General features: G+C 63.5%; 52 protein-coding genes (1 of these 52 running past the window's edge). 32 read left to right on the top strand and 20 right to left on the bottom strand.

Annotation, left to right across the window (positions count from 1 at the left end; genetic code table 11):
• From H0241_RS24445 to H0241_RS24430, 4 genes are all read left to right on the top strand, one after another.
• Positions 1-113: the 3' portion of a zinc-dependent alcohol dehydrogenase family protein gene (locus H0241_RS24445; protein ID WP_181060398.1), read on the top strand. The gene continues 892 nt to the left of window position 1, outside the view; 113 of the gene's 1,005 nt are visible here — the last part of the coding sequence; its start codon lies off the left edge, out of view; the stop codon is at positions 111-113.
• A 273-nt stretch (positions 114-386) separates the two neighbouring features.
• The gene (locus H0241_RS24440; protein WP_181060397.1) at positions 387-2,936 is read left to right on the top strand and encodes a caspase family protein; all 2,550 of its coding nucleotides are present in this window, start codon (positions 387-389) and stop codon (positions 2,934-2,936) included.
• 12 nt (positions 2,937-2,948) lie between these two features.
• Positions 2,949-3,233 carry a hypothetical protein gene (locus H0241_RS24435; RefSeq protein WP_181060396.1) on the top strand — a complete coding sequence of 95 codons (285 nt, stop codon included), beginning with the start codon at positions 2,949-2,951 and terminating at the stop codon, positions 3,231-3,233.
• A 203-nt stretch (positions 3,234-3,436) separates the two neighbouring features.
• A complete protein-coding gene (locus H0241_RS24430; RefSeq protein ID WP_181060395.1) occupies positions 3,437-3,709 on the top strand; it encodes a hypothetical protein in 273 nt (90 codons plus the stop codon).
• A gap of 32 nt (positions 3,710-3,741) precedes the next feature.
• Here H0241_RS24430 and H0241_RS24425 read toward each other — a convergent pair whose 3' ends face one another.
• Positions 3,742-4,032, bottom strand: a complete 291-nt coding sequence (locus tag H0241_RS24425) for a hypothetical protein (RefSeq protein WP_210285056.1) — start codon at positions 4,030-4,032, stop codon at positions 3,742-3,744.
• Between the two features lie 170 nt (positions 4,033-4,202).
• Between H0241_RS24425 and H0241_RS24420 the strand changes: the two genes are divergently transcribed.
• The gene (locus H0241_RS24420) at positions 4,203-6,299 is read left to right on the top strand and encodes an alpha/beta fold hydrolase (protein WP_181060393.1); all 2,097 of its coding nucleotides are present in this window, start codon (positions 4,203-4,205) and stop codon (positions 6,297-6,299) included.
• Between the two features lie 27 nt (positions 6,300-6,326).
• On the opposite strand, the gene H0241_RS24415 is transcribed toward H0241_RS24420, so the two are convergent.
• From H0241_RS24415 to H0241_RS24405, 3 genes are all read right to left on the bottom strand, one after another.
• A complete protein-coding gene (locus tag H0241_RS24415; RefSeq protein WP_181060392.1) occupies positions 6,327-6,563 on the bottom strand; it encodes a hypothetical protein in 237 nt (78 codons plus the stop codon).
• Positions 6,564-6,750: 187 nt separating this feature from the next.
• On the bottom strand, positions 6,751-8,511 hold the full coding sequence (locus H0241_RS24410; RefSeq protein ID WP_181060391.1) for an AIPR family protein: 1,761 nt from the start codon (positions 8,509-8,511) through the stop codon (positions 6,751-6,753).
• Positions 8,512-8,744: 233 nt separating this feature from the next.
• Positions 8,745-9,389, bottom strand: coding sequence for a TetR/AcrR family transcriptional regulator (locus H0241_RS24405; protein WP_181060390.1), 645 nt, complete (start codon positions 9,387-9,389; stop codon positions 8,745-8,747).
• A 439-nt stretch (positions 9,390-9,828) separates the two neighbouring features.
• On the opposite strand from H0241_RS24405, the gene H0241_RS24400 reads away from it, so the two are divergent.
• The 3 genes from H0241_RS24400 to H0241_RS24390 are packed head-to-tail and all read left to right on the top strand — an operon-like array spanning position 9,829 to position 13,615.
• Complete coding sequence (locus H0241_RS24400; protein WP_181060389.1) at positions 9,829-10,323, top strand: (2Fe-2S)-binding protein; 495 nt, start codon at positions 9,829-9,831, stop codon at positions 10,321-10,323.
• The gene (locus H0241_RS24395) at positions 10,320-11,303 is read left to right on the top strand and encodes an FAD binding domain-containing protein (RefSeq protein WP_181060388.1); all 984 of its coding nucleotides are present in this window, start codon (positions 10,320-10,322) and stop codon (positions 11,301-11,303) included. The genes H0241_RS24400 and H0241_RS24395 overlap by 4 nt, the downstream gene beginning before the upstream one ends.
• Positions 11,300-13,615: a xanthine dehydrogenase family protein molybdopterin-binding subunit gene (locus H0241_RS24390; RefSeq protein WP_181060387.1), complete on the top strand. Its 2,316-nt coding sequence runs from the start codon at positions 11,300-11,302 to the stop codon at positions 13,613-13,615. Before H0241_RS24395 ends, H0241_RS24390 begins: the two co-directional genes overlap by 4 nt.
• A gap of 90 nt (positions 13,616-13,705) precedes the next feature.
• On the opposite strand, the gene H0241_RS24385 is transcribed toward H0241_RS24390, so the two are convergent.
• The 3 genes from H0241_RS24385 to H0241_RS24375 all read right to left on the bottom strand — a co-directional run bounded on the left by H0241_RS24385 (position 13,706) and on the right by H0241_RS24375 (position 16,963).
• Positions 13,706-14,425 (bottom strand): outer membrane protein, encoded by a 720-nt coding sequence (locus H0241_RS24385; protein WP_181060386.1) that lies wholly within the window; start codon positions 14,423-14,425, stop codon positions 13,706-13,708.
• A gap of 227 nt (positions 14,426-14,652) precedes the next feature.
• Complete coding sequence (locus H0241_RS24380; RefSeq protein ID WP_235984448.1) at positions 14,653-15,618, bottom strand: AraC family transcriptional regulator; 966 nt, start codon at positions 15,616-15,618, stop codon at positions 14,653-14,655.
• Between the two features lie 334 nt (positions 15,619-15,952).
• Positions 15,953-16,963, bottom strand: a complete 1,011-nt coding sequence (locus H0241_RS24375) for a zinc-dependent alcohol dehydrogenase family protein (RefSeq protein ID WP_181060385.1) — start codon at positions 16,961-16,963, stop codon at positions 15,953-15,955.
• A 97-nt stretch (positions 16,964-17,060) separates the two neighbouring features.
• Between H0241_RS24375 and H0241_RS24370 the strand changes: the two genes are divergently transcribed.
• A complete protein-coding gene (locus H0241_RS24370; protein ID WP_181060384.1) occupies positions 17,061-17,990 on the top strand; it encodes a LysR family transcriptional regulator in 930 nt (309 codons plus the stop codon).
• A 27-nt stretch (positions 17,991-18,017) separates the two neighbouring features.
• On the opposite strand, the gene H0241_RS24365 is transcribed toward H0241_RS24370, so the two are convergent.
• Both H0241_RS24365 and H0241_RS24360 read right to left on the bottom strand, forming a co-directional pair.
• Positions 18,018-18,776: a slipin family protein gene (locus H0241_RS24365; RefSeq protein WP_181060383.1), complete on the bottom strand. Its 759-nt coding sequence runs from the start codon at positions 18,774-18,776 to the stop codon at positions 18,018-18,020.
• A gap of 72 nt (positions 18,777-18,848) precedes the next feature.
• On the bottom strand, positions 18,849-20,225 hold the full coding sequence (locus tag H0241_RS24360; protein WP_181060382.1) for an NfeD family protein: 1,377 nt from the start codon (positions 20,223-20,225) through the stop codon (positions 18,849-18,851).
• A gap of 342 nt (positions 20,226-20,567) precedes the next feature.
• On the opposite strand from H0241_RS24360, the gene H0241_RS24355 reads away from it, so the two are divergent.
• The gene (locus H0241_RS24355) at positions 20,568-21,065 is read left to right on the top strand and encodes a hypothetical protein (protein WP_235984447.1); all 498 of its coding nucleotides are present in this window, start codon (positions 20,568-20,570) and stop codon (positions 21,063-21,065) included.
• Positions 21,066-21,073: 8 nt separating this feature from the next.
• Here the strand turns inward: H0241_RS24355 and H0241_RS24350 are convergent, their stop codons facing one another.
• On the bottom strand, positions 21,074-21,730 hold the full coding sequence (locus H0241_RS24350) for an NADAR family protein (protein WP_235984446.1): 657 nt from the start codon (positions 21,728-21,730) through the stop codon (positions 21,074-21,076).
• Here H0241_RS24350 and H0241_RS24345 point away from each other — a divergent pair.
• The 8 genes from H0241_RS24345 to H0241_RS24310 all read left to right on the top strand — a co-directional run bounded on the left by H0241_RS24345 (position 21,723) and on the right by H0241_RS24310 (position 29,474).
• Entirely contained in the window at positions 21,723-22,214 is a 492-nt protein-coding gene (locus H0241_RS24345; protein ID WP_181060381.1) for a hypothetical protein, read from the top strand. The genes H0241_RS24350 and H0241_RS24345 overlap by 8 nt on opposite strands.
• A gap of 152 nt (positions 22,215-22,366) precedes the next feature.
• On the top strand, positions 22,367-22,969 hold the full coding sequence (locus tag H0241_RS24340) for a CDP-alcohol phosphatidyltransferase family protein (protein ID WP_181060380.1): 603 nt from the start codon (positions 22,367-22,369) through the stop codon (positions 22,967-22,969).
• A gap of 41 nt (positions 22,970-23,010) precedes the next feature.
• Entirely contained in the window at positions 23,011-24,792 is a 1,782-nt protein-coding gene (locus tag H0241_RS24335; RefSeq protein ID WP_407941772.1) for a bifunctional alpha/beta hydrolase/class I SAM-dependent methyltransferase, read from the top strand.
• A gap of 4 nt (positions 24,793-24,796) precedes the next feature.
• A complete protein-coding gene (locus H0241_RS24330) occupies positions 24,797-26,143 on the top strand; it encodes a phosphatase PAP2/dual specificity phosphatase family protein (protein WP_181060379.1) in 1,347 nt (448 codons plus the stop codon).
• A gap of 10 nt (positions 26,144-26,153) precedes the next feature.
• On the top strand, positions 26,154-26,588 hold the full coding sequence (locus tag H0241_RS24325; RefSeq protein ID WP_181060378.1) for a hypothetical protein: 435 nt from the start codon (positions 26,154-26,156) through the stop codon (positions 26,586-26,588).
• Between the two features lie 3 nt (positions 26,589-26,591).
• A complete protein-coding gene (locus H0241_RS24320) occupies positions 26,592-27,260 on the top strand; it encodes a lysophospholipid acyltransferase family protein (protein WP_181060377.1) in 669 nt (222 codons plus the stop codon).
• Positions 27,261-27,299: 39 nt separating this feature from the next.
• Positions 27,300-28,226, top strand: coding sequence for a phosphatidate cytidylyltransferase (locus H0241_RS24315; protein WP_181060501.1), 927 nt, complete (start codon positions 27,300-27,302; stop codon positions 28,224-28,226).
• Between the two features lie 129 nt (positions 28,227-28,355).
• Positions 28,356-29,474, top strand: a complete 1,119-nt coding sequence (locus tag H0241_RS24310) for a nucleotidyltransferase family protein (RefSeq protein ID WP_181060376.1) — start codon at positions 28,356-28,358, stop codon at positions 29,472-29,474.
• Between the two features lie 54 nt (positions 29,475-29,528).
• Here the strand turns inward: H0241_RS24310 and H0241_RS24305 are convergent, their stop codons facing one another.
• From H0241_RS24305 to H0241_RS24275, 7 genes are all read right to left on the bottom strand, one after another.
• Positions 29,529-31,136, bottom strand: a complete 1,608-nt coding sequence (locus H0241_RS24305) for an FGGY-family carbohydrate kinase (RefSeq protein ID WP_181060375.1) — start codon at positions 31,134-31,136, stop codon at positions 29,529-29,531.
• 108 nt (positions 31,137-31,244) lie between these two features.
• The gene (locus tag H0241_RS24300) at positions 31,245-31,973 is read right to left on the bottom strand and encodes an SDR family oxidoreductase (RefSeq protein WP_181060374.1); all 729 of its coding nucleotides are present in this window, start codon (positions 31,971-31,973) and stop codon (positions 31,245-31,247) included.
• Positions 31,974-31,997: 24 nt separating this feature from the next.
• Positions 31,998-33,257, bottom strand: a complete 1,260-nt coding sequence (locus tag H0241_RS24295; RefSeq protein WP_181060373.1) for a sugar ABC transporter permease — start codon at positions 33,255-33,257, stop codon at positions 31,998-32,000.
• Positions 33,254-34,075, bottom strand: coding sequence for an ATP-binding cassette domain-containing protein (locus tag H0241_RS24290; protein WP_181060372.1), 822 nt, complete (start codon positions 34,073-34,075; stop codon positions 33,254-33,256). The genes H0241_RS24295 and H0241_RS24290 overlap by 4 nt, the downstream gene beginning before the upstream one ends.
• A gap of 92 nt (positions 34,076-34,167) precedes the next feature.
• Positions 34,168-35,232: an ABC transporter substrate-binding protein gene (locus tag H0241_RS24285; protein ID WP_181060371.1), complete on the bottom strand. Its 1,065-nt coding sequence runs from the start codon at positions 35,230-35,232 to the stop codon at positions 34,168-34,170.
• 231 nt (positions 35,233-35,463) lie between these two features.
• A complete protein-coding gene (locus H0241_RS24280) occupies positions 35,464-36,348 on the bottom strand; it encodes an AraC family transcriptional regulator (protein ID WP_181060370.1) in 885 nt (294 codons plus the stop codon).
• Between the two features lie 231 nt (positions 36,349-36,579).
• The gene (locus H0241_RS24275) at positions 36,580-38,127 is read right to left on the bottom strand and encodes a winged helix-turn-helix domain-containing tetratricopeptide repeat protein (protein ID WP_181060369.1); all 1,548 of its coding nucleotides are present in this window, start codon (positions 38,125-38,127) and stop codon (positions 36,580-36,582) included.
• A gap of 166 nt (positions 38,128-38,293) precedes the next feature.
• Between H0241_RS24275 and H0241_RS24270 the strand changes: the two genes are divergently transcribed.
• The gene (locus H0241_RS24270; protein ID WP_181060368.1) at positions 38,294-38,587 is read left to right on the top strand and encodes a hypothetical protein; all 294 of its coding nucleotides are present in this window, start codon (positions 38,294-38,296) and stop codon (positions 38,585-38,587) included.
• 15 nt (positions 38,588-38,602) lie between these two features.
• Here the strand turns inward: H0241_RS24270 and H0241_RS24265 are convergent, their stop codons facing one another.
• Positions 38,603-39,553 (bottom strand): LysR family transcriptional regulator, encoded by a 951-nt coding sequence (locus H0241_RS24265; RefSeq protein WP_181060367.1) that lies wholly within the window; start codon positions 39,551-39,553, stop codon positions 38,603-38,605.
• A gap of 92 nt (positions 39,554-39,645) precedes the next feature.
• Here H0241_RS24265 and H0241_RS24260 point away from each other — a divergent pair, with 92 nt between their 5' ends.
• The 12 genes from H0241_RS24260 to H0241_RS24205 all read left to right on the top strand — a co-directional run bounded on the left by H0241_RS24260 (position 39,646) and on the right by H0241_RS24205 (position 51,884).
• Positions 39,646-40,521, top strand: coding sequence for a dioxygenase family protein (locus tag H0241_RS24260; RefSeq protein WP_181060366.1), 876 nt, complete (start codon positions 39,646-39,648; stop codon positions 40,519-40,521).
• Positions 40,518-41,579 (top strand): maleylacetate reductase, encoded by a 1,062-nt coding sequence (locus H0241_RS24255; RefSeq protein ID WP_181060365.1) that lies wholly within the window; start codon positions 40,518-40,520, stop codon positions 41,577-41,579. Before H0241_RS24260 ends, H0241_RS24255 begins: the two co-directional genes overlap by 4 nt.
• Positions 41,580-41,601: 22 nt before the next feature.
• Positions 41,602-42,882 carry an ABC transporter substrate-binding protein gene (locus H0241_RS24250; RefSeq protein WP_181060364.1) on the top strand — a complete coding sequence of 427 codons (1,281 nt, stop codon included), beginning with the start codon at positions 41,602-41,604 and terminating at the stop codon, positions 42,880-42,882.
• A gap of 3 nt (positions 42,883-42,885) precedes the next feature.
• A complete protein-coding gene (locus H0241_RS24245) occupies positions 42,886-43,605 on the top strand; it encodes an ABC transporter ATP-binding protein (RefSeq protein WP_181060363.1) in 720 nt (239 codons plus the stop codon).
• On the top strand, positions 43,605-44,309 hold the full coding sequence (locus H0241_RS24240; protein ID WP_181060362.1) for an ABC transporter ATP-binding protein: 705 nt from the start codon (positions 43,605-43,607) through the stop codon (positions 44,307-44,309). Before H0241_RS24245 ends, H0241_RS24240 begins: the two co-directional genes overlap by 1 nt.
• 1 nt (position 44,310) lies before the next feature.
• Entirely contained in the window at positions 44,311-45,174 is an 864-nt protein-coding gene (locus H0241_RS24235; RefSeq protein WP_181060361.1) for a branched-chain amino acid ABC transporter permease, read from the top strand.
• Positions 45,175-45,381: 207 nt separating this feature from the next.
• Positions 45,382-46,470: a branched-chain amino acid ABC transporter permease gene (locus H0241_RS24230; protein ID WP_181060360.1), complete on the top strand. Its 1,089-nt coding sequence runs from the start codon at positions 45,382-45,384 to the stop codon at positions 46,468-46,470.
• On the top strand, positions 46,463-48,217 hold the full coding sequence (locus tag H0241_RS24225) for an FAD-dependent oxidoreductase (RefSeq protein ID WP_181060359.1): 1,755 nt from the start codon (positions 46,463-46,465) through the stop codon (positions 48,215-48,217). The genes H0241_RS24230 and H0241_RS24225 overlap by 8 nt, the downstream gene beginning before the upstream one ends.
• A 5-nt stretch (positions 48,218-48,222) precedes the next feature.
• On the top strand, positions 48,223-49,101 hold the full coding sequence (locus H0241_RS24220; RefSeq protein WP_181060358.1) for an intradiol ring-cleavage dioxygenase: 879 nt from the start codon (positions 48,223-48,225) through the stop codon (positions 49,099-49,101).
• A 250-nt stretch (positions 49,102-49,351) separates the two neighbouring features.
• A complete protein-coding gene (locus H0241_RS24215) occupies positions 49,352-50,233 on the top strand; it encodes a metal ABC transporter solute-binding protein, Zn/Mn family (protein ID WP_181060357.1) in 882 nt (293 codons plus the stop codon).
• A gap of 42 nt (positions 50,234-50,275) precedes the next feature.
• Positions 50,276-51,070: a metal ABC transporter ATP-binding protein gene (locus tag H0241_RS24210; RefSeq protein ID WP_181060356.1), complete on the top strand. Its 795-nt coding sequence runs from the start codon at positions 50,276-50,278 to the stop codon at positions 51,068-51,070.
• Complete coding sequence (locus tag H0241_RS24205; protein ID WP_181060355.1) at positions 51,054-51,884, top strand: metal ABC transporter permease; 831 nt, start codon at positions 51,054-51,056, stop codon at positions 51,882-51,884. Before H0241_RS24210 ends, H0241_RS24205 begins: the two co-directional genes overlap by 17 nt.
• Positions 51,885-52,655: 771 nt before the next feature.
• Here the strand turns inward: H0241_RS24205 and H0241_RS24200 are convergent.
• Positions 52,656-53,009 (bottom strand): cupin domain-containing protein, encoded by a 354-nt coding sequence (locus tag H0241_RS24200; RefSeq protein WP_181060354.1) that lies wholly within the window; start codon positions 53,007-53,009, stop codon positions 52,656-52,658.
• 402 nt (positions 53,010-53,411) lie between these two features.
• Between H0241_RS24200 and H0241_RS24195 the strand changes: the two genes are divergently transcribed.
• A complete protein-coding gene (locus tag H0241_RS24195) occupies positions 53,412-55,370 on the top strand; it encodes an acyltransferase family protein (protein WP_181060353.1) in 1,959 nt (652 codons plus the stop codon).
• Positions 55,371-55,404: 34 nt separating this feature from the next.
• Here the strand turns inward: H0241_RS24195 and H0241_RS24190 are convergent, their stop codons facing one another.
• Positions 55,405-56,397 (bottom strand): HNH endonuclease, encoded by a 993-nt coding sequence (locus H0241_RS24190; RefSeq protein WP_181060352.1) that lies wholly within the window; start codon positions 56,395-56,397, stop codon positions 55,405-55,407.
• Positions 56,398-56,513: the final 116 nt, after the last annotated feature.

Below are 56,513 nucleotides of genomic sequence, written 5' to 3'. Positions count from 1 at the left end.
TCAACCGCCTGAGGCCCGTCATCGACAGCAGCTTTCCGCTGCAGGACATCGCCGCGGCGTTCAGGCACTACGAAGCGCAAAAGCATTTCGGCAAGGTCTGCCTGGAGCTTTGAGTTCCCTCAGGCGCGCTGAAGGTCGAACACCCGGTTGACACACCCGGCGCATTCAGCACGTCGCTTCAAACTGTGAGACTTGTCACATACCCGACCTTGAAGCGCGTGCTACTTGCACCCTGCGGTCAGTCGGCGCGGAAAAGAATCACCTGCTATGGTCTGGCGGTGACGGGCCTTTCACTTTATCCTGTTGCAGGTTGCATACCCGTCAACAGACCTTGATGCCGCAAGCGGTGTTCTCGTCGGCGTCAGGCAGCGGCCAGGGGTTTTGCCATGCTCCGACTTTGCGGATTCATCGTGGCCTTCATCCTCGTTAGCCTCACAACCTTTGAGGCTTGCGCCGATCGAAGGGTCGCTCTCGTCATCGGCAATTCCAAATATCGCGACATCCCGGCACTGAAGAACCCGGCCAAGGATGCCGAGGATGTGTCGGCCACGTTCCGGCTGGCCGGCTTCGAGGTTTTCGTCGCTGAGAATCTCACCAAACAGCAGTTCGAAGGCCAGTTCCGGGACTATCTGGCTGCCGTCGACGGCGCCGATCTCGCCGTCGTCTATTATTCCGGCCACGGCTTTCAGATCGGCGGCGAGAATTTCCTGATACCGGTCGACGCCTCGTTGAAAAAGGCGGCCGACATCGAGGTCCAGGCCATCAAGCTCAACGATGTGCTGGAGCAGTTGCGCTCGAAGTCGAAGATCCAGGTGATCATCCTCGATGCCTGCCGCAACAACCCCTTCCCGCGCAACAATTACTGGCTGCGTGACCAGCTTGTCACCGCCGGCAACACCGGGCTGGCGCAGGTGCGCAGCTCGCTCAACACGCTGATTGCCTTCGCCACCGAACCGGGCGCGGTCGCCTATGACGGCAGCGGCGACCTCAGCCCGTTTTCATCGGCGTTTTCGCGGCGCGCGCTGGCGCCGAACCAGGAGATACGCACGGTCATGTCGGCGGTGCGCCGCGATGTCGTGGAGGCCACCAATGGTATGCAGGTGCCTTGGGAAAATTCCTCGCTGATCGACGACGTGGTGCTCGTGCGCCGCAGTAACCGGCCTTCGCTGCCGCCAGTGCTGGAGAAGGTGGTGCTGTCGGGGGTCGGTCCCGTGGCGCTTGGCCTGCCGGAGCCGGTCGATGTCGATGGTGGCACGGTCAGCGTCAGCATCGAAAGGCCGCCCGCAATGGGCCGGCTGATGCTGGACGGCAAGGACGTCGCGGTGGGCGAACCGATCGCGGGCAAGGACCTGCCGCGCCTGCAAATGGATGTCCCCAAGGGAACCGCCACGCAGGACGAGGTGGATATGCTGGCCTATGCCACGCACGACAATTGGGGCGGCGGAAGCCAGGGCATATTGGTATTCCGCGTCAAGAGCGGCGAAGGTGCCGCGGGCCAGCAGATCATGGCTTCGCTCGAGGCCGAGCAGAAGCAGCTGGTGCTGGAGCGCGGCATCCACATCACCGGTGCCGCCGAAGCGATCGAGAATCGCAAGATCGATATTCCCGTCGGCGTCGGCCCGGTTGCGCTCAATCTGGATTTCCCGACCGACGATCCGGCGGTCAGTCTGAAGGTCTCGGGGTATCCGGCAACGGGAACGCTGTCGCTGCCGGATCGAACCTTGTCGCCGCAATCCAGCCTTCTGGCCGGTGAAGTCGACCATCTTCGCTACGAGCCGCAGATCGGCGCCGGCGCGCCGGTCGAGGTCGGTTTCGAAATCCGCGCCGACAGCAGCTCGGCCAAGCCCGCGACGATGAAGCTGTCGCCGACGGTAGATGCTTGCGATACCGCCGCCGGCGAACCTCTCGACCTGCAAGGGGTGGTGCCCGGCCTGCTGCCGAACGAGATCGGCGCCGGTGCGGTGGCGGCCTGCGAGGCCGCTGTGAAAACCTATCCCGACGTCGCCCGCTTCCGCTACGAGCTCGGCCGCGCGCTGCTTGCGGCCGGCAGGGTTGCCGAGGCCAGAACAGCCATTGAGGACGCCGCCAAGAAAGGGCACGTACGCGCTGTCTTCGAACTAGGCTATCTCAACGCAACGGGAACCGGGACGGCCATCGACCGCACCCAGGCCAACGCTCTCTACAAGGCTGCCGCCGACAAGGGCGATCCCTACGGTATGACATCCTGGGGCCGCGCCCTGTTCAATGGCTATGGCGTCAATCGCGATACGGCCAAGGGCCTCGACCTGCTGCTCAAGGCGGCGGCCATGGGGCACACCTATGCCATGAACGATCTTGCCGCGATCTTCACCGAGGGCCGCAATGGAGTGCCTGCCGATCCGGCCCGCGCCGTCGCCTTCCTGCAGGCGGGCGTGCAGCGCCAGGACATGTATTCGATGAACCTGCTCGGCCGCAATTACCTCGCCGGCCAGGGCATCGACAAGGATCCGAAAACGGCGCAGGCACTGTTCCAGCAGGCCACCGATCTTGGCCAGCCCTACGCTCCGGGCAGTCTCGCCCGCATGTACAGGGATGGCGTGGGCGTGCGCCAGGATCCGGCGGAAGCGCAAAGACTGTTCGAACTGGCGACCACGCGCGGCGATCCGTCCAGCGCCTATGATCGCGCGGCGCTCGAAATGGCGAAAGGCGACACGGCCGATCAGGCTGTCGCGGTGCGTTTCCTGGCATTCGCCGTCGCCCTCGACCTGCGCAAGGAGCTTCCGGACGCCAAAAAGGGCCTGGCGCAGTTCGGGACGAAGCCGAAAACGGCAGCCCTGGACGCGCTGCGTCAAGAGCTCAAGTCGAAGACCCCCCTGTCCGGTTCGCTGGACACGCAACTGGTCAATGCGGCCCGGGGGGTCTGGGACGAAGCCAATCCGCGTCGGGACTTGTTTTGAACAATGGAGGCTATGGTGGGCAAGGCATTGAAGCAGGCATTCATCGGGACAATTTTCTCCGGCGTTCTGGCCGGGCTCATGGGCTGCACCTCGATGTCGCCGATGTTTGAGCCGGCGCCGCCGGTGGAACATCGTAAGGTGGTTCGCGTAGCGCCCCAGCCGAAGGTGGTCCGATACAAGAAGGCGACCACCAGCAAAGTGGTGAAGCCGGCCGAGGAGACCCCACAAAAGCCGCCTGTGATTCCCACTCTCGGCGGCAGCGGAGGCGGTGGCGGTGGCGGTGGTTGGGGGGGATGAGAGCAGGCCTGAGCAAAGGCAACGCCAGGGCCGCCCCTGGTGAGGCGGGTAGCGCGTCTGCCCTCCCTAACCGCAATCGACCGGAGACTGCACATCAGAAGTGGCTAATTGACAGCCCGGGAGAAACGGCGCTCACTGGCTCGCGCAGGTAGACCGCAGCAAGCGGGCAATTGCGACTCGCGGCGTCACCTCGGGAGGATGCCATGCCGACTGTAATTGGCCATCACAACATCTCGAAAGACACCAAGCATTGGCTCAATTCACCGAAGCGCCAGGAGCTTTTCGGTTCACTCGGGATCACCAACGTCCGCACCTTCGTCGATCCGCAGAACCCGAAACGGGTCGCGATCATGATGGACGTTCCGGACATGGATAAGCTCGCGGCAATGATGCAGAGCAAGGCGGCCGCGGATGCGATGGCTCACGATGGCGTGGTGCCGGAGTCGCTGGTGATCCTTGTGGAGACGAAGGGATAGGCGGAGAGCGCCCTGCGCTTCGAGCGCCGCGTTCAACGACCCCAGAGCGTCTTGCTGAATTGCGAATGAGCCTTCGACAGCGTCAAGCCGATGCCGTCGATCAGTTGAACCGCATTTTTCGCTGCACGAGCGGCGAGCACATGGGCACGGTCCACGGCGGCCGACAGGTCGAATCTGCGAACGGCAGATGCCCGCCAGGCCTGTTGCTTTTCGAGATAGCCGGCCAGCGCAATATCATGACGCTGTGGCGCGCCTTGCCCTTGCTGATCGTGAGTGGGGTCGTCATGCCAGATGGGCCATTCGGTCGAGCCGGGGTGATGCACGGTGTCCTCCTGCGAAAAGAGATCCAGTGCGGACAATCTCCTCAAGCGTCGTGAGAAACGCGTGGGAGCCGGCGTGATGGAATCGTGAAAAGCGCCTCGGCAGCGGAATAAGTGTTGAAATGGAGTAAGCTTGAGCGGATCGTCGTCACGCTGTGACCGTGGCGGATCCGATGACCGGGCCTTATCTTCACCTTTTGGGTGGTTTCGACTTTGCCGGGGCCGCGGTTCCGGCTATCAGCCGCAAGGCGCGTGCGATGGTTGCCTATCTCGCACTACAGTCGGGGCATTCGCAGTCGCGCGAGAAGCTGGCGACCCTGCTCTGGGGCATCAACAGCGAGGCGCAGGCGCGAATGAGCCTGCGCCAAGCGGTATCGTCCGTCAGGAAGGCCATGCAGGCATGCGGCGGCGGCCGCTTCCTCACCGACGGCGACAGCGTCGCTCTGCATCTCGATGGCCTTGATTTCGATGTCGCGCGGTTCGAGGCGCTGGCCGCAAGCCCGGCACCCGAAGACCTTGAACTGGCGCTCAATGTCTACCGCGGCGACCTGCTCGACGGCTTCGGCCTAAAGGAGGAGCCGTTCGAGGACTGGCTGAGGATCGAACGCGAGCGGCTGCGGGCTTTGGCCGTGGCCGCTCTCGACAGGCTCGTCGCGCACTATGCCGCGACGAACGATCCTGCCGCATGCGTGCGTGCGGCGACGCGCCTGCTGGCCATGGAGCCGCTGAGGGAGGACGTCCACCGCGCCCTGATGCGCGCCTATGCGGCGCAAGGCAGGACCAATCTCGCGCTGAAGCAATATGAGCACTGCCGCACAGCACTTCAACGCGATCTCAAGCTGCAGCCGGAGCCGGAGACGCGGCAATTGTTCGAGACGCTGCGGACACGCCGCACGATAGCGCCGGCACGGCCACCCACGACCGATGCGGATGACGCTTCCGGCTTCAGCCACCAACTGGCGCGCCCCCCGACCCACTATGTCAAATCGGCCGGGATCAACATCGCTTATCAGGTGACCGGCGACGGGCCGGTCGACCTGATCCATGTGCCGGGATGGGTCTCCAACCTCGACCATGCCTGGGCCTCGCCGCGGCTTTCGCACGTGCACCGGCGGCTCGGCACGTTCTCGCGCCTGATCCGCATGGACAAGCGCGGCACCGGGCTCTCGGACCGCAATGTCGGTCTGCCGACGCTGGAAGAGCGGATGGAAGATGTGCGGGCAGTGCTGGATGCGGTCGGCTCGAAGCGCACGGTGCTGTTGGGCACTTCCGAGGGCGGCCCGATGTGCATGCTGTTCGCGGCGACCTATCCCGAGCGCACCGCGGCACTCGTGCTCAATGGGGCCTACGCCCGCGGCAGATGGTCGAAAGACTATCCCTGGGCGAAGACAAGCGAGCAGGTGGAAGAAGATCTGACGCTCGTCGAGAGAGAGTGGGGAGCGGCGGCGGATATGAGCAATGCGGCGCCCAGTCTGATGAGCGACACGTTCGAGACGGAATGGTTCGCCGCCTATCTCAGGAATTCCGCCTCGCCCGCAGACGCGATCGCGCTGTGGCGCTGGGGAACCGAAATCGATGTTCGCGACATTCTGCCTGCCATCCATGTTCCGACGCTGATCGTGCAGGCGACCGGCGACCGCTGGGTAAAGCGGGAAGAAGGACGCTACCTGGCGACACATATCGAAGGCGCCAGATACGTCGAGTTCGCCGGCCGCGACCACGTGATCTGGGGCGAGAACTCCGATCGTCTTGTCGACGAAATCCAGGCTTTCGTCACCGGCGCCTTGCCGGCGGCTCCGAACGAACGCGTGCTGGTGTCGGTGCTGTCCATGGCGTTCGATCGACCAACCTCAGCCAAAGATCGGATCGAACGGCACGAAGAGGAAATCCGCGGGCAATTGCTCGCTGCCGGAGGCAGGGAAATCAAGCGATCGGGCAGCAGGCTGGTCGCCGTGTTCCAGCGGCCGACGCGATTGATCCAATGCGCGATCGCGATCCGCCATCGCCTGGGGCAATCCGGTCTCGATGTCCGTTCAGCCGTGCATATCGGCGAATGCGAGCAGCGCGGCGATGACTTTTCCGGCATCGCCGTCGAACTGTCCTGGCGGCTGCTCGACCACGCGCGGCCAGGCGAGATCATCGTGTCGCGCACGGTGCGCGATCTGGTGGTCGGCTCCGGCCTGACATTCGAGGAGCGTGGCGAAATGCAAGCCAGCGGCCTGCCCGGCGCGCTTCAGTTCTTTTCGGTGGATGGTACGCATTCGGCTTGAGCCGCCAATCGCAAGAGCCGACAGTCGTCAGCTAGGTGGCGAAAGATGATCGCGAAGGCGAAGCAGGCGGAGTTGAACTTCCGGCATGTCGAGCAGAAACGGCCCGCCACCCGGGCTACAGCTCGCGAGATCTACGACGGCGCTTTGAGCAAACTCGTCGTCGGGATAGGCCTCATCGAGCAGCACTTCCAGGCTGTTGGCGGCAGTCAGGCTGGTGTCTTCTCCGTTAATGAACCTCGTCAGTGCCAAGGTGAGTTTGTCCACGAAGTCACCTCTTCCCTGCCCCAAATTCCGACCCGACGATTAGAGCGATACCGGCCTCCGCCAGCGGTTGCACAGGCATAGGGCGGTTGCGCGCAGATAGATGCCGACCGGCGTGTACACAAATCCCGATGACGTCAACTACTGCTATCCAATTGTTGCTAACGGAAGCGTTGGCTCAGTACATACGCTAGTCTGCCGAGAGCCTATATTCGAACGCCTCCAATGGCAGCACCGTCGCTTCGTCCAGACGCTTCTTTACTTCGGTACCACCAGGAAAACCCTTCAACATATTAAGGTAATTTCGAACCGCACCGTTGATACCAGCCAAACAAGTCTTCGATTTGACCCAGTTTTGAGGGCTAAAAACACGATTTGCAGGTTGCGTTTCGTTTGCCGCTGCTTCAAGGGCCATGTTCAAGCAAGTTCCTGCGATGCGAACAATTTCTTCAGTCATGCTGCAGCGCGTAGCCAACTCTAGAGACTTACTTGCGCTAGGTACGCGATCTGACTGATTACTCGAGATTGAGAATATCACCGCTACTGCATAGAGGTGATGATAGGGAGCATAGGCCTTCATTGCCAAAAGGCTCTCGTTGAGCATAAGCGGGTTATCCGGCACCCACGCCGCCTGAACTTCATTCATCCAGTCGTTCAGCGCAAATACATTTTCTGGGGGATAATCCTTGTTTTTAAATAAAGTTTCAAAATACTTATCAAATATCTTCGTCTCGCCATACGAAAGGTTAGGGCGGAGCGTCTGCCACGCGACGAGATTCTTGGCGAAAGACGAAAGTTCGATAATATGCTTTCTGCTCTTATCAGCAGGAGCTATTTCACCGCGCTTTGTGATGAAATAGCCGGTCGGATACCGCAACTCATACGCCTTCTTGATGGCAAGGACGCGTTTGTCGTTGCTGCGAAGGTCACGCGCCTTCACCGCGCTCTGTGAGTTGGTGTAGATTGAAATCTTGTCGGCCCGGTCGCGCTGAGGTATCTCATAGAAACGGAATAGGATGAACGCATCATCGACCTTCTTTACGGTTTCACTGCAAGAAAGGATCGTGTTTAAAGATTGGCAACCGTTAACGATACTCAATCCCCTTAACGATAACGTATCACCCTCCAAGTTTATCTTGTTGCACAGCGCGGTTACGCCATTATGGAAGAAAAAGAAATCACTGCGCTTATCGCCCAAAATTGTGTTGCGAATTCCTTTATTGACGACGTTGCTTGATCCAAGGCTCTGGCGCACATTTTTTTGGAAAAGGGTCCCGTCCTTGATACCCGGGAGCTTCACGCATTCCTTGAGGGGTAAGGCCGCGATGAGTACGGGCGTCCCCGCGATTTCGTGGTACATGTGCTTCACGCCTGCGAGCGAGAGCTTATAGCTGATGCTAGGGTTTTCTGCTTCAATGGCGTAGTCGTAGCGTCGCCTCAATTCGTCGGCGTCAATGACGTGAATACTTGCGTCAAAGGCCTCATTTTCACTGAGTTTCGCCAATTCCTCTTGGAACGCCTTGAGATCGTGTTGCGCCGCCGCGGTTAGTCTGCCCGTGGTAATCAATTCAAAGGATACTTCATAATCCTCCTCCAATGCCGCTGCTAACTCGGGAAGCTTGCGGGCAAGTTTCTGGTTGGCTACGTTCTGGAGCCGTGCAAGGTCCTTAATCTGAAGCCATGACGACAGAACTTCGCGTAACGGCTCCGCATCGACCGTTTCAGCTTGAATGAATTTGCCCTGTACGATGCGAACCAAGGATTTGTCGTCGTCTACAATAAGCGCATCAATTTGCTTGTCGTCAGCCCCATCAGTAATGTCGTCTCGAGTTTCGTTCATATCGCGGAACAGAATGTTTCGAAGATACCATGCAACGAATCGCTGCCCATCATTGGGAAACTTCTGCTGAAAATAATCGGACGTAATCTGCTTCTGAATAAGGTCGTACATGGCCCCCCCAAGGCGCAAACTTTCACGAGCAGCATATCACTGAGAATAGGAGGCCTTCCACTCCGCTCTCCGACTTCCTAACTACTTTTGTGCGCACTATTCCGCTTGGCAAATTCATCGCAAAGATAGCGCTACCATATGGACTATTTGAAACCGCTGTCGACGAACGGATAGTGCGAACCGCGCCACAGCGCCCTTCGGTGGCTTCACTTTTGCGAAGACTTCCTTCCTTCTTACCCACCACCCTTCCCTGCCCCAAACCGCAACCCGTCCATCAGCAGCTTGACCAGCCGGCGCGAGCGGTCGCGCCAGTCCTTGGTGTCGGGGGCCGAGTAGATGCCCCCGAGTGCATGCAGCACATCGGAGGCGTCGATGTCGCTGCGGATCGAGCCTTCGGCCACCGCCGCCTCGACCAGTTGCCGCAAGGCCAGCGACACCCGGCCCGACATGTCGGAAAACACGGCGGAATTGGTGTTGAACAGGATGCGCAGGCTGGCGGCCAGGCCGCGCTTGGTGGCGATGTAATCGACGAAGCGCTGCATCCACTGTTCCAGCGCCACATCGGCCGGATGGTGGCTGGCTAGGTCATCGGCAGCCGCGCAGAGCGCCTCGACTTCACGCCGATAGACCACTTCGACCAGATGCTCGCGGGTCGGAAAATGCCGGTAGAGCGTGCCGATGCCGACACCGGCCTTGCGCGCGATCTCCTCCAGCGAAGCATCGACGCCCTGCTCGGCAAACGCCGTCGCCGCCACCTCGACCAGCCGGTCACGGTTGCGCTGCGCGTCGGCGCGCAGCGGCTTTGGCGCTGCGGCTTCGCGTGGACCTTGGGCGGTTGCCGTCTGCTGGTCGTCCAATTTTTTCTCCACTGTCGGCATATGGGGGCTTGAACCCAGAGGGGTAAGCCCCCACGTAAATAAACGGAGGCGCCTCCGCTTTAGTGGAGCAGCCTTATCATATAATCAGGGGAGCCGGTATGTCACGTGCTGAGAGTGTGAAGACTGAAGCATCCCCTGCCCGCTGGAGAGTCGGGGCGCCAAAGCTGCCAATCTCCCCCCTCGTGGGGGAGATGTCCGGCAGGACAGAGGGGGGCGCTGCCCCACGAGCCTATCAGATCCTGACCAACCCCTACTCGGAAAAGGTTTATTTCGAAGCATGTAAATCGGGAACGTCGCATTCCTTCGCGCCCCCCTCTGCCCTGCCGGGCATCTCCCCCACAAGGGGGGAGATTAGGCGCACCCTCGCCTCTTCTCTTGCCCTCACCCGCCCAAGCCCCATTTCATCCCCTAGCGTCAAGCAACTGGAGCCAGACGCCTCATGATCGACCAAACCAAATCCACCACCATCCCCCTCCATCTCACCATCAACGGACACCGTCACGAACTCGAGGTCGAGCCGCGTGTCACCCTGCTCGACGCCTTGCGTGATCGCCTCGACCTGACCGGCACCAAGAAGGGCTGTGACCACGGCCAGTGCGGTGCCTGCACTGTCCATGTCGACGGCGAGCGCGTGCTTGCCTGCCTGACACTTGCCGCACAAGTCGAAGGCCGCTCGATCACCACCATCGAAGGGCTGGCCGGAGCCGACGGTACGCTCAGTGCCGTGCAGGCGGCTTTCCTCGAACAGGACGCCTTCCAGTGCGGCTATTGCACGCCCGGACAGATCATGTCGGCGGTGGCCTGCATCCGCGAGGGCCATGCCGGTTCCGACGAGGAGATCCGCGAATACATGGCCGGCAATCTCTGCCGCTGCGGCGCCTATCCGAACATCGTCGCCGCCGTGCGCCAGGCGGCCCTGGAGGTGGCATCATGAGGGATTTTTCCTACGTTCGCGCCGACAGCATCGAGGCCGCGCGCAAGGCGGCGGCGCTTCCCGGCGCCATGCTGCTTGCCGGCGGCACGACGCTGGTCGACCTCGCCAAATGCGGCGTCGCCCAGCCTGAGACCGTGGTCGACATCACCCATCTCAAGGGGCTGGACACAATCAGCGTCGATGCAACTCATGCCACGCTCGGCGCGCTGGCGAAAATGAGCCATGTCGCCGACCATGCCGGGATCAAGAGCCATTTTCCCGCCGTCTCGGAGGCGCTGTGGCAGGCGGCTTCGGCGCAGCTGCGCAACATGGCGACCGTCGGTGGCAATCTGATGCAGCGCACGCGCTGCCCCTATTTCCGCGATCCCTCGAACTTTTCCGCCTGCAACAAGCGTGAGCCCGGCAGCGGCTGCTCGGCGATCGGCGGCGTGACGCGGGGCCACGCCGTGCTCGGCACCAGCCGGGCCTGCATCGCCATGTATCCGGGCGACCTGGCCACCGCGCTCGTCGCCTTCGATGCGACGGTCCATCTCGGCCAGCGCGTGCTCAAGGTCGACGATTTCTTCCTGCAGCCGGGCGACACGCCTGAGCGCGAGCATGACATCCGCGCCGGCGAGATGATCACTGCGATCGAGATCCCCGGTTCGGCCGCCGCGCGGCGCTCGACCTATCTCAAGGTGCGTGACCGCCAGTCCTACGAGTTCGCCGCGGCAAGTGCCGCTGTCGGGCTGGAGCTGGAAACCGATGGCCGCACCATCCGCGACCTGCGCGTCGCGCTCGGCGGCGTCGCCACAAAACCGTGGCGGGCGCGCGCCGTGGAAGAGGCGCTGAAAGGCAAGGTCCTGGACGAAGACGCCGTGCGCAAGGCGAGCGGGCTCGCCATGGAAGGCGCCGTCGACCATGGCGCCAACCACTACAAGATCGAGCTCGCGCCGCGCGTCGTCGCGCGCGCCATCCTCAAACTGGGAGAGACGGCATGACCGCTCACAACATCAGACATGCCAATACAAGACATGCCGATTCGAGACATGGCGACGCCTCCGACGGCGCGGTCGGCGGACGGCTGTCGCGCGTCGACGGCCCGGCCAAGATCACGGGTGCTGCCAAATACGCCTTCGAGCAGCAGCTCGACGGGCTGGCGCATGCGGTGATGGTCGAGGCCACCATCGCCGCCGGCACGGTGCGCGCGATCGACACACGGGCCGCGGAGACCGCGCCGGGCGTGCTTCTGGTGCTGACGCCCGACACCATCATGGAGATCAAGGGCGCGTCGGACTGGCTCGGCAATCCGCCAACGCAGAAGACATACTCACCGCTCGCCCGCACGGTCACGTATTCCGGCCAGCATATAGCTGCCGTCGTGGCCGAGACCTTCGAGCAGGCGGTCGCCGCCGCAGCCCTGGTCGAGGTCAGCTATGACGAGACGCCGGCCATCGTCGACCTCAGCGATCCCAAGGCCGGCGACGGCATCCCGATCGATGCCATGACCAAGGAATGGGGCGACGCCGAAGCGGCGTTCGCCGCCGCACCGCTGCGCATCTGCGCCGCCTACAACACGCAGCGCGAATACCAGGCGGCGATGGAGCCGCATGGGCTGATCGCGCGCTGGCAGGGCGAAGAGCTCACCATCTGGGAGCCCAGCCAGTGGCTGGACGGCATGGCGCGCACCTATGCCGAATGGTTCGGCGTGCCGTTCGAGAATGTGCGGCTGGTCTCGCCCTATATTGGCGGCGGCTTCGGCTCGAAGGCGCTGGCGCTCGCCCACAGCGCGGTGGCGGCGGCCTCGGCGAAAATGCTCGGACGGCCGGTGAAGCTGGTGCTGACAAGGCCGCAGAACTTCACCTCCTATGGTGGCCGCGCCGCCACCCGCCAGACGGTGACGATCGGCGCCGGCCGTGACGGCAAGATACAGTCGATCGTGCATCGCGGCGTCAACGAGACCGCGATCGACGGCATGTGGGTCGAGCCGCTCGCCTCTGTCACTTCGATCATGTACGCCACGCCGAACTTCTCCTCGAAGCAGAATGTCGTGCGGGTGAATACGGTGGTGCCGGGCGCCAAGCGGGCGCCCGGCGAAAACCCCAGCGCCTTTGGCATCGAAAGCGCCATCGACGAGCTCGCCCATGAGCTCGGCATCGATCCGCTGGAGATGCGGCTGATCAACTATGCCGAAGAGGATCCGGAAGTGAACAAACCCTGGTCGACCCGGCAGTTGCGCGAGGCTTTTGCAGCCGGCGCCGAGCGCTTCGGCTGGGCCAGGCGCACGCCCAAACCGCGCTCGATGCGCGACGGCAAGCAGCTCATCGGCTGGGGCGTGGCGGCCGGCACCTATCCGGTGCGGCGCGCCTATGGCGAGGCTGTTGTGCGCATCCTCGCCGACGGTTCGGTCGAGGTCGAAAGCTCCTCGATCGACATGGGCCAGGGCACCTACACGATCCTGGCACAGACGGCGGCCGAGACGGTCGGCGTGCCGGCCGACGATGTCGTGGTGAAGCTTGGCGATTCCCGGTATCCCCGCGCCGGCGTCGCCGGCGGGTCGCGACTGGCCGGCGTCATGACGGGCGCGGTCTACAAAGCCGCGACATCGGCGCTCGACCAGTTGGTCGGGCTCGCGATCAGCGATCCGCGCTCGCCCTTCCATGCGCTGCAGGCCAACACTTTGGTCGTCGCCAATGGCCGCATCACCGCGCCGCGCGGCGACGGTCCCGATGTCTCGGTCGCCGAGCTGCTCGCCAGCGTCGGCCGCGACCGCATCGAAGCCACAGGCGACACCATGCCGGCGAACTCAACCGCCGAAGATCGCTACAAGAACTACACCACCATCGCCACGTCGGTGCCCCACACCGAGGGTGACTATTCCCGCCATTCCTGGTGCGCGCATTTCATCGAGGTGCGCGTCGACGAGGATTTCGGCACGGTGCGCGTGTCGCGCGTCGTGTCGGCGCTCGATTCCGGCCGGCTCTACAATCCCAAGCTCGCAGAAAGCCAGTGGAAGGGCGGCATCATCATGGGCATCGGCCAGGCGCTGCTTGAAGAAGGCATCGTCGACCGCAGGCATGGCCGCATCGTCAACAACAACCTCGCCGACTATCTGGTGCCGACCAATGCCGACATCCCTGACATCGAGGTGATCTCGGTCGGCATTCCCGACCTGCACTCCTCGGTGCTCGGCGGCAAGGGTGTGGGTGAGCTAGCCATCGTCGGCGTCGCGCCGGCGATCGCCAACGCGGTGTTCCATGCAACGGGCAAGAGAGTGCGGGATTTGCCGATCACGCTGGAGAAGTTGATTTAGGTTGAGGTATTTCGTCCGCATTGTGGAGCAGATGCGCTTCAAGCAACCAAAACCCCGGGGCGCACCCGGGGTTTTGTTCAGTCCGTCAGATCAGAACTTGTAGCTGAGGCCAGCCCGGACATCGTGCGTCTGCAGATCGACGCTCGTCGCCGTGGGAAGACCGGCTGCTATCGAGAGAGCCTGGCTGCCGAAGTCGGAGTAGCGATATTCGACCCGCGCGATCCACCTGTCGGTGAAGGCGTGCTCGACGCCGGCTCCAACCGTCCAGCCGATATGGGTCTCGTCGTGGAATGGTATTTCAATGGCGCCGCCGCCGCCACCGACGCCGATCGCAGTCACTTCATACTTTGCCGCAGCCACGCCGGCAGCGATGTAGGGCAAAGTCCGATCGAAAGCGTAGCCCGCTCGCAGCCGCGCCGCACCCGACCACTTTAGTTCGCTCTTAAGCAATGTACTGAAACCACCGCCGCCACCGGCATCGAGGGGCATCACTCCATCTGCCTTATTATACGTAAGGTCAGCCTCGGCGCCGATGACGAAGCGGTTCGCCATTTCGTAATTGGCGCCGATATGGATACCGCCAATAAAACCGTCTGGATCGAGGGGAAGGTTGAGGTCGGTGGCCCCACCGATGCCGCCGCCGGCGATGAAGAAATCGGATCTTCCGGCTGCATAGCCGATGTGAACGCCGGCATAGAGGCCGGTCCAGTCGTAGGCGGAGGCAACAGGCGAGGTTTCACCGATGTCCGCCGCGCACGCCATGCCGACAGGCGCGAGAATGATAGCTGTCGCGAGAAGAATTGTTTTCATTGTCAATTTGCTGCCTCAGAAATGTTGCGTTCCCCGCCGCGGAAATGCTTCGCGGAGATCCAGCTGTTGTCGACGCCCCGGTGTTGCATTGTCCGTCGGCCGCGTCTTGGGCTGAGCCGCACCCGAATTGTCGTGGAGCGCGCCGCAGCACTTTCTCGGCCGGTGTGGCCATTCAGCCGCAGTCGATTGTCGCGCCATGCATTTGGCGGGACTCGTGGCCGGTAAGACTACCTGGCGCCGCTCGGCGTCGAGCCGAAGCGGCGGCGGAAGCAGCGATTGAAATAGGAGACATCGGAGAAGCCGCTGAGCAATGCGATCTCGCTGATCCGCATCTGGTCGTTGCGCCTGTCGGAGAGCATTCTATGGGCTCTCTGCAAGCGCGATTCGAGAATGCGCTCGGCAAAACTCATCCCGGTTTCCTGCAGGAGATCATGGACATAGCGCACGGAGAGCCGCAGTTGCTGGGCAACGCTCTGGGCCGAAATGGCGGGATCGGCGAAATTGTTCCGCATTTTTTGCAGGATGGCCTGGAGCCTTGCAGCGCGTAGGCCGCGCAACCCAGCCAGCTCGGCGTTTTCGCCTTTCGCGCCGGTCGCAAGGCCGATCAGATCGACGACCGTTTCGGTGGCATGGGTGACAAGATCGGGCGAGACCAAGGCGGGGCCTGCTTCCAGAAAGCGGCAATAGCGCTTGAGCATATCGAGCGCCTCATTGTCGGCTCCGATGGTCAACGCCAGCCGGTCGTCGACATGGGCGAAGGCTTTCTCCAGTACGTCGCGGGGGACCACCACATTCGCCCAGATATTCTTGTCGCCGCCGGTCATTTGCAGCGCTTCCGAAGCCGAGACCAGCGCTGCTTCGCCCTTGCCGACATGATAGTCGCGACCGACCTGGGTGCCACTCAGTATCGTATCGCCATTGTTGACCAGCAGCAGATAGCCGTCACGGCCGTCGGCGGCGATGTTGCTCGCCCTGCGGCTGGCATGCTTGATCGTCCCGGCCATCTGGCCGAGCACCAGCGGCCCGACGGGCGTGGCTTCCATTGCCGCTTCGAACGGCAGATTGCCGGAAATGGCATATTCCACCGACCATATCTCCGCGACATGGATGTCCTGCCAGAGCGCGAACCGTGCCTGGTGGCCGAGCTGCGGAGGCAGGTCGGCCGATGAGAAGACGTTCTTTTTCAAGGGCAACTGGGCCTTTTCTGCGCGCGCGTCTTCACTTGGCAGTTCTATGTATTTTACCAGTCCACCGCTTGTCCAGAGCGAGCAATATTTATGCCGCGTGCGGCAATTTCACTGCTGTTCTAGACAATAATTCGCCCGAACTTTATCGGTATGCCCAGCAGAATTTCCAAAATACTCGGAAATACCGGTGGGAATCAGCGCGGTGGACCGCGCCTGGGATGGGTAGGACTGCCAATTTCCCTCACAAAAAACGCCACCCTCGGCTCCTCCTTGGCGCGCCGCAGCCGCTACGCCTCGGCCTGCTGGCAGGGGGCGGCCAGGCGCAAACCTCACCCTTCCATCACCACTCCAAGGCAAACACCAGCTTGCCGAAGTGCAGGCCGCCGGCGGCCATGTGGGTGTAGGCTTCGGACGCTTCATGCTGTGAAAACACCTTGTCGACGACCGGTTCGATCCCGGCGGCGCCGATGGCGCGGGTGGCGTCCTTGAGGTCCGACACCGACCCGGTGTTGTTGCCGATCACCTTCAGCGCCTTGATGATGATCGGCAGCAGGTTGACGGTCGCCTCGGCGCCGGTGACGAAGCCGATGGTGAACAGCGTGCCGCCAGGCGCCGTGGCGTTGACGGCGCGGGCGAAGGTGGCGGTGCCGCCGGTCTCGACGACGAGGTCGGCGCCGAGGCCGTCGGTCAGTTCCAGCACCTTGCCGTCCCAATCCGGGGTCGCGCGGTAATTGATCAGGTGATCGGCGCCGAGCGCCTTGGCGCGCTCCAGCTTCTCGTCCGACGAGGAGGTGATGATGACGGTGGCGCCGGCCGCCTTGGCAAGCTGCAGGGTGACGATCGAGACACCGCCGGTGCCGAGCAGCACGACCACCGAGCCCGGCCCGATATCGGCGGCGCGGACGGCGTTCCATGCGGTGGTGCCGGCGATCGGCAGCGTGGAGGCTGCCTCGAAGGAGAGATACGCCGGGATCGGCACGATCGAATTGGCCGGCAACGCGACATATTCGGCGAGCGATCCGGGCAGCGAGACGCCACGCATCTCTCTCATCTCGTAAGGACGCGGCCGGCCGCCGATCCAGCGCGGCTTGGCATGGGCGACGACGCGATCGCCGACGGCGTATTTGGTGACGCCCTCGCCGAGCGCGACGATCTCGCCGGCGCCGTCGGCGATGGGAATGAGCGGGAAGCTCGGGCCGGGATAATTGCCGCTCGCCACCGCGACATCGACGAAGTTCAGGCTCGCCGCGCGCTGGCGGATCAGCACCTCGCCGCGCTGCGGCTCGGGGGTGGCGACAGAGGCGGCGCGGAAGGCGTCCAGCCTGGGCTGGCTGAGTTCGATGGCTTTCATGGTTTCACTCCGGTGAGACGATTGATGGGTTGAGTGAAGCTAACTGCTGCGCTATTCCTCGATAATCCTTGGTTTTTACATTTGAGTATTGCGTATTATGCCGCAATCCTATGAGCCGGCCACGCTTGCCGAAATGGCGGCCTTCGCTGCCATCGCCGAGGCGCGCTCCTTTACCAGGGCGGCGGCACGGGTTGGGCGCGACGCCACCATCCTGTCGCGCCGCCTGCAATCGCTGGAAGAGCGGCTCGGTGTCAGGCTGCTTCACCGCACGACGCGCAGCGTGTCGCTGACCGAGGCGGGCGCGGAGTTCCTGGTGCGCGTGCGCGCCATCCTCGCTTCGGTCGACGAGGCAGAGGCGGCCGCGTCCGCGCATGCCGGCGGCGGGCCGCGCGGCCTGCTCAGGCTGGCGCTGCCCGGTACGTTCGGGCGCATGTGGATCGGGCCGCTGCTGCCTGAATTCCTCGCCGAATTCCCCGATGTGCGCATCGAGGCCGAGTTCTCCAACCGCTTCGCCGATCTCGTCACCGAGAATTTCGACGTCGCCGTGCGGCTCGGCGCGCTGGAGGATTCGCGCCTGGTGGCGCGCAAGGTAGCGACGCGGCGCCGGCTGCTGTGCGCCGCGCCCGCCTATCTCGCCCGCCATGGCAGGCCGGAAACCCCCCAAGCATTGCTCGAACATTCCTGCCTGGGCTTCAGCGGGTTCCAGAGCTTCCCGGCCTGGGAGATGACTGACCGCGAGGGCCACCGTGTGCGCGTCGAGGTGTCGGGGCCGCTCGTCACCGACGATGCCGAGGTGCTGGTCGAGGCCGCCGTGCAAGGCGTCGGCCTGATGATGAGCACCGACTGGCTGGTCGGGCGCGAGCTCGCCGACGGACGGCTGGTGCCGATCCTGGAGGATTGGACGCTGGCCGACGAAGGCGCGGTCTACGTCGTCATGCCGTCAACCAAGGGCCAAGCCGCCAAGACCCGCGCGTTCGCCGACTGGATCGGCAAGCGCTTTTCGCCGGAGCCGCCGTGGAGGGCGTGAAGTTGCCGCAACGCTCCCGCTCCTCCCCTACTTCCCCTGCCCCTTCATGAACTGGCTCAGCAGGTCCACCGGCAGCGGGAACACCACCGTGGACGAGCGCTCGCCGGCGATATCGTGCAGGGCTTCGAAATAGCGGAGTTGCATGGCCTGCGGCTCGGCCGCCAGCATCCGGCCCGCCTCGACCAGCTTGGCCGCCGCCTGTTGCTCGCCATCGGCGTTGATCACCTTCGCGCGCCGCAGCCGTTCGGCCTCGGCCTGCTTGGCGATGGCGCGGATCATGCTCTCGTTGAGATCGACATGCTTGATCTCGACATTGGAGACCTTGATGCCCCAGGCATCGGTCCGCTGATCGAGGATCTCCTGGATATCGCTGTTGAGCTTGTCACGTTCAGCCAGCATTTCATCGAGCTCGTGCTTGCCGAGTACCGAGCGCAGTGTGGTCTGCGCCAGCTGGTTGGTCGCGGCCATGAAGTCCTCGACCTGGATGATCGCCCGCTCGGCGTCGACGATGCGAAAATAGAGCACCGCGTTCACCTTGACCGAGACGTTGTCGCGCGAGATCACGTCCTGCGGCGGCACGTCCTGGACCACCACCCGTAGATCGACCTTCACCATCTGCTGCACGAAGGGGACCAGGATGATGAGGCCGGGCCCCTTGACCCCGGTGAAGCGGCCGAGCGTGAAGACCACGCCGCGCTGGTATTCCCTCAGGATGCGAATGGCCGCGGACAGGAACATGACCACGACAAGCGCCAGAACGAGATAGGCCACATAACCGATGCTCATTGCCTTGCTCCATCATCAGAACATGCCGCCCAAAAAGTGCGCAGCGGTTTGGGACATGCTCAAAACAAAGACTCACCTCCGGCGCCGTACCGTCAGCACGAGGTCCTTGACCTCGGCCACCTCGACGCTGTCGCCCGGCGCAAGGGGTTCGTCGGCCTTCGCCCGCCAGCGCTCGCCCTGGGCCAGCACATGGCCCTCGCCTTGCGACCAGTCGAGGATCTCGGCCGGCAGTCCGTGCATGGCCTGCGCGCCAACGCGCGGAAGGCTCCTGCGCGCCGTCCACAGATAGCTGCCGGTCAGCAGCGCCAAGCCAAGCGTCAAGGCAGCGGCGGCGCCGATGACGGCCCACGACATCGCGAAGCCGGGGCCTTCGACCTTGAGCAGCATGGCTGCCCCCAGCAGAAAGGCGCTCACGCCTCCCAGCCCGAGCACCACGGTGGGGTTGAAGGCCTCGACGATGAGGAAGGCGATGCCGAGCAGCATCAAGGCAAGGCCGGTATAGTTGACCGGCAACAGATTGAGTGCATAGAGCCCGAGCACGAGGCAGATCGTGCCGATCACGCCCGGCGCGACCGCGCCCGGGCTGGTGAACTCGAAGACGATGCCGTAGACGCCGACCAGCATCAGGACGACGGCGATGTTGGGATCGGTGATGACGGCGAGAAGCCGGATGAACCAGCCGGGGTCGAGCGTCTCGACCGGCAGCCCTTTCGTCGCCAGTACCTGCTTCTTGCCTGACACCTCGACCGTCCGCCCGTCGGCCAGCTGCAGCAGTTCGGTCGTGTCGCGGGCGACGAAGTCGATGACATGTTCCTGCAGCGCCGCATTGGCCGAGAGGCTCGCCGCCTCTCGCACAGCCTTTTCGCCCCAGTCGGCATTGCGCCCGCGCAGTTCGGCCAGCGAACGGATCAAGGCAACCGCGTCATTGGTCACCTTGGCCATCATTGCATCGCCCTCCGGCGGTGGTCCGGTGGCGTTCTTCTGGTCCTTGCCGGTGTCCTTGTCGCCGCCGGGACCGGGAAGAGATGGCAGCGGCCCGCCGAGTTCGATCGGCGTTGCCGCCCCCAAATTGGTGCCGGGCGCCATCGCCGCCACATGGGTCGCGTAAAGGATGTAGGTGCCGGCGCTGGCCGCATGGCCGCCGGCCGGCGCGACATAGCCGATGACGGGAACCGGCGAGGCGAGGATGTCGGCGATCATCTCGCGCATCGAGGTGACCAGCCCGCCGGGTGTGTCGAGCTGAAGGATGAGGACCTCGGCGTCCCGCTTGGCGGCGACATCAAGCGCCTCCTCAAGCTGCCTGGTGCTTGCCGGACCGATGGCGCCGTCTATCTCGACGCTCAACGCAACCCTCTCCCGGCCGCTCGCCTCTCCGGTTGCGGTAGAGGGACAAACGACCACAGCGGCCACGAAAGCCGCGGCAAGAAGGGCTACATGCGCGAGTTTCACGCTCAAAGCTCCATGGATTCAATATGGGTTGTATTTTGGCGAAGTCCATGAGGAGGCATTGGCGAGACGGTTGAGCGCGCAATCTCCCCCCTCGTGGGGGAGATGGCCGGCAGGCCAGAGGGGGCTGTCCCCCGCACATTTCAACAAATTGCAACTGCGCCCTACGTCAGGTCGTCGCAGAAAAGTAACTGATAGGCCGGCATTCCTTCGCGCCCCCTCTTCCGGGCATCTCCCCCACGAGGGGGGAGATTGCGCGCTCAGCCGTTTTCGCCAATTATCAGCGTAACGGCACGGCATCACTTATTCGGTGCTGCGGATGCCTCGGTGGCCTGGGAGGCAATCATGAGAGGCAGATTGACGAAACTCATCGTGGTCGTCGCGGCCGCACTGCAGGCCATGCAGCCGGCATTTGCGGCGCCGTGCGGCTGGACCGCGAAGATGGAGGAAGACGAAGGCGGCAGCGTGCTGACGGCCTCGGTGTGCGGCGGGCCGAAAGCCGATGCGCATCTGATGTTGGTCTGTTTCGACAAGCCGATGCTGAGCTACGATCTCGGCGCCGCCAGCCAGCAGCTGGAGCCCGGCATCAGCGCTTCCTTCACCTTCAAGGGCGGCGACAAGACCGTGACCAAAAAGCTCGACCTCGAGGCGATGTATAATTATTTCACGCTGGAATTGTCAGGCGCGACCGACCCCCTGCTCGCTTTGCTGCGCGGCAAGGGCGACGTCACGGTTACGGCCGACAAATATGGCGAGAACAGCTTTCCGCTGACCGGCTCGAGTGCCGCCATTGGCAAGGTGCTGGCGCAGTGCGGCAAAGGTTCAGCCGGCGACGCAGACTGAAGCCTCCCCTACTTTCGACCGCGCAGCCGGTCGCGCGCCTCCATCAGGGCGAAGCCAAGCAGGTTTTCGCCGCGCCACAACAGCGGATTGCCCGCGCGCTCGTCATCGGCGGCCAGGCCAATGCCCCAGATCCGGTCGACCGGGCTCGCTTCGACCAACACCTGATCGCCGGTCGAAAGCAGAAACGCGCCGAGCGCCTCGTGCTGGCGGAATTTCTCAAAACTCCCCTCGGTGACGAGGCGGTATTTCTCCGCATCCCACCGCGCCGCATCGAAGCGGCTGACTTGCCGTCCGAGCTGCTTGGCCTGCCTGGGGCTGCCCGCGCTGAGGATCTGCGTTGCCGTCTGATCGTCGCCGAACAGGCGCGCCTTGCCGGCCATCATCCAGTGTTCGGCCGTCGGATAGGTCAAGCCATCGACGCTGAACGGCGCCGGCCACCACTGGCTGAGGCAGGACGTGGTGATGCGTCCGTCCTTCGACGGCTGGTGTCCCCAGAAGAACAGCAGCTTCGCGCGGGATTTTGCGCGGAAGGCTGCTTCGAGCCACGAACGGTCGTAGGTCATGGGAGCGCCTTTGAGTCCTCGGATATTTGACCCATGTCCGCGACCAATCGAATTCGCTAAAACCGAGTCTGACGAGAAATCTGGATACAACAGAATGAACATTCCGGACAGCATGAAGGCCGAGCTGGGAGCCAGGAACAATGGCGACGGCATCGATTTGCAAGGCTGGGTTTGCTGCGAGGGCCGATTTGCGCTCGCGGTAGGATACAGCACCGTCTTCTGGCCGGAGTTCACAGAGTTCGAAGGCTACGTGCTGATAAAAGGGTTCAGCGAGGAGGGTCTGAGAAGTTTCGAACACAACCCCAAGGCCACACGAGAATCCGTCGAAGCGGTGATGAACCACCTGCACATAGCCGACATTCAGGCCTACGCCACCGCCGACATCTCGCGCGACAAGCTGGTGTTCCTCGGCTCGATCCTCAAGGAGATCTACCAGGCCAAGCTGCAGTGGCAGTTTCCGAACCGAAGGTTTGTCGTCGAGTTTTTCACTCCCGATTCCGAAGACCTGCCCGATTCCGAAGATCTGTATGACTATCAGCTGACTTTCTGGCAGGCAGATCAAGAGCAGCAAAGTCAAAGTGTGTGACCTTGGCCCCAATTCATCAAGCTGTGTAGATCGGATTTGAAGGCGCCACCTCGCCCTCGCCGGTGTAGAACCCCTCCCCGCCCCTTGCGTCTCACCCCGCGATTGACCAATCTCGCCGACACTGTCATGAGCCGCGGTCGGGGGGATCGCATATGCCTACGCTCTATGCACTGAAACCGGCCTTTCAGGCCAGGTTGCGGCCGCTGGCCGACCGGCTGGCCGGCGCCGGCGTCACCGCCAACCAGATCACGCTTCTCGCCGCCGCGCTGTCCATCGCCACCGGCCTGGTGGTCGTCGCCCTTGCCGGCTATCCCTTGGTTTTCCTTTTGATGCCGGTGGTGCTGTTCGTGCGCATGGCGCTCAACGCCATTGACGGGATGCTGGCCAGGGAACATGCACAGGCCTCAAAGCTCGGCATGTATCTCAACGAACTCTGCGACGTCGTCTCCGACCTGGCGCTGATCCTGGCCTTTGCCACGCTGTTCCCGGCCTGGGGCGTCGTCGCCTTCGCCATTGCCGCCATGCTTGTAGAGTTCGCCGGCGTGCTCGGTGTCGCCGCCGGCAGCGGGCGCAACTATGCCGGGCCGTTCGGCAAGAGCGACCGGGCGCTGGCGCTCGGCGTCATCGCCTTCCTCATCGCCTGCGGCCTATGGGTCGACGCGATCGCGCCCTTTGTGTTTCCGGTCTTGGCTACACTGTCCGTGGTAACCGCCATCAACCGGATACGCGGCGGCCTTAGAGCGGGCGGCACCTGATGCCGAAGCGTCAGCAGCCCGACCGCCAGGGGGAAACCATGATCCACCAGACCATCGCCGCAGCAGCACCGGCAACCCTCGAGCGCGTGGCGCAAGAGCGCACCTTCAAAACTCACGACGGCACCGAGATCTTCTACCGATGCTGGCCGGCTCTTGGGCCGACGCCCAAGGGCGCGATCCTGCTATTCCACCGCGGTCACGAGCATGGCGGCCGCATGGCGCATCTGGTCGACGAACTCGCCATGCCCGATCATGCCTTCTACGCCTGGGACGCGCGCGGCAATGGCCGCTCCGCCGGCGAACGCGGCTATGCCCCATCCTTTGCCGCCCTGGTGCGCGACATCGACTGCCTGGTGCGAGAGATCGGCCGGGATGGTTTTGGCCAGCACGACATCGCACTGATTGCGCAATCCTTCGGCGCGGTTCTCGCCGCCGCCTGGGTGCATGACTATGCGCCCGACATCCGCGCGCTGGTGGTGGCTTCGCCGGCCTTTTCGGTGAAACTCTACGTGCCCTTCGCCAAGGAGGGCATTGCACTGTGGCAGAAGCTCAAGGGCCGCTTCTTCGTCAATTCCTACGTCAAGGCAAAGTTCCTGACGCATGATGCCGAGCGCATCGCTTCCTTCGATGCCGATCCGCTGATCACCCGGCCGATCGCGTCCAACATCCTGGTCGAACTCTATGACCACGCCGCCCGCATCGTCGCGGACGCCCGCGCCATCACCGTGCCGACGCAGTTGCTGATCTCTGGTAGCGATTGGGTGGTGCGGCACGCACCGCAGCACGAATTCTTCGTCAATCTTGGTAGCAGCGCCAAGGAGCGGCATGTGCTGCCCGGCTTCTTCCACGACACGCTGGGCGAGCGCGATCGTAAGCAGGCGCTCGACCTGATCCGGCCGTTCCTCGAAAAGCAGTTCGCAGCGCCGGAGAAGACGATCGACCTGACCTCAGCCGACCGCGTCGGCTACACCCGCGACGAGGCCGAGAAGCTGGCCTCGCCGCTGGCGCTGCTGTCGCCAAAAGGCCTTTACTGGGCGATGAGCCGCGCCTCGATCCGCATAGGCGCCTGGCTGTCGTCGGGCATGAAGACGGGCATTGCCACCGGCTTCGATTCCGGCTCGACGCTCGACTATGTCTACGAGAACGAGGCGCGCGGCACCGGCTTCATCGGCCGCATGATCGACCGCACCTTCCTCGACGCTATCGGCTGGCGTGGCATCCGCCAACGCAAGCTGCATCTGGAAGAGCTGATCGGCAACGCCGTCGCCAGCCTGAAGGCTGGCGGCCGCCCCGTCCACATGCTCGACATCGCCGCCGGCCATGGCCGCTATGTGCTCGATGCCGTCGCCAAATGCGCCGAACCGCCGGCGAGCGTGCGCCTGCAGGACTATTCCGAGCTCAATGTCGGACTGGGCTCGAAACTCATCGCCGAGCGGAATCTGCCGACCAGCGTGACCTTCCACCGGGCCGACGCCTTCGATGCCAAAATGCTGGCCGGGCTGAGGCCGGCGCCGGACCTCGCCATCGTCTCCGGCCTCTACGAATTGTTCGCTGACAATACGATGATTTCGCGCTCGCTCGGTGGACTGGCCAGCGCCATGCAGCCCGGCAGCCTGCTGATCTACACCAACCAGCCATGGCATCCGCAGCTGGAGATGATCGCGCGCAGCCTGACCTCGCATCGCGGCGGCCAGGCCTGGGTGATGCGGCGGCGCACGCAAGGCGAGATGGACCAGCTGGTGACGGCGGCCGGTTTCGAGAAGATCGACCAGCGCATCGACCAATGGGGCATCTTCACCGTTTCAGTCGCACGGCGCGTCTGAAACGATGGCCCTGCCTGCCACCGACCCTGCCCCTGCCCCGTCGCGGGAACCTTATTCCGGTATCGTGCTGAGGGCCGCCCTTTGGCTGGCCCTGCTGGCGCCGTTCTTCTATTCGACCTATGGCTTTGCCAACTGGCTGGCATCGCGGCGCGGTCATGTCGGCAGCATCGTATTTGCCTGGGAACATGCCATCCCGTTCCTCGCCTGGACGATCGTGCCCTACTGGTCGATCAATCTTTTCTACGGCCTGTCGCTGCTACTCAACACGAGCAGGCGCGGCGTCGACCGTCTCGCCGGCCGCTATCTCACGGCACAGATCATTGCCGTCATCTGCTTCATCCTGTTTCCGCTGACGGCGACCTTCGTACGGCCGACAACCACCGGCCTGCCGGGTTTTCTCTTCGCGGTGCTCGGCGGTTTCGACAAACCGTTCAACCAGGCGCCATCCCTGCACATCGCACTCCTGATGATCATCTGGGATCACTGGCGTCACGTTATCGCACGCCACCGTCTCGGCGCCATTCTCGGACCCGTCTGGCACGTCTGGTGCTTTCTCATCGGCGCTTCGGTGATGACGACCTGGCAGCATCATTTCATCGACATTCCGACCGGCGTGCTGCTAGGTCTTTTTGCGCTGTGGCTGTTTCCGGGCAAGGGCGAATTGCCTTTCTGGGGCTTCCGACCGACCACCGACCCAAAGGCGCGCCGACTGGCGGGATATTATGCGCTCGGTGCCGCCCTCGCCCTGGCGGCCGCTGCCGCGGGCGCCTTCTTCTCCGCCGTCTCGCTCATCCTGCTATGGCCGTCGCTCGCGTTGGCCATCGTCGCCTTCGCCTATGCCGGGGCCGGCGCCAAAGTGTTCCAGAAGGCAGCCGATGGCAGCGTCTCGCTTGCCAGCCGCATCCTGCTCCTGCCCTACCGGCTTGGCGCCCGGATCAATGTGTGGGCATGGACCCGCCGACTGACGCCGCAAGCAGAGATCACCGACGGCGTTTTCTTCGGCCGGTTTCCCACCGCCGGCGAAGCCAACCGCTTCGGCACGGTGATCGACCTTGCCGGCGAGCTGGAACGGCCACGCGGCGTGACCTGCCGCTGGATCAGCTATGCCGTGCTCGACCTCGTGGAGCCGCCGCATGATCGGCTGGAGCGGGCGGTGGCGGCGATCGAGCTGGCGCGCCGGCGCGGCACCGTGCTGGTCTGCTGCGCGCTCGGCTTCCAGCGCAGCGCCGCCATCATCGCCGACTGGCTGGTGGTGACCGGGCGCGCGCACACAGCCGCACAGGCGCGCAAGAAACTCGCCGCTTCGGGCAGGCCTGTGCATCTTCACAGCGGGCTGGAAGAACCAACATGAGTGGACCGGCATGAACGACGAGGCCTATCACGACAAGGTAGAGGCTTTCGCCGCCGGGCTGATGGTGCAGGCGGTGTGGCCGATCCTGCTGGTGGTGGCCGCCGTGATGGCGGCGCCGGTCATCGGCCTGGTGACCGGACCGCAGACGACCGCGCTGTCGGCGGCGGCCTGGCTGGTCGCGGCGGCGAGTGCCATGATCACGCTGGCTCTTTCGGCGTTGCTTTTATTCGACGCGCTGCTGTTCCGGCTGATGGCCAGCCACGCCAGCGAAGCCGCCGGCGGCGCCGTGGTCGACGATGTACTGGCGCGCATGCGCCTGAAGCCCACCCCTGCCGGCGGCCGCTCGCTCGACCATCGCATGGCAGGCACACGCCGCCTGCTGACAAGGCAGCGCATGGCGCTCGCCGTGTTTGTGGCGGCATCCCTTTTCGCAGCGTTTGTTTGAGCCATGACAAAACTTCACCTGCGCGCCAACACCTTCACCTTGCTGCAGACGGTGACCTCGGTCGGCCTGTCGGCGGCGGCCTGGGTGGTGACCGGTGTGCGGCCAATCTGGAACGGCAGCCAGCCTTCGGAGCGGCAGCGCATCTACTTTGCCAACCATGCCAGCCATGGCGATTTCATCCTGTTGTCGGCCTGCCTTAGCGAGAAGGTGCGCGCACGTACGCATGCCGTCGCGGCGGCCGAATATTGGGGCAAGTCGCGGCTGCGCCGGTTCATCGCCGAGGACATGCTGTCTTCCGTGCTCATCCACCGGCAGTGGACCGACGAGACGCAGAACCCGATCTCGATCATGCTGTCGGTGCTCGATGACGGCCATTCGCTGATCCTGTTTCCGGAGGGCACACGCAACACGACGGAGGCGGATCTGCTGCCGTTCCGCTCCGGTCTCTACAATCTGTCGATGGCGCGACCCGACGTCGAACTCATCCCGTGCTGGATCGAGAACATGTCGCGCGTGCTGCCCAAGGGGCAGTTCCTGCCGGTGCCGCTTCTGTGCCGCGTCGTCTTCGGCCCGCCGGTGGCGATAAGTCCCGGCGAAGAGCGCCGCGCTTTCCTTGAGCGCGCGCGCCAGACGCTGCTGTCGCTCGATCCGCGCCCCGATCGAGACGACTAGCCATGACTACACAAGAGACTTCGCATGACACTGCCGCCAATGCATGAAACCGTCATCCTGCTGGTCGGCCTGGTCGGCGTGCTGACAACGGCGAGCATCGTTGCCGGCATCCTATCGTGGCGGGCGCCGAAGCCGCTGCCCTCGACGCTCGTCAACCTCAACCAGCGCATCAACGCCTGGTGGGTGATGGTGGTGGCGATCACTGTCGCGTTCTTCTTCGGCCGCACCGGCATGACCATCCTGTTTGCGCTGATCTCGTTTGCAGCGCTGCGCGAATTCGTGACGCTGACGCACAGCCGGCGCAGCGATCACTGGGTGCTGCTCGGCATGTTCGGCATCATCATCCCCTTCCAGTACTGGCTGGTGTGGACCGCCTGGTATGGGCTGTTCACCATCTTCATCCCGGTCTACTGCTTCCTCTTGATGCCGGCGATCACGGCGCTCAACGGCGACACCGAGCGCTTCCTTGAGCGCGTGTCGGCGCAGCAATGGGCGGTCATGATCTCCGTCTACTGCGTCAGCCATGTTCCGGCGCTGCTGACGCTCAACGTGCCCGAAGGTCGCAATCTCCTGCTCATCGCCTTCCTGATCATCACCGTGCAAGGCAGCGACGTGCTGCAATACATTTTCGGCAAGCTGTTCGGCCGGCATCTGCTGTCGCCCTCCGTCTCGCCGTCAAAGACCTGGGAAGGGCTGATCGGCGGACTGGTCGCGTCGAGCCTGCTCGGTGCGTTGTTGTCGTTCCTGACGCCGTTCTCGCCGCTGGCGGCGGCAGGCGTCGCCTTCATCGCCTGCCTGATGGGATTTCTCGGCGGGCTGGTCGCGTCGGCCATCAAGCGCGACCAGGGCGTCAAGGACTGGGGCCATTTGATCGAGGGCCATGGCGGCATGATGGACCGCGCCGACAGCCTGGTCTTTGCCGCCCCCGTGTTCTTCCACATCGTCCGCTATTTCTGGACGGTGTGAGGGGGAGCTTGGTTTGCCGACACCGAAATCGGAGAGTTGTTACCGCTCTCGCGAAAGCGGTAACAACTATGATGGCGCCAAACGCTGGAATGTGTTATTACCCTTTTCGCGAAAACGGTAACAACGCGCATGCAGCAGATTCCTCTGACTTACCAGACACTCTATTCGGAGCTCGCACAGCGATCGCTCGACGCCTCCTTTACGACGGAGTTCAACATCGACGGCAGGTTTGTCGCCGCCGAGGTGAAAGGACGCCGCTATTGGTATTTTGACGTACCCAATTCTGGCGGCAACAAGACACGGACATATGTCGGCCCGGTCGACGATCCTGAAATCACCAAGAGGGTCGAAAATTTCAAAGACCTGAAAGCCGATATGAGAGAGCGGCGAAAACTGGTTTCGACGCTCGTCCGCGAGGCCTATTTGCCGCGACCAGAAGGCAAGACCGGTGATGTTGTACGGGCACTTGCCGAAGCAGGCTTCTTCCGGCTCCGCGGAGTTCTGATAGGCACCGTCGCCTATCAATGCTATCCAGCCGTCCTTGGTGTTCGCCTGCCGAGTACATCGATGGTCACAGGCGATGCTGACTTCGCGCAGTTTCATTCGATTTCGGTGGCCGTTGACGACAAGATGCCGCCTGTGCTCGATACGCTGAAGACCGTCGATCCGACATTCCGGGAAATTCCACATCAGGCCGACGGTCGCTTCACCACAAAATATTCGTCTCGGTCGGGATACAAGGTCGAGTTCCTGACACCGAATACCGGTTCGGCCGACTACGAGAGTCATCCGACACCCATGCCCGCGCTTGGCGGCGCATCAGCGCAGCCCCTGCGGTTTCTCGATTTCCTGATACATCAGCCCATCCGGGCAGTTCTCCTTCACGGGGCCGGCATACCAGTGAACGTACCGGCGCCCGAACGATACGCCATCCACAAGCTCATCGTCGCCAGCCGCCGTCGGACGGACAAGGATGGTACCGCAAAAAGCCGTAAGGATAAGATCCAGGCCGCCACCATTATGGAAGCTATGATCGAACAACGGCAAACAGAGGACCTTGCCGACGCTTTCATGGAGGCATCCGACCGCGGTCCCGCGTGGAAGGAGGCCATTCGAAGAAGCTTGTCCGAGATCGACGATCGCGAGAGAGACACGGTTCAGGCAGCACTTGCCCGCGGCATCCAAAAGCTGGGGAGAGACCCTGCGGAATTTGACTTCGGAGGCGCAGCGGCCACCCCAAAACCGTAGAGCTCTGCGATGGCAGGGTTACTGGACCGTCATCAGGTCTAGTATTCCCGCCGCTCAATCGCGGATCGCGCGTCCCGCCTGCTGCAGCAGTTCGAAGGCTGCGAAGCGTCTGTCGTGCCACGGCACGAGATTGCCGCCGGCCGGGCGATAGATGTCGCCGATGCGCGACATTGCAGTCATCGCCGCGATCACGTCGGGATATTTTTGCGCCGCCACCGCCGCCAATATGGCCGAGCCGAGCAGCACAGGTTCGGGCGAGGTCGAGCCGGCCACGGTCAGCCCCGTCGTGTCGGCCAGCAGCTGGCGCACCAGTTCGCTTTGCGCCGCGCCGCCGCTGACCACGATGGTGTCGATGGCGATGCCTTTGTTGGCCATCGCCGCAAGGATCTGGCGCACGCCATAGCCGATGCCCAGCAGGCCGGCGACATAGAGCGCGACGAGACTGTCGAGTGACGTGTCCATGCCCAGTCCGGCGATGAGCGCCTTGGCCTCGGGGTCGGCGAAGGGCGAGCGGTTGCCGAGGAATTCCGGCACGACATGCAGCCCTTCGGCAAGGTGCGCTGCCGAGGATATGTCGGCCGCGTGCTTTGTCGCTTGTTGGCCAAGCCAGGCCGCGAGGCTGAGCCCTTCCGCTTTGGCTTTCGCGGCGGCTTCTGCTGCGGCCGGATGCAAACCGATGAGATGGTCGATCGCGGCACCTGCCGCTGACTGGCCGCCTTCGTTGAGCCAGAGCCCCGGCACCATCGAGGAGAAGTACGGACCCCAGACGCCGGGCACGAAGGCCGGTTCGCTGGTGCTGGCCATGGTGCAGGCCGAGGTGCCGAAGACATAGGCCATGCGCGACTGCAGCGTGCCGACGGAGCCCTGGCCGCCGACCGTTCCGACGCCACCGGCATGCGCATCGATCAGGCCGGCTGCGACCGGCGTTCCCGGCAGCAGGCCGAGATCGGCGGCGGCCGCTTCGGTCAGGCCCTTCGCCAGCGCGGTGCCGCCCTCGACCACTTCGGTGCCGATTCGGACAAAGCCTTCGTCGGCTAGCGCGCCCAAGCCAATGGCACGGAAATAGGCGTCGTCCCAGCGCCGCTCATGGCCGAGATAGGTCCATTTGCAAGTGAGCGTGCAGATCGAGCGGGCCAGGCTGCCGGTCGAGCGCCAGGTCAGATAGTCGGTGAGGTCGAAGAAATGCTCGGCTGCAGCGAAGGTGGCGGGCAGGTTCTCGCGCAGCCACAACAGCTTAGGCGTTTCCATCTCCGGCGAGATGGTGCCGCCGACATAGTCGAGCACGGCGTGCTTGCCGTCATTGATGCGCTGCGCCTGTTCGAGCGCGCGGTGATCCATCCAGACGATGATGTTGCGCTGGCTGTCGCCGGACCGGCCAACCGGCAAAGGCGCGCCCCCCTGCCCGACGACGACCAGCGAGCAGGTGGCGTCGAAACCTATGCCGGCAATGTCACGTCCGGCGAGCCCTGACTTCGTCACGGCCTCGCGCACACTGGCGCACACCGCGCGCCAGATGTCCTCGCTCGACTGCTCGGCGATTTCACCGGGCTCGAGGAAAAGCGCGATGTCTCGCTTCGCCGAGGCGAGCATGGTGCCCTTGATATCGAACACCCCCGCCCTGGCGCTGCCGGTGCCGACGTCGATGCCGAGGAAGTGGGGCATGGGGAGAACCTCAAGGAATTGGCGAATAGCGAATAGCGAATAGCGAATAGCGAATAGCGAATAGAAATTGCGCCCCTATTCGCTATTCGCTACTCCCTATTCGCTCTTTCACAAATCATTGCTCTGCGGCAGGATCACCAGATCCCTAATGGTGACATTCCGTGGCCGCGTCAGCATGAACATCACGGCTTCGGCGACCTCGACCGGCTGAATCAGGCCGCCCTTGGTCAGTTCATCATCAAGCTTATCCTTCGGCCAATCGCTGATCAGCGCCGTCACCACCGGCCCCGGCTGCACCGCGCCGACGCGCAGGCCGTGCGGGGCGACCTGCCGGCGCACGGTGTGGACGAAGGCCTGCACGGCATGCTTGGAGGCGGTGTAGATCGGCTCCCAGACCACCGGCACCAGCCCGGCGATCGAAGAGGTGACGATGATGTCGCCGGTCTTGCGTTCGACCATATGCGGCAACACGGCGTGCACCGAGCGGAACACCGCGTTGATGTTGAGGTTCAGCACGCGGTCCCACACATCGGGATCGCCGTCGAGCACCGGGCCGCCGACATAGGCGCCGGCATTGGCGTGGAAGATGTCGAGCTGGCCGGCCTTCTCCAGGATTTGCGGCATCATCGTGGCGACGCTGGCCGGCTTCATCAGATCGATCACCAGCGGGATAGCGTTGGGGCCGAGCTCGGCGCAAACGCTCTTCAATGCGTCTTCGGCGCGATCGACGAGCACGACGCGGACGCCGGCGGCAATCAGCGCTCTCGCGCATTCCAGCCCGATGCCCGACGCAGCGCCGGTGATCGCCGCGACTTTTCCACTCAAATCCTGAGCCATTTTATCCTCGAATTATGATTGCGTTCAGGCGCGGCCGTGGGAAACCCGCGAGCGGCGTGCCAGGGAGTCGACGATGACCGCGATCGCCAGCACGGCGCCGGTGATCATGTAGCGAAGCGACGATGACAGATCGAGCAAGGTCAGTCCGCTGGCGATCGACTGGATGACGATGATGCCGAGCAGCGCGGAGTAGGCGCTGCCGCGGCCGCCGAACAGGCTGGTGCCGCCGATGACAGCCGCCGCGATGGCATTGAGGTTGACGTCGCCGGTGCCGGCCTGCTGGCTGGCAGAGGCAAGGCGTGCCGCCGACAGCACGCCGCCGAGGGCGGCAAACATCGAGCACATGACGAAAGCACTGAGATAGATGGAGCGGACCTTGATGCCGGCGCGGCGCGCCGCTTCGCGGTTGCCGCCGACAGCAGTCATCGAGCGGCCCCATTGGGTGCGGGTCAGCGCATAGTTCATCGCCACCACCAGCCCGACGAACAGGCCGAACATCCACGGTATGCCGCGCGCCTGGTTGAGATAGCCGACAATCAGCTCTAGCAGGATGGTCAAGGCGGCGACGCGCACGATGAGACCGCCGACCGACGGCGCCGACAGATTGACGGCGCGACGGCGGCTGACGGTGCGCAGGCCGGTGATCAGCATGACGATGCCGGGAACAGCGGCCAGCGCATAGGACAGCCAGTCCGGCATGACCAGCAGCTGGCCGAAATTCACCAGGTTCGAGCCATAGGGCAGATTGATCGAGCCGGTAGAGCCAAGAATATAGAGCTGCAGGCCGAGAACGGCGAGCAGGCCGGCCAGCGTCGAGACGAAGCTCGGCATGCCGAGCCGGTTGAACAGCAAGGCATAGAGCGCGCCGATGAAGCCACCGACGGCGAGCGCGGCGACAATGGCGAGCGCCACCGGCCAGCCCTGGTTGACCCACAGCGTGCCGACCATGGCCGAGGCAAAGCCACTGATCGAGCCGACCGAAAGGTCGATCTCGCCGACCATCAGCACGCAGACGATGCCGAGCGCGATGACGCCGACGGTCGAGCAGTCGAACAGCAGATTGACGAGGTTGCTCGACGAGACGAACACCGGATTAAGCGCAGTGAACACGCTCCAGATGATGACCAGGCCGACGATCACCGGCAACGAGCCGAGGTCGCCGGAGCGGACGCGGTCGAAGAAGGCGCTGATCGCGCCACCGACCCCGGCCTGGTGCTTGACGCGCACGTCGCTGCGGTCGAGCGCCGTCGACGCGGAGGTGTCCTGCTTGGGCTCCGAGCTCATGGCCGCTGCTCCTGTGATTGCGCCTGTGCTGCCTTGCGCCGTTCGGCGCGGCGCGACACCGCATTGTTGGCGGCGCCGGTGATGGCGCTGACCAGTTCCTGGTTCGAAGCGTCGGGTTCGAAGACGCCGTTGTTGCGGCCGAGTCTGAGCACGACAATGCGGTCGGCGACGGCGCGCACGTCTTCCATATTGTGGCTGATCATCAGCACACCGAGACCGCGTTCACGGACCCGGTCGATGAGGTTCAGCACCTCCGCCGTCTGGGCGACGCCAAGGGCGGCGGTCGGCTCGTCGAGCAGGATGACCTTGGGATCGAGCAGCAGCGAGCGGGCGATTGCCACCGTCTGGCGCTGGCCGCCGGACAGCGAGGCAACAGCTTCGCGCACGCTTGGAATGCGCGCCGACAATTCGTTGAGCAGCGTCCAGGCGCGGATCTCCATCGCCACCTCGTCCAGCCGCAGCGGGTTGAGCTCCTTGCCGAGAAAGATGTTGGCGACGACATCGAGGTTCTCGCACAGCGCCAGATCCTGGAAGACGGTGGCGATGCCGAGCGTCAGCGCAGCGCTCGGGTCGGGCATGGTCACTTGCTTGCCGCGGAAATCGATGGTGCCCGAACTCGGCTGGTGGACGCCGGCCAGGATCTTGACCAGCGTCGACTTGCCGGCGCCATTGTCGCCGACCAGCGCCACCACCTCGCCGGCATGGACATCGAGATCGATATCGGTGAGCGCCGAAACGGCGCCGAAATTCTTCGAGATGCCGCGCAGGCTGAGCACCAGCTCGCCTGCCGAAACCGGTCCGTCAGAGATGTCAGACATTGTGGCAAACCTTTCCGGATGACCGGTCAAGAGTGACTGCGAACTTCCGGCCGCCGCAAGGGCGGCCGGAAGGCAGGATCAGGATAGTCCGATCAGTTGGTGATGCCGAGCTTCTTGCAGCCTTCGGCGTAACGATCGACGCAAAGCTCTTCGGCGGTGTTGATCTTCTTGTCGATGATCTCGGCCTTGAGGTTTTCCTGCGTCACCACCGCCGGCGTGAACAGCTGCGAGGGGGTGTCGTAGAGGGTCATTTCGGCCTTCGGCGTCTCGCCCGAGAGGAGCTGGACGGCGACGTTGGCGGCAGCCGCGGCCACGATCTCGCTCGGCTTGGAGATGGTGTTGTACTGGTCGCCGGCGATGATCAGCTGCAGTGCGGCGATGGTCGCGTCATTGCCGGTGACCGGCGGCACCGGATCGACGCCGGCAGCCTTGAAGGCGGCGATGGCGCCACCGCCGGTGCCGTCATTGGCGGCGACAACGCCGACGATCTGCGTGGAAAAGCGGGTGATCTGGCCGCTTGCCCATTGCTGCGCCTTCGGCGGCGCCCATTCCGGCGTGTCGAATTCGGCCAGGATCTTGTAGCCGCTGTTGTCGAGGCTGGAATGAATGCCCTTCTTGATCAGGCCGGCGGCCGCGTCGGTGGGCGAGCCGTTGATCTGCAGCAGGCCGCCGCTGGCCGGATCGACCTTCAGCGCCTTGAGGTGTTCGACCAGCGAGTCGGCAATGGCCTTGCCGATGCCTTCATTGTTGAACGAGACGTAGAAGTCGGCCGGTGCTGTCGGGATCGGGCGGTCATAGGCGATGACCTTGACGCCCTGGCTCTGCGCCAGCTTGACCAGCGAGGCGGCGGCTGTGGAGTCGACCGGGTCGAGCACGATCGCCTTGGCGCCCTGCGAGATCACAGAATTGAACTGCTGCTGCTGGCGCGAGGCGTCGGCATCGGCGTTCTGGTAGATCACCTTGCAGCCGGGGCAGAGCTTTTTCATCTCGGCGGCAAAGCCGGGATAGTCGTGCTGCTCGTAGCGCGTCGACGCCTGGTCGGGCATCAGGAAGGCGACCGTGGCGTCGGTAACAGGGGCGGCAAAAGCGGCGGTGCCGCCGAGAAGCGAAAGCGCCAGCGCTGCGGCACCGGCTGATTTCCAAGCAAATCTGGTCATTCTGATATCTCCGTTTCAAGGAATGTTTCACGAAGCCCTGCCACCACATGGCGCGCCGGGCCTTGACTGCAAGTCGAACTGTTGCGAGGAATGACGACGCACTTGATCCGTGCTGCGCATCCTCTTGATATCGCTGGATTTCAGGACAAGCGATCTCCAGCACGGGGCACCTCCAACGCACCCCGCGTCCTTTCTTCCCAAAATGTCTAAAGCTCCTCCCGGTCCTCCCTGTTAGGCGGCAATCTCCGCACTGATGTTTTCCGCCAGCAAGGCCCTGAAGCGCGAAGGCGACATGCCTTTCTGCGTCAGGAACTGGCGGTTGAAATTCGAGATGTTGTTGTAGCCGGCGGCGTAGCAGATCTCGGTGATCGGCATGTCGGCCTCGCTCATCAGCAACTGGCAGGCGAGGTTGATGCGCAGCCGGTTGACATACTGCACCAGCGCCATGCCGGTGTGGCGGCGGAAGCTGCGCGAAAACGCGCTGGGGCTGCGCCCGGCAATTGCCGCCAAATCGCTTTCGCTGAATGGCTCGGTCAGATTGGCGTTGATGTAAGCAAGCGCCTTGTTGACGCCGGCCGACATGAAGCCGGAGGGATCGGGCAGATAGCTGGCGCTGGTCAGCGTCCGCACATCGGCGGCGCGGCTCAAAATGTCGATGAGCTCCATGAACAGCGCAATGCGGCGCACGCCTTGCGCCTCGACCAGTTCGGCCAGCACAGGTGCGGCGAGTTCAGCGGTGGCCGTGGAGAACAGCGCGCCGCGGCGGCTGAGCTCGAGAATGTTTTCACAACCGGCAAGTTCTGGCAGCGCGGTGGTGGCGTCGGCGATGAACTCTTGCGAGAATTGCACGACGCGGCCACGCAGCGGCACACTGGTGCCGGCCGGCACGTCGCTTACCCAGTTGTGCGGCAGGTTCGGACCGGTGAGAACGAGATTGCCGGGCTCGAACTCGCCGATGAAGTCACCGACGAAATAATGACCTGTGGTCGCGACGACGTGATGGATTTCGTATTCGGGATGGAAGTGCCAGCGCACGGTATGGAAGGGATAGCCGTGGGCCCAGGCCTTGAACGACTCGCCACGTCTGATCTGGACGACTTCCAAGTCCGGATTCATCTTGGTTCCTCCCGGCGCCGGTCCGGTCATGCGACCAGTTGCAGTGCCCTCTCCCGCAGGCCGCGTTTGCCGCTCTCTGCAGTGATCAAAGCTTAGGCGGCAATCCTTGCCGCCGCCACCACGGTGTGTCCACCTCACTGATACTTTTTTGACATTTTTGCGGTCAAGGCAACGCAGTTGCGAACAGGGCGGCGTTTCCTGCGGCGCACCTGCGCCCCGGCAAGTGGTCCCCTACTCCGGCACTCCGAGGCTTCTCAGAGCTTTTTCGTGTCGGTCGAGAATTTCAACTCTAAAGGGCATCGAGTCGCGAACCGCCCGTAAGGTGAGTTCCGGATATTCGTGGCGACAACGCGCCATATGCTGCTGGGCCTCGTCAAGGCGTCCCGCTTCGACAAGGGCCGGGATCAGCGTACGCAGAATCCACAACGCATTCGGATGCTCCGCCAGGACACGCAAATACAGGTCCGCCGCCTGACCGGGCCGCCGAGCGCTGAAATGCACGACAGCCATGCCCAAATGGCAGGTATAAACCATGGGATCGAACGGCCCCAATCGCAACGACCGCTCGAAGCATTCGACCGCCCGCTCGACCTCGTCTCTGTAGGCTGCAACCCAGCCGCTCCTGTTCCAGGCGAAGGCCGAATTGGGATCGATCGAACACGCCTTTTCAAGCAGCGCGCCCGCAGTGACGAAATTGCTCGACACGGTGTGGGCAGCGCCGAGCACGGCGAGGGAAAATGGATCGTCACCGTTGAGTTCGGCAGATCGCTCCGCCAGCTCCAGCGCACGGCGCCGGTCGGCCTCCGGCGAGGTCGACCAACTGTAGATTCTGCGCTGCGCATGGCACCAGGACAGCAGCGACAGGGCCAGCGGATAGTCGGGATCGCCCAGCAAAGCCTTCTCTAGCGCCTCGATGGCGATCGCGTTGTCCTGGCGGCCGAGCGCCCAGACATGCGGCAGGGCGCGCATCACGAGATCGTAGGTCTGCAGGTCGCCCGGCCGCTTGCGGCGCACACGCTCGATTTCCGCCATCTGGATCGACGGCAGAATGGCGCCCGCGACACCCGCCGTCACGTTGTCCTGCAGCGCAAACGCTTCCGCGATGTCACCCTTGAAGCCTTCCGCCCAGATCAGGCTGCCGGTCTCTGCCTCGACCAGCCTGGCCGAGATTCGGAGCTGATCGAGTTGCCGACGCACGCTTCCTTCCAGCACGTAGCGCACGCCGAGCTCGCGGCCGATGCGCGGCAGGTCGAGCGCCTGGCCGCGGTAGGCAAAGGCCGAGTTGCGCGACATGACGAACAGTCCGCGAATGCGCGCCAGCGCCGCCGTGATCTCCTCCACCGTGCCGTCGGCGAGGTAGGATTGCTCCGGGTCCGACGACAGGTTCTCGAACGGAAGCACGACGATCGACGGCTTGTCGGGGAGCTGAGGCGACGGACGCATATCGACAGATTGCGATCCCTCCAGTACTTCGCCGGGTAACATGTAGCCACGGCGCGGCATGGTGCGGATCAGCGTCTGCTCCTTGTCGCCCAGTGCGCGCCGGATATCGCTGATGCATTGCGTGAGCGAATCTTCGGTGACGATCACGTCGCTCCACACCGCACGCAGAAGCTCGTCCTTCGACACCATCCTGCCGAAGTTGCGGATAAGAAAAATCAACAGATCGAGCGATTTCGGCCGCAACGCGATCTCGCCAGAACCGTCGCGCAACACGCCGGCGCGCGTGTCGAGGCTGAAGCCTGCGAAGCGGTAGATCGGCTGTGGCTCAGCGTTCATTGCGACTGTCTGCTCCCCCGCAATTTTCAGGACTACGTCAGCATTCTTTCAGGCCGCTTTCCGGACACGCGTTTCGAAGAGGCGCAATCTCGCACTCAACGATGAAGGTGGCAAGAAACCGAAGCCGCAACAGGAGGCAACCATGTCCAGCACGGAGACAAACGCCATGACGACGACCGATCATTTCATCGGTGCCGAAGCCGGCTACGCGCGGCGCCCTTCCTTCTCCCTGTTTTTCCGGCTCTACGCGGCGGCGAAATGGGCGCTGCTGTGGTTGCCGCGCTTCTGGAAGGCGCGCAGCCAGCTCGCATTTCTGGCCGCCATGAGCGAATGCGAGCGTCGCGATATCGGTCTCACCGGCTGCGATGTCGAGAACGCCCTCGCCTTGCCCGTAGACCGCGATCCGACAGAGGTCCTGGCGCAGGTGGTGGCAGATCGCCGCCTTCGCCGCGAACGGTGAGGCATCGGCTCACGGTCAGGCGCCCCAGACGACCGCTTGTTCGTGGCGCTTGATGAGGTGTTTCAAATTGTCGAAGCTCTGGCGGATGTGCTTGGCGAACGCATCGACGGCAGGCGCGCGCGGCGTGTCGGCGCGCCTCAGCAGGCCGAGCGCGCGCTCGGGATGTGGGATGGCCACTGGCAGTGCGGTGATCGACTTATCCTTGCGAAAGGCAAAGACCACGCTGTGCGGCAGTACGGTCAGCGCATCGGTTTCCTTCATGTAGTTGATGGCGCTGGTCAGCGAACCGCCGGAATAGCGGATTTTGATCTCGGTGGCGCCAAGCGACAGAAGCAGGCTGCGCAGATCCTCCAGCAGTGGGCTGCCGGGCGGCGGCGCGATCCAGGGATAGTCGAGCAGGTCGCTGGTCCTCAGCTTACGCCGCAGCAACAGCGGATGCGTGGCGCGGCAGGCGACGACATTGCGGCCCGGCAGGATCTCGCGGAACTCCATCCCCGACCCCTCCTCTAGAATGTCGATGGGGCAGACGGCAAGGTCGATACGGTCGGCATTGATGGCGGCGCGCAGGTCGGAGAGATAGCCATAGCTCTGGTCGACGCGGACATCCGGGTAGGCATTCTGGAAGTCGGCGATCATGCCGGAGATCAATGCATCCATGAAGAACGGCGTGCCGCCGACCCGCACCACGCCGGAGCGGCCTTGGCTGAAATTGGCGACGATGTCGGATGCCTTGCGCGACGCTGCCAGCATCACCTGGCCATGATCGGCAAGCGCCCGGCCAAGGGGCGTCGGCTGCAAGGGACGGCGCCCCTTGAGGAACAGCGGTTCGCCCAGTCGCTTCTCCAGCATCGACAAAGTGCGCGACACCGCCGGCTGCGACAGGCCGACAAGGGCCGCACCCTCGGTAACGCCGCCGGCCTGCACCACGGCGGCCAGTTGGATCAGATGCCTTTCATCGATCTTCATAACGATATGGTATATTAAATCGGGCAGAAATCATCATCTTTGTGTTTGGCCTGCGTTAGTGTTCCCTCGTGAGATGAAAAACGGGGAGGAACATGTCGCAGTCCGGCATACCGTCGTTCAACGAGGCCAACTCCGCGGAGATGGTTGCCCAGCGGCTGTTGAAGGCGAAGGCCGGGCCGTTGCCGCGCTTTCTGGCGACCGTGGTCGACCATCTCCACCAGATCGTCCGGGAAACCCGGCCGACCGCGGCGGACTGGCGCCAGGCGATCGCCTTCCTCACCGAAATCGGCCATGCCAGCGACGACAAGCGGCAGGAATGGGTCCTGCTGTCCGACCTGCTCGGCGTCACCGCACTGGTCGAGGAGATCAACTCCCGCCGCCCGAACGGCGCGACACCCAACACCGGACGCGGTCCCTTCTATCGCGCCGATGCCCCAAGGCTGGCTCTCGGCGCCGACATTTCACTCGACGGTATCGGCAAACCACTGACCGTGACGGGGCGGGTAACCGACCTCGACGGATTGCCGATCGCCGGCGCGACGGTCGAGACGTGGCAAGCCAACGCGCAAGGCTTTTATGAAAACCAGCAGCCCGACCTGCAGCCTGAATTCAACCTGCGCGGCGTCTTCACCACCGACAAGGATGGCTGCTTCAACTACCGAACCGTCAAGCCCGCCGGCTACGGCGTGCCCGACGACGGACCGGTCGGACAGATGCTCGGGCAGTTGAACTATCCGCTCAGCCGACCGTCGCACATTCACTTCCTGATCCGCGCCGACAATTTCGAGACGCTGACGACGCAAGTGTTCGAGCGCGGCGATCCGCGCCTCGACGAAGATGCGCTGTTCGGCGTCAAGCCGGAACTGGTCGGCGATTTCAAGTGCACCGCAGGCAAAGGTGGCGAGAGCTGGTCGCTCGATTTTGGCTTCGTCATGGTGATGGCGCGCAAGGGGAGCCGGGCGGCATGACAAGGACGTTCACCTATTCCGGCAGTCCGGCGCATATCGTCTTCGGCAATGGCGCGTCGACCGAGGTCGGCACCTGGATCGAAAAGCTCGGCTGCAAGCGCGCGCTGGTGTTGTCGACACCGCACCAGGCGGCCGATGGCGAAGCGCTGGCGAAGAGGCTTGGACCGCTGGCGGCGGGGACGTTTTCAGGCGCCGCCATGCACACGCCGGTCGAGGTCACCGAAGCAGCCATGAGCAAGGCGCAAGAGGTCAAAGCCGACTGCGTCGTTGCGCTCGGCGGCGGCTCGACCACGGGGCTGGGCAAGGCAATCGCCTATCGCACCGACCTGCCGCAGATCGTCATCCCGACCACCTATGCCGGCTCCGAAGTGACGCCGATCCTCGGCCAGACCGAGAACGGCGAAAAGACCACGGTGCGTGACGCAAAGATCCTGCCGGAAGTGGTGATCTACGATCCGGAACTGACCATCGGCCTGCCGGTGGCGATGTCCGTCACCTCTGGCCTCAATGCCATGGCGCACGCGGCGGAAGCGCTCTACGCGCGGGACCGCAATCCGATTTCGACCTTGATGGCGACCGAAGGGCTGCGTGCGCTGAAGGCGGCGCTGCCGGTGTTGATCAAGGAGCCGAAAAATCTCGACGCGCGTGGCGATGCGCTCTACGGCGCCTGGCTGTGTGGCACCGTGCTTGGCACCGTCGGCATGGCGCTGCACCACAAGATCTGCCACACGCTGGGCGGCTCCTTCGACATGCCGCATGCGGAGACGCATGCGGTGATGCTGCCGCACACGATCGGCTTCAACGCCGTCGCCGTGCCCGACCTGCTCAAGCCTGTCGCCGACATTTTTGGCGGCAGCGCCGGCGGCGGTCTGCATGATTTCGCGAAGTCCGTTAGCGCGCCGCTGACACTGAAAGAGCTCGGTCTCAAACAGAGCGATCTCGACCGCGCCGCCGAGATCGCGACCAAGAACCCATACTGGAATCCGCGGCCTTTCGATCGCGCCGCAATCCGCGCCCTGTTGCAGGACGCGTGGGAGGGAAGACGTCCGCAGAACTGACGGCAACAAGGGAGGAACAAAAATGATTACCAGACGCGAATTCATCCGCAACACAGCCGCCACCGGCTTGCTCGCCGGCACATCGGGCATCGCCATGCCGGCGATCGCCCAGAATGCACCGATCAAGCTCGGCTATGTCAGCCCGCAATCCGGCCCGCTGGCCGCCTTCGCCGAGGCCGATAAATTCATCATCGACGGCTTTCTCGCCGCCACCAAGGCCGCCGGCCTCAACTATGAGGTCGTGGTCAAGGACAGCCAGTCCAATCCCAACCGCGCGGCGGAAGTCGCCAAGGAACTGATCGTCAACGACAAGGTCAATTTGATGCTTGTCGCCTCGACGCCGGAGACCACCAATCCGGTCGCCACAACCTGCGAGGCGGAGGAAGTGCCGTGCCTGTCGACCGTGGCGCCGTGGCAGCCCTGGTTCATCGGCCAGCAAGGCAATCCCGGCGACCCCGCCTCGTGGAAGCCATTCAATTACGCCTACCATTTCTTCTGGGGGCTGGAGGACGTCATTGCCGTCTTCACCAACATGTGGGCGCAGGTCGAGACCAACAAAAAGGTCGGCGGCCTGTTCCCCAATGACGGCGACGGCAACGCCTGGGGCGACGGCACGGTCGGCTTCCCGCCGGTGCTGGCCAAGGGCGGCTACGGGCTGACCGACACCGGCCGCTACCAGAACCTGACCGATGACTTTTCGGCGCAGATCAACGCCTTCAAGGGTGCGTCCTGCGAGATCATCACCGGCGTGATGATCCCGCCCGATTTCACCACCTTCTGGAACCAGGCCAAGCAGCAGGGTTTTGCGCCCAAGGTGGCGTCGATCGGCAAGGCGCTTCTGTTCCCACAGTCGGTCGAGGCGCTCGGCAAGTCCGGCCACAATCTGTCGTCGGAAGTCTGGTGGACGCCGAACCATCCGTTCAAATCATCGCTGACCGGCGAAAGCTCGGCGCAGGTCGCCGAAGGCTTCACCAAAGCCACCGGCCGGCAATGGACGCAGCCGATCGGCTTTGTCCATGCGCTGTTCGAGATCGCCGTCGATGTCATGAAGCGGGCCGGTGAACCCGGCGACGGCGACAAGGTGGCGGCGGCGATCGCCGCGACCAAGCTCGACACAGTGGTCGGACCGATCGCCTGGGACGGCGCCAACCTGCCGCCCTTCGCCGCCAAGAACATTGCCAAGACGCCGCTGGTCGGCGGCCAGTGGCGGCTGAAGGATGGCGGCGGCTACGATCTCGTCATCACCGACAACAAGACCGCGCCGAACATTCCTACCGGCGGGACGATGGAAGCGATTGCCTAGGCCATGCCTATCCTCGCGCTCGCCAATGTCTCGAAACGCTTCGGCGCCCTCACGGTCGCCGACGCGGTTTCGTTCGAGCTTGGCGAGGGCGAGGCGCTTGGCATTATCGGCCCGAATGGCGCCGGCAAATCGACGCTGTTCAACCTGATCACCGGCAACATTTCGGCCGATGCCGGCGCCATCACCTTCGATGGCCACGACGTGACGAGACTGCCGCCGATGCAGCGCTGCCTTGCCGGCGTCGGCCGGTCGTTCCAGATTCCGCAGCCTTTCGAGAAACTGACCGTGTTCGAAAACCTGCTGGTCGCCGGCGCCTTCGGGGCGCGCAAGACCGAAGCCGAGGTTAGCGAGCGCTGCGCCGAGATCCTGGTCGAGACCGGGCTGATCGACCGTGCCAACCATCCCGCCGGCGGCTTGAGCCTCTTGCAGCGCAAGCGGCTGGAACTTGCCCGCGCCCTGGCGACCGAACCAAGACTGCTGCTGCTGGACGAGATCGCCGGCGGCTTGACCGAAGGCGAATGCGGCATGCTGGTCGACACCATCAGAGGCATCCACAAAGGCGGCATGTCGATCATCTGGATCGAGCATGTGCTGCATGCGCTGAACTCGGTGGTCGAGCGGCTGCTGGTTCTGAACTTTGGCAAGATCATCGGCATGGGCGCGCCGGATGCCGTCATGGCGTCGCATGAGGTCCGCGAGATCTATCTCGGGATCGAAGTCTGATGGCGCTGCTCGAGACCAAAAATCTCACCGCGCGCTATGGCGATTTCCAGGCGCTGTTCGGCGTCGACATCGCGCTCGACCAAGGTGAGACCATCGCGATCATCGGCGCCAATGGCGCCGGCAAGACGACGCTGATGCGCTCGATTGCGGGCATATTGGCGAACCTGCCGGACGCCGTGCTCTTCGACGGCGCGGAGATCGGCGCCCTGCCCGCGCCCGACATCGTTGCGCGCGGCATTGCCATGGTGCCGGAAGGGCGCAAACTCTTCCCCTCGCTCAGCGTCGAGGAGAACCTGCTCATTGGCCGCTATGGCCGCGCGGTCGAGGGATATTGGCGCCTCGACACCGTCTACGATCTCTTCCCGATCCTGAAGGAGAGACGCCACAATCCGGGCACGGCGCTGTCCGGCGGCCAGCAGCAGATGGTGGCGATCGGCCGGGCGCTGATGTCCAATCCGCGTGTGCTTCTGTGCGACGAGATCAGCCTTGGCCTGGCGCCGGTCGTGATCAGGGATATCTACGCCGCCTTTCCGCGCATCCGCCAAGCCGGCGCCTCGATCGTCGTGGTCGAGCAGGACATCGGCCAGGCGCTGAAGGTCGCCGACCGCGTCTACTGCATGATGGAAGGGCGGATCACGCTGTCGGGCACGCCGGCTGTACTGACGCGTGAAAAGATTCACGGCGCCTATTTCGGGGTGGCCTGACATGGCGTGGCTCGACACCATCATCCAGGGCATTCTGCTCGGCGGGCTCTACGCGCTCTTCGCGGCGGGGTTGAGCCTTGTCTTCGGCATCATGCGGCTGGTCAACCTGGCGCATGGCGACCTCATCGTGCTCGCCGCCTTCCTGATCCTGATGCTGGTCTCGGCGCTCGGGCTCAATCCGTTCGCGGCAGCCCTGGTGGCGATGCCTGCGATGTTCGCCATCGGCTGGGCGCTGCAGTTCTTCCTGCTCAACCGGACGCTGGGCACCGATATCCTGCCGCCGCTGCTGGTCACCTTCGGCCTGTCGATCGTCATCCAGAATGGCCTGCTCGAAGGCTTTTCCGCCGACAGCCGGCGCATCTCCATTGGTGGATTGGAATCGGCCTCGGTTGCGCTAGGCCCGATCAGTGTCGGCGTCATGCCGCTGTTGACCCTGGCCTCGGCCATCGCCGTGATCATCGGGCTGAACCAGCTGTTCTATCGTACCTCGCTCGGCCGCGCCTTTCGCGCCACCTCCGACGATCCGGTCACGGCCGGGCTGATGGGCATTCAGCCGAAGCGGATTTTTGCCACCGCCACCGGTATCGCCATGGTGGTGGTGACCATCGCCGCTCTCTATCTCGGCACGCGCGCCAATTTCGATCCGACCATCGGACCGGCGCGGCTGATCTACGCCTTTGAGGCGGTCATCATAGGCGGCCTCGGTTCGCTGTGGGGCACCCTTGCCGGTGGCATCGTCATCGGCATCGCCCAGACCTTTGGCGCCGCCATCAACCCGGAATGGCAGATCCTGGCCGGGCATCTGGCTTTCCTGCTGGTGCTGCTGGTCAGGCCGCGCGGGCTGTTTCCGCGGGCGGTGGATTAGGAGGCGGGCAATGATTGTGCTCTACGGCGCCCCCCTCTGTCCTGCCGGACATCTCCCCCGCGAGGGGGGAGATTGTGCTCTCGCCTCTGCTTTCGCCAACCTTCACCGTCGCAAGATGAGCGCCTGGGCTGGAACTGCCAATCTCCCCCCGTGTGGGGGAGATGTCCGGCAGGACAGAGGGGGGCGCGAAGGAATGCGAGCGTGCGCATGACCGACACCGCCGTCACACTCTGGAGAGTCGAAACCAAGACCAAGGCGTCGGCGACCTTCGCCATCGTCGCCGGGCTCATCATCGTGCTCGCCTTCGCCGCGCCGCTCTTTGCCTCGCGCAGCGTGCAGCAGGATCTGTTCTTCATCCTCACCATGCTGGTGCTGGCGCAGAACTGGAACCTGCTCGCCGGCTATGCCGGACTGGTCTCGGTGGGACAGCAGGCCTTTGTCGGTTTCGGCGCCTACGCCATGTTCGCTCTCGTCATCCTTGGCGGGCTCGACCCGCTGATCGCTATCCTGCTTGCCGGCATTGCAAGCGCCTTGCTCGCCGTCCCGACCGCCTTCTTCCTGTTTCGCCTGCAGGGCGCCTATTTCGCCATCGGCAGCTGGGTCATCGCCGAAGTGGTACGGCTGGCGCTGGCGCAATGGAAGATGCTGGGCGGCGGCACCGGCACCTCTTTGCCGCGCGAAGCGACCCGCGACATGCCGGCGCTGAAACTGGTCGGCGATCTCTTCGGCGTCAAATCCTCGGGCGCCGGCGATATCCTGACCTACTGGCTGGCGCTGCTGCTTGCCATCGCCACGATCGGCCTCGTCTATCGGCTGCTGCGCTCGAAGCAAGGACTGGGGCTCGCCGCCGTGCGCGACAACCAGGAAGCGGCGCGCTCTGTCGGCGTCGACGCCCGCCGCATGAAGACCTTGGTCTATCTCGCTGCCGCCTTCGGTACCGGCCTCTGCGGCGCGCTGATTTATGTACAGAAGGCTCGCATTTCACCCGACGCCGCTTTCTCCGTCGTCGACTGGACGGCCTATGTCATCTTCATCGTCGTCATCGGCGGCATCGGCACCATCGAAGGGCCGATCGTCGGCGTCATCGTCTTCTACATCCTGCAGAACCTGCTCGCCGACTACGGCTCCTGGTATCTGCTGATCCTTGGACTGATCGGCATCGTCATCATGCTGTTTGCGCCGCGCGGCCTGTGGGGCCTGTTTGCCGAGCGCACCGGCATCCAGCTTTTTCCGGTCCGCCGCCGATTGACCGGCGGACCAGTACCATCAAGCAAAAAGGGAGGGCCGCATGGCTGACATTTCTACCGACGTGCTGACCATCGGCACCGGGCCGGCCGGCTCGGCCACCGCGGCGCTGCTTTCGACCTATGGTGTCGAGAACATGGTCATCAACCGGTATCGCTGGCTGGCGGCGACGCCGCGCGCCCACATCACCAACCAGCGCACCATGGAGGTGCTGCGCGACCTCGGCAGGGATGTCGAGGACGAGGCCTATATGCACGCCACCGAACAGGATCTGATGGGCGAAAACGTGTTCTGCACCTCGCTTGCCGGCGAGGAGATCGGCCGCATGCGCAGCTGGGGCAAGCACCCGCTGTCCCGCGCCGAACATCTACTCTCCTCGCCCGCGCACATGAACGATTTGCCGCAGACCTTCATGGAGCCGCTGCTGTTCAAGACGGCGTGTTCGCGCGGCACGCAATCGCGCATGTCGATGGAGTATCTCTCGCATGTGCAGGATGCCGACGGCGTCACGACGACCTGCCGCGATCGGCTGACCGGCAAGGACATCACCATCCGCTCAAAGTATCTGGTCGGCGCCGACGGCGGCAATTCGCTGGTCGCCGAACATGCGGGCCTGCCCTTCGAGGGCAAGATGGGCGTCGGCGGCTCGATGAACATCCTGTTTAGGGCGGACCTGTCGAGATACGTCGCCCACCGCCCGTCGGTGCTCTACTGGGTGGTGCAGCCGGGCGCCGATGTCGGCGGCATCGGCATGGGCCTGGTGCGCATGATCCGGCCATGGAACGAGTGGCTGATCGTCTGGGGCTACGACATCAACCAGCCGGCCCCCAAGGTGGACGATGCCTTCGCCAAAAAGGTCGCGCGCGACCTGGTCGGCGATCCCGACCTCGAAATCGAGGTCCAGTCGGTGTCGACCTGGACCGTCAACAACATGTACGCCACGCAGACCTCCAAGGGCCGTGTGTTTTGCATGGGCGATGCCATCCATCGCCATCCGCCATCGAATGGGCTGGGATCCAACACCTCGATCCAGGACGGGTTCAACCTCGCCTGGAAGCTCGCCCATGTCATCAATGGCAAGGCCGGCCCAAAACTGCTCGACAGCTATTCGCAGGAACGCGCGCCTGTGGCCAAACAGATCGTCACCCGCGCCAACAAGTCGATCGAGGAATTCGGCCCGATCTTCAAGGCGCTCGGCCTGCTCGATTCCATCGACCCGGTGAAGATGCAGTCGAACATGGACGCGCGCTGCGACAACACGCCGGCGGCCGAGGCGCAGCGGGCAAAAATCCGCGAGACCATCGCCGCCAAGGTTTATGAATTCGACGCCCATGGCGTCGAGATGAACCAGCGCTATATCTCGAACGCCATCATCACCGACGGCCAGAAGGAGCCGGCCTTCGCGAAGGATGCCGAGTTGCACCATCAGCCCACGAGTTGGCCAGGCGCCCGGTTGCCGCATGTCTGGGTGCATTCTGACAAGGGCGACAAGGTCTCGACGCTCGACCTGACCGGCCATGGCAAATTTACCGTGCTGACCGGCATTGGCGGCCAGGGCTGGCTTGATGCCGCCAAGACAGTCGGCAAGGAACTGGGCATCGACATTGCAAGCCATCTCGTCGGCCCGCGCCAGCCCTGGCAGGATTTCTCCGGCGACTGGGCGCGCGCCCGCGAAATCCGCGACAGCGGCGTGCTTTTGGTGCGACCGGACCAGCATGTCGGCTGGCGCAAGGATGCGATCAGCGACGATCCGACAGCGGATCTGCGCAAAGCCCTGACATCAATCCTGGACAGGTGAGAGATATGGAAGCGCACGAAAAAGGCTTCTTCACCGAGGCGAATTCGGTCGAGGTCGTCACCGGCCGCAACAAGAACGCCAAAGACGCGCGGCTGAAAGCGGTGATGGAGGTCATCACGCGCAAACTGCATGAGGCGGTCAAGGAGATCGAGCCGACGCAGGACGAATGGTTCGAGGCCATTTTGTTTTTGACCAGAACCGGCCAGCTCTCCACTGAATGGCGGCAGGAGTTCATCCTGTTGTCGGACGTGCTGGGTGTCTCGATGCTGGTCGACGCCATCAACAACCGCAAACCTTCAGGCGCATCGGAATCGACAGTGCTCGGCCCCTTCCACATCGCCGATGCGCCGGAGCTGCCGATGGGCGCCAATATCTGCCTCGACCAGAAGGGCGAGGATATGTTCATCCATGGCCGCATCTTCGACACCGAAGGCAAACCGATCGCCGACGCCGTGCTCGATGTCTGGCAGGCCAATGACGAGGGTTTTTACGACGTGCAGCAAAAGGGTATCCAGCCAGACTTCAACCTGCGCGGCGTCTTCCGCACCGGCGCCGACGGACGCTACTGGTTCCGCGCGGTAAAACCGAAATTCTACCCGATCCCGGCTGACGGCACGGTCGGCAAACTGCTCGACGCTCTTGGCCGCCACCCATACCGCCCGGCGCATCTCCACTACATCTTGAAGGCCGACGGGTTCGAGACGTTGACCACCCACATCTTCGACCCCGACGATCCCTACATCAATTCGGACGCTGTGTTCGGCGTGAAGGAAAGCCTGCTCGCCGAGTTCAAGCGCGTCGACGATCCGACGCGCGCCAAGGACCTCGAATTCGCCGGCCCGTTCTGGGAGGTCGAGCACGATTTCGTGCTGGCGAGAGGCTAACTCCAGCCGTTGATCTCGGGCCGGGACCGTGCGCCGAGCCCCACCCCCTTCGTGCATCGCCGACAGACATGAGCGGCCCCGCCAGATCGGCGTGGGCCGCTCACACTTTTGTGCGCGAGAAAAAGTTCGCCGCTCAAAAAACCCATTGACACCGACCGTATTTTCGACGCAAACGTTATATTGTTACTGTTATAAAATTACACCACCGCCTCTCCGGCGACCTACCTTCCAGACTGCAAGGAGACCACGGATGCGTTCCCTTCCCTTTCTCGCCGCGCTGCTGGTTGCGGTGCCGCTTTTGACCGGCACGGCTGCCCGCGCTGAAGACAAGATGACCATCGTGGCGGCCGAGAATTTCTATGGCGACCTTGCCCGCCAGATCGGCGGCAGCAACGTCACCGTCACCAGCATCCTGGCCAATCCCGATGACGATCCGCATCTGTTCGAGACCAGCCCGTCGACGGCGCGCACCATCGCCGATGCCAAGATCATCATCTACAACGGCGCCGACTACGATCCGTGGATGGACAAGCTGCTGTCGGCCTCAACCAGCAAGGACCGCACGACCATCATTGCCGCCGACCTGATCGGCAAGAAGTCGGGCGACAATCCGCATCTGTGGTACGACCCGGCGACGCTGCCGGCCATCGCCAAGACACTGACCGCCGATCTGTCGAAGCGCGATCCGGCCAACGCCGCGCACTACGAGGCGAACCTGAAGGCATTCCAGACGTCCCTCGAGGCCATTGACAAGGAAATCGCCGACGTCAAAAAGACCTATGCCGGCACCGAGGTGACCGCCACCGAGCCTGTGTTCGGCTACATGGCGGAAGCGCTCGGCCTCAAGATGCTGAACTATGATTTCCAGGTGGCCTTGATGAACGACGCCGAGCCGAGCGCCACCCAGGTGGCGGCATTCGAAAACAGCCTGAAGGACGGCTCGGCCAAGATCCTGTTCTACAATTCGCAGGTGACCGACGAGGCAACGACAAGGCTGCTCGACATCGCCAAGCAAAACAAGGTCACCGTCATCGGCGTTACCGAGACGGAACCGGCGGGACAGACGATCCAGACCTGGTTCGGCGGCCAGATCGACGCGGTCCAGAAGGCGCTCGTCGCCCGCACACAATGAACGTGACTGCCAGTGAACCTGATTGCCAACGAACGTGACTGAATGAACGCAATTGAATTCGACAAGGTCACACTGACCTATGGGGGACGCCGGGTTTTATCCGACGTCTCCTTTTCGATTCCGCAAGGCGCTTTTGTCGGCCTGCTCGGCGCCAATGGCGCCGGCAAGACGACGATGCTGCGCGCCATCCTCGGCCTGATAAAGCCGGCCGGCGGCGCCATCTCGGTGCTCGGCAAACCGCCAACGCGCGGCAATGCTGATATCGGCTACATGCCGCAGGCGCGCCGCGCGCTCAACGATGTCGGTATCAGCGGGCTCGACTTTGTGCTGAGCGCCGCCGGTGGGCATCGCTGGGGCTGGCCGGTTGCATCGGCCGCCGAGAAGGAAGCCGCCTGGAAGGCGCTCGAAGCGATCGGCGCCACCGACCTTGCGCGCCGGCCGCTGGCCGAACTTTCCGGCGGCGAGCGCCAGCGCATCCTGATCGCGCAATCGCTGATCGGCGATCCGCAATTGCTTCTGCTCGACGAACCGCTGATCAGCCTGGACGCGGCGCATCAGCGCGCGATCATCGATCTGGTGCACGAGATCGGCGAGCGGCTGGGCATTGCGGTGCTGTTCTGCTCTCACGAGATCAACCCACTGCTGCGCGCCGTCGACCGCGTGCTCTATCTCGGCAATGGCAAGGCTGCGATCGGCTCCGTCGACGAGGTCATCAGCGGCCCGGTGCTGTCGAAACTTTACGGCACCCACATCAATGTGGTGCGGGTCGCCGGCCGCATCTTCGTGATGGCCGACGACGTCGAACTGGAGAGCGGAGCGCATGTCCACGATCTTTGACTATGAATTCATGCGCAACGCCTTCTATGCCTGCACCATTGTCGGCATCGTTTCCGGCGCGGTCGGCTATTTCCTCGTGCTCAGGGGCCAGACCTTCGCCGGCCATGCGCTCGCCCATGTCGGCTTTCCCGGTGCCACCGGCGCCGGCCTGATCGGCCTGTCGCCGTTCTTCGGCCTCACCGTGTTCACCATCGTTGCCGGCATCGGCATCGGCCTGCTCGGCGAACGCGCGCATCGCGACGTCGCCATCGGTATCGTGCTGACGCTGTCGCTCGGTCTTGGCTTGCTGTTCCTGCATTTCTACACCGCCTTCGCCTCGCAGGCGACCAACGTGCTGTTCGGCAATGTGCTGGGAATCAGCCTGCGCACCGTCATCGTTCTGGCGGTGCTGGCGGTGGCGATCCTCGCGGCTCTGGTGCTGATCGCGCGGCCGCTGCTGTTTGCCAGCCTGCAGCCGGAACTTGCCGAAGCGCGTGGCGTGCCGATCAACCTCGTCTCGACCCTCTTCATGGTGCTGGTCGCCGTCGCCACATCCGAAGCGGTGCAGATCGTCGGCGTGCTGCTGGTATTTGCGCTGATGGTAGCGCCCGCCGCCACCGCGCTCAGGCTGACCAGCGGCGTCGCCGCCGGCGTGCTGACCTCGATCGCGCTTGCCGTCGTCATTGCCTGGATCAGCCTGTCGCTCGCCTTCCTGACCGACTGGCCGACAAGCTTCTGGATCACGGCGCTGGGCGCTGCGGCCTATGTCGTCAGCGGCATGGCTCGGCGCTCCGCCGCGGCGCCAAGGGCGAGATTGGCAGATGGCAATCCCTGATTGCAATGCCGGATGGCGGGCCGGCCAGACCGGCTGGCAAAGCCCAGAACGGACGTTGGGGAATTACACCCAAAAAAAGTCAGGTTGAAAACCAGCCTCCTGAAACGTTTCAGCCGGGAAAGGCAAATCGATTCAAGCGCCTAGATCGCGACCGGTATGACGCCGGCGGCTCCGCTCCGAAGCCGCGAGAAAGCCCGGAAAACCGCTATTTACAACGATTTTTATGACGGCGAACAGCGCATCGGTGGCGCGTCGGAAAGCCTCTTGCATTGGTAAAAACCGGCGCTCCGGTGCCCCTTTGGGCGGCGTTGACAGACCGCGGGGTTGCATGCGTATACCAAGTCATAGGTCACGCCATGGTCGTGGCGGTTGAGACGGGGCTGGGGGGTTTCGTTACAACAGCATTGACGGCCCGGCGCCGGACGGGCGGCATGCACTCAGCAGAGTGCGCCGCTCGCTCTTGGCTTACAATCAGCAAGGTCGCCCGGCGCGGTGCGGCGATCCTGGCAGGCGACCTCATCGACTAAAGCAGACGCAATTCCGGACGGAAAACCGTTTCACACTTTTCCTGGAATTGCTTTTAGGCACCGCAGAACGCCATCGTCTCGGCTCTTCGATCTGCATCGGTTCGAAGCGAACGGGTGACGCCCCCTTTAACCGATATTCGCTTCGCTACGTCCTCTTCTCCTCACCGGGTGAGGGGGACGCTGGCGATTTTTAGGCCCGAGGCGCCAGCAGCGTCCCCGCCTCATGCGACCCTGACGACGTCGATCAAGAAACCTTGACGACGAAGTGCTTGGTCACCGGCTCGATGATCTTCCAGGTGCCCTTGAAATCGGCTTCGACGACAAAGGCATCGCCGGGGCCAACCTCGACCGGCGTGCCGCCATCAGGCGTGATGATGATGCGGCCGGCGATCATGTGCACGAACTCATAGTCGGTGTAGGTGGCATGGTAGGTGCCGGGCGATGCCCGCCAGGTGCCTGACATCACCTTGCCGTCGGCGGTGGTGTGCTGCACGGCGGTCTGCATGGTCGGCCTGCCCTCGACAACGATCCAGCCCGGCAGGTCTTCGCCATCGGCATGCTCGACAGCGCCGAATTTGAGGATGGTGGTGTTGGTCATGGGATGGCTCCGTTTGAACTGCATTGGCTGCCGGTTGGATAGCCGATGCGCATGACAGGGGCAACGCAAGGGCCGACCGCAAATGTCGGAGATTGGCGAAGGTGGCGATGAGAGCGTCCTTCTCCCCGTTCACGGGGAGAAGATGGCGGCAGCCAGATGAGGGGCGGCGCGAACGCTCGTCATTCTGCCAATTTCGCAAGAGATAAACAGGGCGCAGGCCATACTGGAACCGCGTCGGCGCTGCCCCTCATCCGCCTGCCGGCACCTTCTCCCCGTGAACGGGGAGAAGGAAGAATCTCCCCTTATGTTGCACTGCGTTAGATTTGTTGCATTGCGATATCGGCGCATGGGGTCGACCCTTGGCCAGGGTGGGTTTTAAACGAACTACACGAGGTTTCGATCGTGTCAGCATCGTTCCGGCCTGATATCGAAGGGTTGCGTGCACTGGCGGTGGCGGGCGTGATCGCCTTCCATTTCGGCTTCACCGGGCTGCCTGGCGGCTTCACCGGCGTCGACATCTTCTTCGTCATCTCGGGCTATCTGATCACCCGCCATCTGCTCGCCGAAATCACCGAGACCGGCCGGCTGGACCTGTGGCGCTTCTACGCCAGGCGCGCGCGGCGGCTTTTGCCGGCGTCGTTGTTCGTCATCCTGGCTACGCTCGTCGCCGGCGCCTTCATCCTGTCGCCGGAGGAACAGTCGCTCTATTCCAAGGGCGCCATGTTCGCCTCGGCCTACATGATCAATTTGTGGCTGATCCGCTGGTCTTTCGACTATTTCGCGGCCGATGCGACCACCAACCCTTTCATCCATTTCTGGTCGCTGTCGGTGGAGGAACAGTTCTATCTCGCCTGGCCGGCGCTGCTGCTGCTGGCGGCGTGGCTGCGCCCCGGCAAGCGCGGCGCAATCCTGGTGATCGGGCTGGCTGGACTTGTGTCATTCGCTGTCTGTGCCTGGCTTACCACCATGGCGCAGCCCTGGGCCTTCTATTTCTCGCCGCTGCGCGCCTGGGAGTTCGCCGCCGGCGGACTGGCGACCATGGTGCCGCAGACATTCTGGCGTGAGCGCCCGCAGCTCGCCGCGCCGCTGGCATGGCTCGGCCTGGCGCTGATTGCCGGTGCCTATCTCTCCTTCACCGAGGACGCCCCCTTTCCCGGCTTCATGGCGCTGATGCCGGTGGCCGGCACCGTGCTGTTGCTGCTGGCGGGAGCGGCCGGCGTCAGGAATGGCCCCAGTGCCGTCCTGGCGCTGCCGCCCCTGCAGTGGGTCGGCAAGCTCTCCTACTCGCTCTATCTCTGGCACTGGCCAGTGATCGTCTATGCCTCGATGCTGGTGCCCGAACTGTCACCGCTCGAGCGACTCGGCTGCCTGGCGCTGACGCTGGCGCTGTCGGTCTTCACCTACCATGTCATCGAGAACCCGATCCGCCGCAGTGGCTGGCTGATGGCCAGTGCGGCGCGGGCGCTGGTGCCGGCCGTCCTCCTCACCGGCACCGGCGTCGCAGCCGCCTACGCCAACGCCAGGCTTGCCGTCAGCGATCTCGATCCGCAGCAGCGCAGCATTGCCGTTAGCGCCGCGCGACCTTCCACCGCACGCGCGGCCGGCTGTATTCTTTCCTATGAGACAGTGACGCCAAAAGCCTGCGTGTTCGGCAACAAGGACGCCGGGCGCTCGATTGCGCTGTTCGGCGACTCGCATGCCGACCACTGGTCGACGCCGCTGATCGAGGCGGCAGAGAAGAACGACACCAAGGTCGTCACCTGGCTCAAATCCGGCTGCCGCGCCTCGCGGCTGACGGTATGGGCGACCAAGCTGAAGCGCAATTATACCGAATGCGATCAATGGCGCGCGCAGTCGATCCGGCAGATCATCGCCGCGCGGCCGAACCTGGTGGTGATCTCGGAGATCGCGCTGGTCAGCCTGGACAAGATGTCAGCCGGCACGCAGGCGCCCAAAAGCCAGGATACAGATGGGCGCGCCGGCCTGCACGCGACGCTCACCGCGTTCAGCCAGGCCGGGCTGAAGGTTGCCGTGATCCGCGACGTGCCGTTCAACGACGATCACGTCGACACCTGCGTGTCGCGCGCGCTGTGGCGCGGGCAGAGGCCGTCGCTGTGCGACCAGAAGCGGGCAGACGCCGCCAACGACTCTAGCGCGGCGATAGAGCGCGACATCGTGCGTGCCGTGCCCGGCGCCAGCTACATCGACCTGACCAACCAGTTCTGCGACGCCAAAACCTGCCACGTCTTCATCAACGGCAAGATCGCCTACCGCGACCAGCACCACCTGGCGACGCCGTTCGCGGAGACGCTGGAACCGGCGGTGGAGAAGGCGGTGGTTGAGAGGGTGGTGAGGAGGTAGGGAATCTGAGAGCCGGCCGCTCAGTTGATGCGAGCTAAGCCACAAACACATCAGCTCGATGATGAGCCAGGTAACTCTGCTGTGGCGGAGCAAAGGCTTCGGTGCGCCAGACGGCCGGAGCTTCGGAAAAGCCAAAACTCTGCATCACCAACTGCTCGAACCCCAGGCGCCGCAAATCTGCTTTGTCGACTCGCGGAGAAATAAGAACCTCACCGCCATCTTCAAAACTGATGAACCCACGATCGAACAGATGATCGGCGTCCGGTGTGAGTAGTAGGCCGTTCATGCCGTCGAGCCGTTCTTGCGCAGATGAACATAAACGCCAGGGTTTGATATGGCTTGCAATCAAGAGTGAGGGGTTGATGACACCGGTAAGACGGCAAGAGGGCTCCACCGCCTCAACATTCGCGCGAAACTTACCTTGGCCGCGACGAGCTTGAATGACGCTCGTCTTTACAGTGTCCTCGAGTTGGAGGTCTTCTCGGATGCGGCGCTCAACGGCGTCCTCTAAAATTTCGTTGACGACTTCGAAAGTGAGACTGTTCGCGCCACCACGCCTCAAAGCTTCGCGGTTGAATGCTGTACCCGCGACAATGGTGTGAAACGCCTCTTGCGATACGCTCGCGAGATAGGCGTTCTGACGGCCTGATCCGGAGTTTGGGTCGATGGGCGAGTACCGCTCCGGTAGAAGCGGACCCAACTCGCCAATCATGTCCGTCGGGCGCACTGTCGGCAGGAGCGGTGCCCAATACACTGGAAGAAGCCAACCTTCCTGGTTCCAATTAGCCCCTGTGTTTTTGAACTCAATTGGTTTTGGTGCCGTGAATGCGAATTCTGTTACCCGGCCAACGTAACGCACGGCTTGATCGAAAAAGGACAAAACGAGGTCGCCGGGCGACGCCCGACGCATATTTTTGTAGAACTCGCTGCGTGCCCCATTCTTTTGAGTTTTGGGCGACCAGAGATATTGCCCGTCGATCTCCTGGCGGGCGGTCTGACTGTGATTAACCCACCAAAACTGCGACATCGTTTGGAATGCGTTGAATTAATTGTCGTCGGCAGAATACGTTCTATTCTAGTGCTTTTCTGTCTTCAAGGAACCCGCAACAGCTGCCGCCCCTCACCCGCCCCTCCCCACCATCC

This window comes from Mesorhizobium neociceri (assembly GCF_013520985.1).
Classification (GTDB): domain Bacteria; phylum Pseudomonadota; class Alphaproteobacteria; order Rhizobiales; family Rhizobiaceae; genus Mesorhizobium; species Mesorhizobium neociceri.
Note: the sequence above shows the minus strand (reverse complement) of the source record. Positions and strands in the feature narration are given on the sequence as shown.

What these genes read in the sequence shown, in the direction of transcription:
- H0241_RS24440 (WP_181060397.1), top strand. Translation starts at nt 387, where the DNA reads ATGCTCCGACTTTGCGGATTCATCGTGGCCTTCATCCTCGTTAGCCTC.
- H0241_RS24435 (WP_181060396.1), top strand. Translation starts at nt 2,949, where the DNA reads ATGGTGGGCAAGGCATTGAAGCAGGCATTCATCGGGACAATTTTCTCC.
- H0241_RS24430 (WP_181060395.1), top strand. Translation starts at nt 3,437, where the DNA reads ATGCCGACTGTAATTGGCCATCACAACATCTCGAAAGACACCAAGCAT.
- H0241_RS24420 (WP_181060393.1), top strand. Translation starts at nt 4,203, where the DNA reads ATGACCGGGCCTTATCTTCACCTTTTGGGTGGTTTCGACTTTGCCGGG.
- H0241_RS24410 (WP_181060391.1), bottom strand. Translation starts at nt 8,511, where the DNA reads ATGTACGACCTTATTCAGAAGCAGATTACGTCCGATTATTTTCAGCAG.
- H0241_RS24405 (WP_181060390.1), bottom strand. Translation starts at nt 9,389, where the DNA reads ATGCCGACAGTGGAGAAAAAATTGGACGACCAGCAGACGGCAACCGCC.
- H0241_RS24400 (WP_181060389.1), top strand. Translation starts at nt 9,829, where the DNA reads ATGATCGACCAAACCAAATCCACCACCATCCCCCTCCATCTCACCATC.
- H0241_RS24395 (WP_181060388.1), top strand. Translation starts at nt 10,320, where the DNA reads ATGAGGGATTTTTCCTACGTTCGCGCCGACAGCATCGAGGCCGCGCGC.
- H0241_RS24390 (WP_181060387.1), top strand. Translation starts at nt 11,300, where the DNA reads ATGACCGCTCACAACATCAGACATGCCAATACAAGACATGCCGATTCG.
- H0241_RS24385 (WP_181060386.1), bottom strand. Translation starts at nt 14,425, where the DNA reads ATGAAAACAATTCTTCTCGCGACAGCTATCATTCTCGCGCCTGTCGGC.
- H0241_RS24375 (WP_181060385.1), bottom strand. Translation starts at nt 16,963, where the DNA reads ATGAAAGCCATCGAACTCAGCCAGCCCAGGCTGGACGCCTTCCGCGCC.
- H0241_RS24370 (WP_181060384.1), top strand. Translation starts at nt 17,061, where the DNA reads ATGCCGCAATCCTATGAGCCGGCCACGCTTGCCGAAATGGCGGCCTTC.
- H0241_RS24365 (WP_181060383.1), bottom strand. Translation starts at nt 18,776, where the DNA reads ATGAGCATCGGTTATGTGGCCTATCTCGTTCTGGCGCTTGTCGTGGTC.
- H0241_RS24355 (WP_235984447.1), top strand. Translation starts at nt 20,568, where the DNA reads ATGAGAGGCAGATTGACGAAACTCATCGTGGTCGTCGCGGCCGCACTG.
- H0241_RS24345 (WP_181060381.1), top strand. Translation starts at nt 21,723, where the DNA reads ATGAACATTCCGGACAGCATGAAGGCCGAGCTGGGAGCCAGGAACAAT.
- H0241_RS24350 (WP_235984446.1), bottom strand. Translation starts at nt 21,730, where the DNA reads ATGTTCATTCTGTTGTATCCAGATTTCTCGTCAGACTCGGTTTTAGCG.
- H0241_RS24340 (WP_181060380.1), top strand. Translation starts at nt 22,367, where the DNA reads ATGCCTACGCTCTATGCACTGAAACCGGCCTTTCAGGCCAGGTTGCGG.
- H0241_RS24330 (WP_181060379.1), top strand. Translation starts at nt 24,797, where the DNA reads ATGGCCCTGCCTGCCACCGACCCTGCCCCTGCCCCGTCGCGGGAACCT.
- H0241_RS24325 (WP_181060378.1), top strand. Translation starts at nt 26,154, where the DNA reads ATGAACGACGAGGCCTATCACGACAAGGTAGAGGCTTTCGCCGCCGGG.
- H0241_RS24320 (WP_181060377.1), top strand. Translation starts at nt 26,592, where the DNA reads ATGACAAAACTTCACCTGCGCGCCAACACCTTCACCTTGCTGCAGACG.
- H0241_RS24315 (WP_181060501.1), top strand. Translation starts at nt 27,300, where the DNA reads ATGCATGAAACCGTCATCCTGCTGGTCGGCCTGGTCGGCGTGCTGACA.
- H0241_RS24310 (WP_181060376.1), top strand. Translation starts at nt 28,356, where the DNA reads ATGCAGCAGATTCCTCTGACTTACCAGACACTCTATTCGGAGCTCGCA.
- H0241_RS24305 (WP_181060375.1), bottom strand. Translation starts at nt 31,136, where the DNA reads ATGCCCCACTTCCTCGGCATCGACGTCGGCACCGGCAGCGCCAGGGCG.
- H0241_RS24300 (WP_181060374.1), bottom strand. Translation starts at nt 31,973, where the DNA reads ATGGCTCAGGATTTGAGTGGAAAAGTCGCGGCGATCACCGGCGCTGCG.
- H0241_RS24295 (WP_181060373.1), bottom strand. Translation starts at nt 33,257, where the DNA reads ATGAGCTCGGAGCCCAAGCAGGACACCTCCGCGTCGACGGCGCTCGAC.
- H0241_RS24290 (WP_181060372.1), bottom strand. Translation starts at nt 34,075, where the DNA reads ATGTCTGACATCTCTGACGGACCGGTTTCGGCAGGCGAGCTGGTGCTC.
- H0241_RS24285 (WP_181060371.1), bottom strand. Translation starts at nt 35,232, where the DNA reads ATGACCAGATTTGCTTGGAAATCAGCCGGTGCCGCAGCGCTGGCGCTT.
- H0241_RS24280 (WP_181060370.1), bottom strand. Translation starts at nt 36,348, where the DNA reads ATGAATCCGGACTTGGAAGTCGTCCAGATCAGACGTGGCGAGTCGTTC.
- H0241_RS24275 (WP_181060369.1), bottom strand. Translation starts at nt 38,127, where the DNA reads ATGAACGCTGAGCCACAGCCGATCTACCGCTTCGCAGGCTTCAGCCTC.
- H0241_RS24270 (WP_181060368.1), top strand. Translation starts at nt 38,294, where the DNA reads ATGACGACGACCGATCATTTCATCGGTGCCGAAGCCGGCTACGCGCGG.
- H0241_RS24265 (WP_181060367.1), bottom strand. Translation starts at nt 39,553, where the DNA reads ATGAAGATCGATGAAAGGCATCTGATCCAACTGGCCGCCGTGGTGCAG.
- H0241_RS24260 (WP_181060366.1), top strand. Translation starts at nt 39,646, where the DNA reads ATGTCGCAGTCCGGCATACCGTCGTTCAACGAGGCCAACTCCGCGGAG.
- H0241_RS24255 (WP_181060365.1), top strand. Translation starts at nt 40,518, where the DNA reads ATGACAAGGACGTTCACCTATTCCGGCAGTCCGGCGCATATCGTCTTC.
- H0241_RS24250 (WP_181060364.1), top strand. Translation starts at nt 41,602, where the DNA reads ATGATTACCAGACGCGAATTCATCCGCAACACAGCCGCCACCGGCTTG.
- H0241_RS24245 (WP_181060363.1), top strand. Translation starts at nt 42,886, where the DNA reads ATGCCTATCCTCGCGCTCGCCAATGTCTCGAAACGCTTCGGCGCCCTC.
- H0241_RS24240 (WP_181060362.1), top strand. Translation starts at nt 43,605, where the DNA reads ATGGCGCTGCTCGAGACCAAAAATCTCACCGCGCGCTATGGCGATTTC.
- H0241_RS24235 (WP_181060361.1), top strand. Translation starts at nt 44,311, where the DNA reads ATGGCGTGGCTCGACACCATCATCCAGGGCATTCTGCTCGGCGGGCTC.
- H0241_RS24230 (WP_181060360.1), top strand. Translation starts at nt 45,382, where the DNA reads ATGACCGACACCGCCGTCACACTCTGGAGAGTCGAAACCAAGACCAAG.
- H0241_RS24225 (WP_181060359.1), top strand. Translation starts at nt 46,463, where the DNA reads ATGGCTGACATTTCTACCGACGTGCTGACCATCGGCACCGGGCCGGCC.
- H0241_RS24220 (WP_181060358.1), top strand. Translation starts at nt 48,223, where the DNA reads ATGGAAGCGCACGAAAAAGGCTTCTTCACCGAGGCGAATTCGGTCGAG.
- H0241_RS24215 (WP_181060357.1), top strand. Translation starts at nt 49,352, where the DNA reads ATGCGTTCCCTTCCCTTTCTCGCCGCGCTGCTGGTTGCGGTGCCGCTT.
- H0241_RS24210 (WP_181060356.1), top strand. Translation starts at nt 50,276, where the DNA reads ATGAACGCAATTGAATTCGACAAGGTCACACTGACCTATGGGGGACGC.
- H0241_RS24205 (WP_181060355.1), top strand. Translation starts at nt 51,054, where the DNA reads ATGTCCACGATCTTTGACTATGAATTCATGCGCAACGCCTTCTATGCC.
- H0241_RS24200 (WP_181060354.1), bottom strand. Translation starts at nt 53,009, where the DNA reads ATGACCAACACCACCATCCTCAAATTCGGCGCTGTCGAGCATGCCGAT.
- H0241_RS24190 (WP_181060352.1), bottom strand. Translation starts at nt 56,397, where the DNA reads ATGTCGCAGTTTTGGTGGGTTAATCACAGTCAGACCGCCCGCCAGGAG.